Genomic DNA, 55857 nt, shown 5'->3' with positions numbered 1-55857 from the left:
ATCCCACGCCAGCACATCCCGGTGCTGCCGCTGGCCGCGCGCCTTCCGTCAGGGGACCCGACAGAGAACTTTGCCACCCAGGTTGAGCTCGGCTACGGCGCGCAGCAGGCAGTCGCCGAGAGCACCCGTTGCCTCATGTGCAACTACAACATCTGGTTCGACCCGATGCGCTGCGTCCTCTGCGGCGCCTGCGCCGACGTATGCCCCGAGGGGGTCATCCACATGGTCGACATCAACCAGCTCAAGTCGGAGGGCGCCCTTCCCGAACTCTCCGAGGCGTACGGCTGGGAGAACGGTGCGGCAATGCTCCTAGACGAGGAGCGCTGCATCCGCTGCGCCCTCTGCGTAAAGCGCTGTCCCTTCGACGCGATTACGATGGAGAGGTTCGAACTACAAGAGATCAGCTCGGACGGACGCCTCTACAAGGAGTCCTACCGGGATGGTCAGTTGGCCGGAGTCGCTGGCGTAGCGGGAGGGGCACAGTGAGCCTACTGGCGAGGGTCGATCAGGCGGTTCGCAGGTCTGCAGCCTGGCGCTCCGTCTTCCGCAACGCCTACCCCAACGACGAGCGAAGTCGCGCCTATGCGGTGATGAACAACGTCTTCCTGCACCTCCATCCGGTGCGCGTGCGCCAGCATGCGGTGAAGTTCGCCTACACCTTCTGCCTCGGCGGCTTGAGCTTCTTCCTCTTCCTGGTCCTTACCGTGACGGGCGTCTACCTGATGTTCTTCTACGCGCCGTCGGCGACGCAGGCCTACTCTGACATTCTCAAGATTCAAACGCTGATTCCATTCGGACAGATCACGCGCAACATCCACCGCTGGGGCGCGCACCTCATGGTCTTCTTCGTCTTCCTGCACATGATGCGCGTCTTCTATCACGGCGCTTACAAGCCACCACGCGAATTCAACTGGGTCGTTGGCGTGATCCTGCTCTTCCTTACCCTGATGCTCAGCTTCACCGGCTACCTGCTGCCGTGGGACCAGATCGCCTACTGGGCGATCACGATCGGCTCGAACATGGCCGGCTACGCGCCGCTCCTCAACACCCCATCGAAGCTGCTCCTGCTGGGCGGCCTCGAGGTAGGGCAGAACACGCTGCTTCGCTTCTATGTGCTGCACGTGATGGTCTTCCCACTCTTGGCGGCAGTCTTTCTCGCGGTCCACTTCTGGCGGATCCGCAAGGACGGCGGCATCAGCGGACCGCTGTGATCTATGAGTGACGAGCAGCGCCCAGCGAGCTCCCTGCCGGTAGATCCGTCGCGCCAGACGGAGATCGACAAGCAGCGCGTGCCGATGGCGGCACGACCGTACCGACTCCTCGCACTCGTGAAGCAAGACGCCGTCGTTCGTGTGCAGAAGGAGCCAGATGACACGGTCCTGACCTGGCCACACCTTCTGACGATCGAGTTCTTGTCGGCGGTGGCGATGAGCATCTTCCTGCTACTGCTTGGCCTCTTCATCAATGCTCCGCTCGAAGAGCTCGCCAACCCGAACGTCACGCCCGCCGTAGCGAAGGCGCCGTGGTACTTCTTGGGCCTGCAGGAGCTGCTCGCCTATTTCCACCCAACCGTTGCTGGTGCGCTGACGCCAGCTGCTGTGCTGGTTGGCTCGGCGCTCATTCCGTATCTTGATCGCCGCAACATCCACAGTACGAAGCCATCGGAGCGCAAGCTCGAGGTGACGCTCTTCTCCGTGCTCTGGGCTGTTGGCCTTGCGGTGACCTTCATCGGTATCTTCTTCCGCGGCCCTGGCTACGCCTTCATCCTGCCGTGGTCGACCGGCTTCTTCTTCAGCTTGTGATCGGAGGAGTGCGGTGAGCCATTACAGCGTTGAGCCGAGCGACACGCCGAAGGCCCTCACCGCGCAGACCATCAAGGCGCTGCGCCACGAGGAGGTCAAGGGGATCTCACGACGACGACTGCTACGAACCTCGATCGGCGCAGGCTTCGGGCTCTGGCTGGTCCAGGTGACCGCCGGAACCCTCGGCTTCCTCTGGCCAAACCTTGAAGGAGGGTTCGGCGGCAAGATTCGCGTCGGCACACTCAAGTCACTGATCGACGCCAACGCGGGACTCCCCATTGCCGAGGGCTACCCCGCCTATGTGCAAGATGCGCGCGCCTTCATCATGTTGGTTGATCCGAACCGCCAAGAGTTCGTGGCCGGCGAAGATGCAACCGGCGATGGTGCCGCACTGAATGTTCGCGCCCTCTACCAGCGCTGCCCACACCTTGGCTGCAAGCCGAACCCCTGCATCAAGACCTATTGGCTCGAGTGCGCCTGTCACGGCAGCCGCTACGACCGACTCGGCACCAAGGCGGAGGGGCTCGGCCCTGCCGCACGCGGCATGGACCGCTTCGCTGCGGTGGTCGACAACGACGGCGTTCTGACCCTCGACACCGGCAAGATCAGCCTCGGCACGGTACCGCTCGCGATCGGCGCACCAGGGATTGAGGCGCCACGCGCCGCCACAGGTTGCATCTAGATGAGCGACGAGAAGCAGCTCCCAGTGCCGAGCGAGAAGGTGAGCACGCCGGTGCCGCGCCTCTCGAGCCCGAGCCAGATCCAAACGCGCGGCCTCACTGCAGACCGCGCCGCAAAGATCGTCAACCAGAGCGGCTCATCGCGATTGGCGGCACTTCTCGGCATCGCCATCGTCACCCTCTTCATCATCGTCTACGCCTTCTACGACCAGGGTCTCCCGGGCGTGACCGGCTCGTCGCGCCTCGACGCAGCAAAGCGCGAGCAGTACCTGGAGACGGTGAAGCGCGGCTACAACCTCTTTGAGGCGAACTGCGCCCGCTGCCACGGCGCACAGGGCCAGGGCGGCATCGGGCCAGTGCTCAACGACCAGGGGAAGTTGCTCGCCCACCTCACGCCGCAGTACCTGCTGAATGTGCTCACCGTTGGCGGGCGCTACATCTGCGGAGATGCAAATTCACTGATGGGCGTGTGGTCCGACACCAATGGTGGTCCGATGAACTACCGCGAGATTGAAGAGCTGATCGCCTGGGTGCGTGCAACCAATACGGACACCGTTGAGGTGAGGGATCCCGCAACGGGCGAAATGGTGGAGGTCACCGGCTGGCGCGACGTCGCGTACGCGCCTGCTGCAGACGCGACTCCGGTCCCTGCCTGCTGGAAAGATGCCTTCGCCGTATCCCCGACGCCAACGGGAAGCGCCACTCCGATGCCATCTGGCGGAACGGGGGAGACCTACCAGATTAGCGCCGTGAATCCGATTGCCTTCGAGCAGAGTGCCTTTGAGGTGGCGGCTGGTGCTCTGTTCACCATCGTCTTTAGCAACAACAATGTTGGAGTCCCACACAACGTCGCGATCCACGTTGGTACTGCAACAGGAGCCGAAGTCTTCAAGGGTGAGATCTTCGCGGGCATTGGCACGCGCACCTATAACGTTCCAGCCCTCACGGCCGGCACCTATGCGTTTATCTGCACCGTGCACCCAAACATGGTCGGCAAGCTGACGGTGAAGTGATGAGCGGCAGCGGCGATCCACGCGCGATTGGCCCAGGAGCCGTCGCGCCGCGCCGCGTGCTCTTCGGCCTCCTCGACGCTGATGGCTGGGGCTGGGCTGGTGTCCGTTCAGTGCTCTGGACCCTCGTCATCATCTTGATGCTCGGCTACATCCCAGACCGCGCCTACTACCTGACCGTCTCGCCAACCGTTGAGCTTGGGCTCAACCTCGCCTCCCTCGTGAACATCTGCCCTGCGGAGAATGAGGGACTCCCATGCCCAGCACCCGCTGGCGCACTGATCCCCTGGAAGAGCGCGACCGAGGGAGACCTGCCAGGTGATGGCGTTGATGGCTCCCTACTGCAGGCTGGCTCACATCTCTACTACGTCGGCGGCACGAGCGGCGCGGCAACACGCCTCGCCACGACGAACGTCTCCGTTGCAACCATTGATGCCGCGGGGCTGAGCGCTTGGGCTGCTGGCACGCCGCTCCCTGAGGCGCGCGCCCATGCGGGCGTGGCCTTCTTCGCCGGCAAGGCATACATCATCGGTGGCGCATCTGACACCGCACCTGCAACCGCATCGGTCTACGTAGGAACACCTGACGCAACCAGTGGTTTGATCACTGCATGGGAGCGACTCGACGCACTTGAGTTGCCGGCCGCACGATCTGGCGCGTCGGTCACCGTCGTCTCTGACGGAATCGTGGTGCTCGGCGGCGAGGGGACTGACCGTTCACCAACCACCACCGTATGGAAGGCGAAGCTCGGCGCCAGCGGCGAACTCGAGCCGTGGGCAACCTTCATGGAGCTTCCGGAACCGCGAAGCTTCGCCGCCGCGGCGGTTGTTGGCGATTCAATCTACGTCTGGGGCGGTGATGACGCGAGCGGACCGGCCGCCGCAGCGCTTCGCGGCGACATCGCCGTTGCCCCTGCAGTTGGTGAGGCACACAGCGCCCCAGTGGTGAATCCCGACGCTGAGGCGCAGGGTGATGCCGAGATCGGCACGATCTTCCGCTGGGAGGAGGGGGCATTAGAGAGCAACCTGCCAACCCCACGCGACGGTGCTGCGATGTGGAGTGCCAACGGCACCCTCTATGTCGCAGGTGGCACGATTGGTGGAGCGGCAACAACAAGCGTGCTTTGGGCGGCGCCAGCCGCCGCAACAGGTATCACCACCTGGACGGCTGTTGAGTTGAGCAACCTCCCAGCCGACGGCGCGCGAGTCGGCGCGAGCGGCGTTGTGATCGGTGCACATGTGCTCCTTCTCGGCGGTGCGGATGCCTCTGGCGCATATAGCGCGGGGGCACTCTCTGCCGGCACATCGCCAAAGGCGCCCGTCTTCCGCGTCGGCCTCTTCGGCCTCACCGTTCCTGGCTTGGCCCTCCAGGGTGAGGTTGGTCAGCAGATCGGCTTCCTCTCTGCAGCGGGCGCATGGACACTCAACTTCGTGATCATGCTCGGTGCCGCAGTCGCCTACGGTCAGCGTGAGCGCTTCCGTGCGTGGGTCGGGGCCAAGCTCGGCCGCAAGGGCGCATCCGCCCGCTAGTTCGACTCGCTACCGCCGTATACTTCCGCGAAACACCTGCCCGGGTGTGAAGTGGGAGGAAACATGAACACAGCAACCGCCAAGCGCCTCTACGGCATCAATGCGTTCATCGCGTGGCTCGGCTACGGCATGGTGCAGGTAGTGAACATTTTCGGCCTAGTGCCGCGGAGCACCCCATACGACCCAGGCAGCAACTTGTTTGGCGGCCACGCAGAAGGACTCGCTGGAGCTATCGGTCGCGTGTATGACTCCCACGGATACTTCACCACCTGGTCCAACATTGTGGTGGCAATCACCCTGACCGCGCTCTACCTCAACCCGGAACGCACGGGTCGGATCTTCAACCGCCTTCGGAACACTGGACTACTGATGATCACGATGACGATAGTCCTCTACCACCTGCTCCTCGCAGGCTCAGCAAACCCGCAGAGTTGGTACGCGGTGACCAATCTGTTGCAGCACTACATCACCCCCGTGCTGACGATCCTCGTCTGGGCCATTGCAGGACCGCGCGGCCGATTCCCGCTCGGCGATACGTTCGCCGTCTTCATCATCCCAATCGCGTATCTGGCCTATACGCTGCTGCACGGCGCGATTGCCTCGGTCTATCCGTATGGGTTCTTCAACGTCATCAAGTATGGATACGCATCGGTCCTGATGTTGATGGGCGGCGTCATCATTGGCGGGTACGTCGTGGCGCTCCTCTATCTGGGCGCCGAGCGCCTGCTTCGGCGACGGGGGAACGCATAGGAGTTGGTGAGCCGAGCGGGGTTCGAACCCGCGACCAAGGGTTTAAAAGACCCCTGCTCTACCGCTGAGCTACCGGCCCGCGCAGATTCTCCCACGGCGGGCCGCATTATGAGCCCTGGGCGTGGGAGAATAGGGGCATGAGGCGCTCATGGACCATTGATGCGGCGACGAAGGAGCTGGCCGGGCTGCGCCCGATCATCAACCTCCTCCGTGACCAGCGCATCGAACTCGAGCGCATGAAGGATGACCTGTTGCGCCTCCGCCGCCTCGAGCGCATGGGCGCCCTGCCAGGTGGCGCCGACCAGAATCAGTTGCAGCCGGCTGACCTCGACCCTGCCCTTCGCGACAAACTAGCCAGTAGCTCGGTGGTTGAGATGCGCATTCGGGCCGCGGTAGATCAGATGCAGGCGAGCGTCGATCGGGTCACCGGCCGGGGCGTTGAGCTGCGCGATATTGATCGCGGCCTCGTCGACTTTCCAGCGATCGCCTTCGGCCACCAGTTCCTGCTCTGCTGGGAGGAGGGGGATGGTGACGAGGTGCTCTTCGCGCACAACATGGGCGACGGATACGGCTCGCGCCTGCCGGTCGCGGAGTTCCTGCGCCGCCTCGCCGCATCCGCCGAATCCGAGCGCTAGTGAGCGGTCTCCCGCTGACACTCGCCCCCGCAGAGGCGGCGGCGCTCCTCGAAGGACCCGATGCCCCGTTGATGATCGATGTTCGTGAAGAGTCGGAGTGGAACGAGGTGCGCATCCCTGGTGCACTGCTGATTCCGCTCTCGCAGTTTGTGGCACGCCAAGACGAGATCCCCGCAGGTCGGGCGCTGATCATGCAATGCCGCTCGGGTGGTCGTTCAGGTCAGGCGGCGCTGGCACTGCGCACCGCTGGCCGCACGAACGTTGCGAACCTCGCGGGCGGCATTTCCGACTGGGAGGCCGCAGGGCTCCCCGTTACGTACGGGGAATAAGCTGCGCATTTGACGGTTTGCCCCGCGCTGCCGATACTTCGCGAGCGGGGTGGAGCAGTGGCAGCTCGTCGGGCTCATAACCCGAAGGTCGGTGGTTCGAATCCATCCCCCGCAACCAAGAGGACTTCAACCCCGTATCGGGGCACGCCCGCCTATGGGCCGTCGGCGAATTCGGCGATCTCTGCAACGCTGGTGAACGGACCGACGCGGTAGTCGAGCACCACGCCGCTTGCGTCAAGGAGCAGGGTCAGCGGCGCGGCATTTACCGGCACCTGCGCAGCGATAGCGCCGTCGGCATCGATCAGCGTCACCCAGGTTGCGCCGAGCTCCGCCGCGGTGGCTGCTGCCGGACCAATCGAATCTCTATAGAGAACGCCGAGCACTGTGGCGCCAGGGGCGAAGCTGGCGGAGTAGTCGAAGAGGAGCGGAATCTCATCGCGGCAGGGGATGCACCAGCTCGCCCAGAAGTTCAACAGGATGCGCTGGTTGCCACCCGCAACCTCTGGCCACGAGGTGAACGTAGCGGTCGGGTCAGTGAGGGGGTGCGCCTCGCCGATCCGCATCGTTCGGCCCAGAAGGTCGTCGCTGCTGGCGGTGGGGCCGCCGCAGGCGGCGATCAGGCTAGCGGCGAGGAGTGCGACTGCGACGCGACGGATGCGCGCCAGGCTGGTCACTGCAGGACGATCGCCCCAAGCATGTTCGGGTGGACGGTGCAGATGTAGACATAAGTCTTCCCGGCGGTGAGGGCGGGCACGTCGTAGGTGCGCTCATCGGCACCGTTGAAGATCTCGCCGAGGTAGATCTCTGGGCCGGTGCCCGTATCCTCGTGGATCGCGACATTGTGCGGGATTCCTGCGTCGTAGTTTACGAAGCGGATGGTAAATGGCGCACTAGCCGGCACCGTGATTGATTCGCTATTAAAGGCTATGAGCTCAGCGCACATCGTGACGGTCGCGGTGCCACTCTCGGCGCAGGCAACGGGTTCGCCGCTCGGTGACGGGCTTGCGCCGCTCCCGCCGATCACGCCAGCCTGCGAGCCGGCGAAGAAGAGGAAGAGCATGCTGAAGAGTGCGATGGCCACCGTTGGCATTTTGCGTGGCGTCGGATTGACCAGGTGGCCAGTTGTATCGGCCTCGGCGGTGGCGCGATATTCGCGCCCTGCATCAAGGAGCCAGCCAATCAGCGCGAGCGCCGTCATGAGCGTGCCAAGAAGTGCGAACTCGAGACCAACCGCAACGCCGAAGAGCATCACGGCAGCGCCGGCGCTCACGAGGAGTGGCAGGAGCGATGGCGGCGGCAGATGAACACCCTCTGGTGGGCCGTTCGGCGCTGTTGTTGCTGCGGCATCGTCAGCGCGCAGCGCCATCGCTGAGCCTGCGCCGAGTGCGTCGTACTCGCGGACCGCTTCGCGGCCCCAGGCAACGAGCGCCAAGACGAAGAGGAGTCCCGCGACGGCGAGTGCTGGGCCGCCGAGTGCCACGGAGAAGAAGAGTGCGGCCGATGCTGCCGAGATCAGGAAGGGTGCGAGGCTTGGCCCAGGCAGGTGAACGCCTGATGGCACCTGTGGCTTGCGGATCGGCATGCCGATGCGACGAGGCCCGGCGCGGCGGAAGCGCCAGAAGACCCAGCCGTAGAAGGCAACGACCAAAAGAAGGACGCCGAGTGGGATGAGCTTGATGAGTGCGCCCCAGTCGGGGGAGACGAATGGCCCAAGGAGTGAGATCACCCACTCAAGAAGGGAGCGGAGAAACTCCATGTCGGTGTGGCTCCGTTAGCTGTCGGTGTTCATCGCGTGGATCAGGATCAGCGTCATCGTCGCCATGGCAATCCCCAAGGCGAAGAGGAGCGTGGCGCCCTGCAGGTCGTTCGAGACGAAGAGATAGACGGCGCTGAGGACCACGAAGAGGAGGCCAAATGCGTAGGCGTACTTGTTCATGGCTGCTCCCACCTTTCAGTTGAGGGGCTGGTCGATTCTGCCTCGGTGATTGTAGCGCCGCCCAAAAAATCACGAACTGGACGAAGATGCGGGTATGACGCATCTGCTGCTGGTCCCGACCCATGGGCCGATCCCGCCGGAGCTCTCCCCTGAGTCGCTCCTCTACTGGGCCTGGCCACCCGTTGTCACAGTTGCGGTTGTGCTCGTTGGCCTGCTCTGGGCCCGTGCGATCCGCCAGGTGGCACGCGAACATCCGGGGAACCCGTATCCACGTCGCCGCACGGTCAGCTTCGCTGCCGCGCTTGCCTTCGTTCTCCTAGCGCTGCAGTCAGGTATCGAGCGCTACGACACCACCCTCTTCTCGATGCACATGATTCAGCACCTCATCCTGCTCTTCCCCGTGCCGATCCTGCTGCTGCAGGCGGGGCCGGTCACCCTGCTCCTGCGCGTCGCCTCGCCACGTTGGCGCGCGCGGATCCTCGCCATTTTGCAGAGCCGCGCCGTTGGGGTGATCAGCCACCCGCTCGTCGGATGGACACTCCTCATCGCGGTGATGTGGGGGACACACCTGTCGACCCTGTTCGAGGCGGCACTTGAGGATCCCTTCATCCACAACATGGAGCATTCGCTCTATCTGGGCACCGCCCTCCTCTTCTGGGCGCCGATCTTCTCTGTTGATCCGATCAGGCACCGCCTTCGCGGCGGGAGTGCGCTGGCCTACCTCATTACCCAGATGCCACAGAACAGCTTCCTCGGTGTGGCGATCATGTGGTCAACGACCCCGCTCTACCCCCACTACCTGACGCTGCAGCGCACCTGGGGGCCGTCGCCCCTCGAGGATCAGCAGCTCGCCGGCGCGATCATGTGGCTCGTTGGCGACGCGCTCTTCCTGGCCGCGATCTTCGTGGTCTTGGCCGCGCTGGCAAAGTCTGAGGATCGCCCCGAATCGCGATACGATGAGGCGCAGACGGCGGCCGCAATCGCGGAGATCCGTCGACGAGAGGTGCTCCTCGCGGAGCGGAAGAGGAGTGAAGAGTGAGCGTGGCAATCGATCCGGTCTGCGGCATGGAGGTGACGATCGCCCCTGACGCCCTCACCGCCTCTATTGAAGTCGCAGGGCTCGCCGTTGCCGGCCAGGCCGACCGCCATCGTGGAGCACTCGACGTGAGCGCCCCTGGGCAGGAGCGCTTCTACTTCTGCGGGCGTGGCTGCCTCCTCGACTTCCAGGACGACCCCGCTCGGTTCCTTGACGCGGGGTATCAGCCCTCGGGGATGTAGGGCAAGTCGGGCGGGAAGTGGTACCTTCTCGCGCACAGGTCTCCAGCAGGGGATAAGAGAGAGAGGAGCTCGCGACCATGACCTACGTTATTGCAGAACCGTGCATTGATGTACTTGACCAGTCGTGCGTCGCCGTCTGCCCCGTGGACTGCATCCACTTCGAAGAGGGGAACGATCGCAAGCTCTTCATCGACCCAGATGAGTGCATCGACTGCGGCGCCTGCGAGCCAGAGTGCCCAGTGAACTCAATCTTCCCGGCCGAGTCGGTACCGGCGCAGTGGTCTGGCTACATTCAGATCGACGCCGATTGGTACAAGGACAAGGCTGGCGCGCGCAGCGCCGTCGACACCGCCAAGCCGCGCTGAGGCGGGCGCCTTGAGCGCCGTCGCACCATTCTCCTGCTCTTGGTGCGGTCTCCCCGTATCTGCAACAACGCTTGAGGACCTCTCGGCATGGACCCTTCTCTGTGCCGCCTGTCTTGAGCGAGCACCCGGCCAGCCATATTTAAAAGCAAAGCTGAAGGAGGGCTTGCGCCGACGTGCCGAAGGTGCGCAACCACCCGTCGGCATTCCACTCGCATCGACACCAACACCAATAGCGCCTGCAGTTAGCGGCGCACCCGATGCTGGTGAGAGTGGCGTTCCAGCGCGACTTGGCCTCTTGCCACCACCACAGCATCCTGACGAACTTGAGGCGTGGTACTTGAATCGTGCCCCATACGATCGCGGACCACTCGGTGGTGCAACCTGGCAGGGCGAACTCGACCGCGCCGTGCTCTGGCTTGATTCACTCCCGTATGAGGGTCGTATCGTGGAGCTCGGTGCAGGGATCGGGTTCTGGACGGTGCTGCTCGCGTCGCGCGGCGAGACGAGCGCCTACGACGCGCGCGAAGATCGCCTGGAGCGCGCCCGTCGCAGGTTGATCGCCCACGGTCTCACCGCACATCTGCATCCGCGCGCAATTGATGAGGGGCCAGAGGGGGCGCCCGCCGGCCTCGTCGTCGTGCCATTCGTGTTGAGTCAGCTCGCCGCGGAGCCGCGCACCCGCATGATCGATGTGGCTCACGCATGGCTCGCGCCAGGTGGGCGCATTGCGGTGATCGATCTCGCCCCGCCGAACTTTGACCCGGCGACGTTGGAGCAGGCGGCGGGGGAGATGCTCGGCTCACGTTTTGCGGATCGACGCGCCGAAGTGCTGGGGCGGCACCTGGTGCTGATCGAGGCAACCGCGCGCTAGCAGCCCTTACGGATTCAGGGTGTGCGAATCGAGGAGCCGATTCAATAGTTCAGGAAGGGAATCCTTCGTAAGCCCCGCTGGTCGAATCGGTGCGCCGGCGCCAATCGTGACCCCAATGATCGGGTCGTCGCTGCTGGCGCCCGCAGGAATCTCGAGAGCGGCCGCTGCGGCAAGTGTGGCCATCTGATCGGCTGGCAGGGTAACTCTTTCGGAGTGCTGTTCGTGGGTCATGACGGTCCGGCCATCGGCATAGACGACCGCCTGCTCCTCCATGCCGTTCGACCAGCTGCGGGTGACCGTGTACGCCGGGGTGCCAGTAGGCCCGATGGCGGTGCCGCAGGCCGCGAGGCTCGTGGCGGCAACGAGGGTCAGGAGCAGCACGGTCAATCGCTTCATCATGCGAATATACCCGCAAGCAATTAGTTAAGGAGGAGACGATGGTGGCACGACGTGGGGGAGCAGAAGAGCTCCGCATCCTTGAGGCGCAGCTCGACCGCATGCGCGGCATGCTCGGCGCGTATTCGGAACTCTTCTTTCGACAGATCACCATCTGGGGTGTCGTGAGCCTGGTACTCCTTGCGCTCTCTGGCCTCAGCGTTGACGCGCCCGTTGCCGTCACTCTCCTCTTTGTGGTTCCGTTCGCTTTTCTCGAGGCGGGCTACACCTTCTACTACACGGTGTTTGCGCGACGACATGCAGAATTTTTGGAGCGCACTATCAACGCGCGACTCGGTCGTGACGTGCTGGCAGTCCATCGGCTGGAGGCATCCTACTTCTATGAACCCGACGCACCGAAGCTCTCGTTCCTCTCGTTTGGTCGGCTGAGCGGCTACGGCAGCGTCATGACGATCGGCTACTCCATTGCCGCGGCGCTCCTCTGGGGGGCGGGACTCAACGAGAGCCTCGCCCAGGTGGGGGCCGGGGGGATGCACGCGGGCGTGCTTGTCGCTGGGGTGCTCTGGACCATCGGCGTCACCCTCTATCTGCTCTGGCACTTCCTCTCCCGCCGTGACGAGGAGCGCCTCCTGGCCGCCCTACGGGTCGCCTACCCAGATGCGGTAGTCTCGCGTGGACGCGCCCGGTCTGGGCGCTAATCGACCCACGGGCAGAGGAGTACGAGCGACGTGACCACCCCCGATTCGGGAGCGCAGCACGGCACGGTAACCGAGCTTGACCGCGTCACGATTCGCTTCGCCGGCGACTCGGGCGACGGGATGCAGCTGACCGGCTCGCAGTTCACCGCCACGACCGCACTCTTCGGCAACGACGTCTCGACCTTGCCCGACTACCCGGCCGAGATTCGCGCACCAGCCGGCTCGCTCCCTGGCGTTTCGGGATTCCAGATCAGTTTCTCGAGCGGCGACATTCACACGCCGGGCGACCGCCCCGACGTGCTCGTCGCCATGAACCCAGCGGCGCTCAAGGTGAACCTTGGCGACCTGGTTCCAGGTGGCGCGATCATCGTGAACACCGACGCCTTCAACGAGATCAACCTGCGCAAGGCGGGCTTCGCCGAAGATCCGCTGAAGAACCAGAGCCTGCAAGGGTTCAACCTCTACGAGATTCCAATGTCAACGATGGTCGCTGGTGTCTGCGAGGGCCTCGGCCTCAGCAGCAAGCAGGTCGAGCTCTCCAAAAACTTCTTCGCCCTTGGCGTGATGTTCTGGCTCTACGAGCGCTCAATGGCTGGCACCGAGAAGTGGATCGCCGAGAAGTTCGCCGGCAAGGATGCGATCGCCGAGGCGAACCGTCGTGCACTGCACGCTGGCTACGCCTTCGGTGAGACGACCGAGATCTTCCACACGCACTACCGCGTCGCCGCAGCGCACCTACCACCCGGCACGTATCGCAACATCACCGGCAACGAGGCGACCGCCCTCGGCTTCGTGATGGCGTCAAAGCTCGCCGAGCGCGACCTCTTCTTGGCTAGCTATCCGATCACGCCAGCCTCCGACATCCTGCATCAGCTCTCGTCGTACAAGCACCTCGGCATTAAGACGGTGCAGTCCGAAGATGAGATCGCGGCGATCGGCGCCGCGGTTGGTGCCGCATACGGCGGTGCCATGGGCATGACCACCACCTCTGGCCCTGGCATGGCGTTAAAGGCTGAGATGCTCGGTCTCGCCGTCATGGTTGAGCTGCCACTCGTGGTTGTTGATGTGCAGCGCGCCGGTCCGTCGACCGGTATGCCAACGAAGACCGAGCAGGGCGACCTGCTGATGAGCATGTTCGGCCGCAACTCCGATTCACCGATTCCCGTGATTGCACCAGCAACGCCCGCCGAGTGCTTCACGATGGCGATCGAGGCGTGGCGCATCGCGCTGCACCACATGACGCCGGTTGTCTTCTTGAGCGACGCCTTCTTGGCGACAGGTGCCGAGCCGTGGAGCATTCCGAACGTTGCTGACCTGCCATCGATCAAGGTCGAGAATGCACCCGCCTCAGACAAGCCAGGCTTCCGACCGTATCAGCGCGACCCCGAGACGCTGGCACGCCCGTGGGCGGTGCCTGGAACGCCAGGGCTTGAGCACCGCATCGGCGGCCTCGAGAAGCTCGACGAGTTGGGGACGGTCAGCTACGACCCCGATAACCACCACCGCATGAACCTGTTGCGCGCCGAGAAGGTGGCGCGCGTCGCCCGCGACATTCCACCGACCGAAATCTATGGTGAGACCACTGGCGACCTGCTCATCTTGGGCTGGGGCTCAACCTATGGGGCGATTCGTTCGGCGGTCGAGCGCCTGCAGTCGCGCGGCAAGCGCGTCAGCCACGCCCACCTGCGCTACCTGAACCCACTCCCGAACGATCTCGGTGCGATGCTGAAGAACTTCAAGCACGTGCTGATGCCCGAGCTCAATGCCGGCCAGCTGCGCATGCTGATTCGCGCCAAGTATCTGGTCGATGCGGTGGGCTTCAATCTGGTGCGCGGCAAGCCGTTCCAGATCGGTGAGATTGAGGCGAAGGCCGAGTCAATCCTCGGCGAGAGTGTGGAGGCCGCAAAGTGACCCAGTCTGAGCTCCCTGTGCTGACGAAGAAGGATTTCGAGTCCGACCAGGATGTGCGCTGGTGCCCAGGGTGCGGTGACTATGCGATCCTGGCGCAGACTCAGAAGGCCATGCCTACCTTCGGCGTCGCCAAGGAGAAGATCGTTTTCATCTCTGGTATCGGCTGCTCGGGTCGCCTCCCGTACTACATGAACACCTACGGCTTCCATACGATCCACGGCCGTGCGGCAACCATTGCAACTGGCCTCAAGGCGGCGCGTCCTGACCTGATGGTCTGGGTGATCACCGGTGATGGTGACGCCCTCTCCATCGGCGGCAACCACCTGATCCACGCGATGCGCCGCAACGTCGACATGAAAATGATCATGTTCAACAACCGCATCTACGGTCTCACCAAGGGTCAGGCATCGCCAACCTCGCCGATGGGGAAGAAGACGAAGTCGACGCCGCTCGGCACCATCGAAACGCCGATCATTCCGCTCAACCTCGTTGCCGCCGCCGAGGCGAGCTTCATCGCTCGATCAGTTGATACGCACTCCGAGCACCTGCAAGAGATGATGCATCGTGCCGGCGAGCACTCGGGTGCCGCCTTCCTCGAGGTGCTGCAGAACTGCAACATCTTCAACGACGGCGCCTGGCGCGACTTCACCGATAAGTCGGTGAAAGAGGATCGCATGCTGGTGCTGAAGCACGGCGAGCCGATGATCTTCGGCGCCGAGAAGAACAAGGGGATTCGCCTCAACGGTCTACGACCAGAGGTCGTGACCATTGGCGAGAACGGCGTGAGCGTTGCCGACCTCTGGGTGCACGACGAGACCGACCCTGATGCCACGCGCACGCAGATCTTGAGCCGCATGTGGTGGCCCGACTTCCCAGTGCCAGTTGGCGTCTTCCGTCGCGTGCCACGCCCAACACACGACCAGCTCCTGGTGGAGCAGATCGATGGAGCGAAGGCGGCGCGCGCCGCGAAGGGCCCCGTCGACCTACAGAAGCTCCTCGCCTCAGGGGAGACCTGGACGGTCGAGTGACCGCGCCGCGCCTTCTGGTGCTGGCCGACGATCTTATCTGGGCCACCCGACTCGAAGGACAGGGGCGCACCCTTGGCGCTGATGTCCAGCGATTCACCACGCCAGCGCCCCTCCTTGCGCTCCTCGCCGCTCAGCCTGCCACCCCCACCGACCTGGTGGCCATCGATGCCACCGCCCGCGCCTACGACGCCGAGGGGGCGGTTCGGGCCGTGGCGGCGACCGGGGCACGGGTCCTCGCCCTGGTCCAGCACGACGATCCAGAGGGGCGGGCGAGCCTGATCGCCGCAGGGGCGGTGCGCGCCATGCCGTACCGCGCCCTCTTTGAGCGCGGGCATGCGATCCTCGCAGGGCTACTCGATCTGCCGGTGCCACCGGCAACGAGTCCAGCGAGAGCAACTGAGGAGGGTGCATGAGCAACCGAAGCGCCGAGATTGACGCCGCCTACGCCGCTGCCACCCCAGGGCTTGGCGCCGGACACGCCCTCGAGGCGAAGCTCATCGGCCCCGCCGCCTACGCTGCGCGACTCTCCGCCGCGCGTGACGCGGTGAACGACGCCGGCCTTGACGCCGTGTTGCTCGGCTTCGGCGCCGACATGCGCTACCTCACCGGTTACGCCGCACCAGCACTGGAGCGACTCACCATGCTGGTGATTCCAGCGAACGGTGCACCAACACTCATCGTGCCGCGACTCGAAACAGGCATGGCTGGTGACGCCCCCGCAATGCGCGGTGGTCACGTGGCCCGCGTCCCCTTTGGCGAAACCGACGATCCGTTCGCCCTTGTCGCAACAGCAGTGAAGGCTGGCGGCCGACCTGGCTCTGCTGCGCGCGGCGTGGCTGTCTCTGACCGACTCTGGTCAACCTTCTTGATCCGCATTGAGGCGGCGCTGCGTACCCACGGCGCCATTACCCAGACACAGCTGGCGTCGCATGTGATTGGCAAGCTGCGCATGGTGAAGTCAGCTGAAGAGGCGTCTCTGCTCCGCGGCGCGGGTCGCGCTGTGGACACCGTCGTGATGGCGATCACGAGCGGCAAGCTGCTTGGTCGCACCGAGAACGATGTGGCGCGCGAAGTGCGCGAGCGACTTACCGGTGCTGGGCATGAGGTCTCATCGTTTGCCATCGTTGGCTCCGGCCCGAACTCGGCCTCACCACATCACGAGGCCTCATCGCGCGTGATCAACGCTGGTGACGCGATCGTGCTCGACATTGGTGGCGTCTTCGGCGGCTACGGCTCCGACACCACGCGCACCATCTGGGTGACCGGCCCGAACGGGGCGGTGCCACCAAGCGACGACTACCTGCGCCGCTACGAGATCTTGAAGCGCTCCCACCAGGCGGCGATGGATCATGTTCGCCCAGGGGTGAGCTGCGAATCGGTCGACGCCGCCGCCCGCGCCGTGATCGACGCGGCAGGGGAGGGGGCCCGCTTCTTCCACCGCACCGGGCACGGAATCGGCCTCGAGGAGCACGAGGATCCGTATATCGTCGCGGGGAACACCACGAAACTCGTCCCGGGTCACGCCTTCTCGATCGAGCCAGGCATCTACGTCGAGGGTGTCAACGGTGCCCGCATCGAAGACATCGTCCTTTGTGGCGACAGCGCAGTGGATGCGCTGAATCACACCAAGCGTGACCTCTATGTGGTAGCCGGATGACCGACGGTCCAGTCGCAAGCGCACAGCAGCAGGTTCGTCAGGCGACACCGGCGCAGGTGCGTCGTATCGCCAAGGCGCGACCGTATGTGCCGCTGCATGACTTGCGACGAACCTATGGGCTACCTGGTGATGAAGAGATCACCACGCGCATCGAGACACCCGAAGGCCTAGCGTGGATCGGCCTTCCGGAGCGCGAGGCGCGCATCATTGAGAGCCTCGTACGCGAAGGTGAGATTGCGCTGATCTTTGCCGACTCACCGCGAGCGCGTGTGGTGCTCGGCTTCCACAGCCTGACGCTGCACGCCTAAGCGTCGACCCCTTCGCCGCGCAGCAGTGCGCGCTTGAAGGCAATTGGATCCGTTGCCCCAGGACGCCAGCTGCTCCCTGCGCCACCACCGAATCCACCGATGCCGTTTGACGCCAACACGCGGTGGCAGGGGATCAGCACGGGCACGCGGTTCTTGCCGAGCGCACCGCCCACGGCACGCGCGGCACGTGGCGACCCACTCGCCGCTGCAAGTTCGCCATACGTGACCGTGGCACCAAAGCGCACGCCAGCTAACGCACGGAACACGCGCTGCTCAAACTCGGTCGCCCAAGTTAGGTCGACGGCCGCGAGTCGCTCTCGCGCACTGAGCTGCCCACGTAGCGCGGCGTTCAGGATGCGGTTCACCTCACGTGCACTGGTGATCGGCCCTGGAGATCGGCGGCCAACCGCCGTCGTGGCAGCAGGCGCAAACGGCGCACCTGGATCGAGGGCGATGGCACAGATGCGGCCGTTCTCCACCGCAACGGGCAGCACTCCCCACGGGCTCGTCCACGAATAGATCTTCATGCGCGCAGCCTAGCCCGAGGCACTTATCGGCCAGATGAGGCGTATACTCCCCCTGAGTATGTTGACTGAGCCTGTTCCTGCGGCGCCAACCACCCCCGTGGCGGAGATTGCCCTCCCCGTCACTGGGATGACCTGCGCCTCGTGCGTGAACCGCGTGGAGCGATTCCTGAAGAAGGCCGACGGCGTGAGCGGGGCGAGCGTGAACCTTGCGACCTCGATGGCCACCATTCAGTACGCGCCAGAGGCAACGGGCGTTGCCGATCTCGCTGCGGTGATCAGCGCAGCTGGATACGAGGTTCCCGCCGCCGCACTCGTCCTCGCCGGACGTGAAGGGGACGCCGATGCACAGGACGCGCGCGCCGCACTCGATGCCGAGCTCGTCGCCGCGCGCACCAAAGAGACGCGCGGACTTCTCCGTGACGGAATCATCGCCACGATCTTCGGCTTCGGCGCGATGGTACTGATGTTGCAGCCGTGGCTCTTTATTAGCATGGAGCGTGTCAACTGGATCCTGATCGTGCCCTCCACCATCATTCAGTTCGCCGTTGGCTGGCGCTTCCACTCGCGCGCACTGCGCGCACTTCGTCACGGTTCACTCACCATGGAGACGCTCGTCAGTCTCGGCACCACGGCGGCATGGAGCTGGTCGGTGGCGATTACCCTCTTCCATTCGCAGCTGATGCGCGTTGGCATTCCGGCGCACGCAACGTGGGACGCCGCGGCACTCATTCTCGGTTTTGTCGCACTCGGTCGCTGGATGGAGGCGCGCGCCAAGGAGCAGACAACCAGCGCGGTGCGCGGGATCCTGGCGCTTCAACCGCGCGAGGCAGAGCTGCTTGCAACCGCCGACGCCCCAACCGCAACCACCATCGCCGTGAACAAGATCATCGCTGGTGACCTGCTGCGCATTCGTCCTGGTGGGCGCATCCCTGTAGACGGCATCATCGTGAGTGGACGCGCCGCCGTTGATGAGTCGGCGATCACCGGTGAGTCGCTCCCAGTAGAGCGCGGTCCAGGGAGCAGACTCGCCGCAGGCACGCTGCTTACCGACGCCGCAATTGTGATGCGCGCCACACAGGTTGGCGCGAACACCACGCTGGCCCGCATCGTCGCCATGGTCGAGCGCGCGCAGGGATCGAAGCCTGCGATCGCCCGCCTCGCCGACCGCATCTCAGAGGTATTCGTGCCGGCCATCCTGCTGATCGCCGTGGCGACCTTCGTTGGCTGGTACCTGCTCGGGGCGGAGCCGCGCCTGGTGCGCGCCGTGGCCACCGCCATCGCCGTGCTCGTGGTTGCCTGCCCCTGCGCAATGGGCCTCGCCACCCCCACCGCCGTGATCGCCGGCACCGGCCGCGGCGCCGAGGCGGGAATCCTCGTGCGCGACGCCGCCATCCTCGAGGCGGCAGGGAAGCTGCGCGCCGTGGTCTGGGATAAGACCGGCACCCTCACCCTCGGCCAGCACGCCCTCGTCGGCCGTATCGCCCTCGCCGACGGCCCGCTCGCCGGCAACACCGATCGACTCCTACAGATCGCCGCCGCGGTCGAGAACCCATCGGAACATCCACTCGCCCGCGCGATCGTGCGTGCCGCAGGCGCTGTCACGGCAAGCGCCACCGACTTCGCCATGCACGCCGGGCATGGCGTAAGCGCAACCGTCGATGGTGCAGCGGTGCGCATCGGCACCGAGGCCTTCACCGCCACGATCAACCCCGAGCTCACCAGGTGGGCATCAGGAGAGGCGGCTGCGGGACGCACGCCGCTCTTTATCTCAATCAACGGCGAATCTGCCGGCGCGCTCAGCCTTGCCGATACGGTTCGCCCAGAGAGCGCCGCCGCGATCCGTGCACTGAGCGCACGCGGCATTGAGTCGTGGATCATCAGCGGCGATCGCCAAGAGGTGGTGAACGCCATCGCCCACGACCTCAGCATTCCATCAGAGCGCGCCCGCGGCGGCATTCTTCCTGGCGGTAAGGGCGAGGCGATCGCCGAGATTCGACGCAGCAGCAGTGGGCCCGTAGCGATGGTGGGAGATGGCGTGAACGACGCGCCAGCACTCGCCGCTGCTGACGTAGGTATCTCCATGGGTGGCGGAACCGAGATCGCGATCGATGCATCGGCTGCAACCTTGAGCGGCGCAGACCCGCGCGGTGTGCCACTCCTCGTCGATCTTGCGCGCGCCACCACGCGCATCATCAAGCAGAACCTTGGTTGGGCCTTTGGTTACAACATCATCCTGGTGCCACTCGCCGCCGGCCTCTTGCTCCCAACTTTCGGCATCGGACTTGACCCAGCACTCGCCGCCGCCGCCATGGGTGGATCGAGCGTGACGGTGGTGCTGAATGCTCTGAGGCTGCGAAGGCTGCCGTTAGAACGCAACAACCTGAATCCTGTTAGGAATCCGCGTTAAAACCTGCTACCTTCTCCGCATCTGAACCAGATTCTGAGTAAGGGGAGGTAAGAAAATGCGTCGCAACAAGTACTTGGGGCTAATCTCGGGTGGGGTCGCCAGCCTAGCTCTAGCGTCGGCCGCCATTGCTAGTTCGATCGGCCCAAACACGCTTACCAGTCAGGGTCCAGGCTGGAATTCAATTACATACCAAGCGACTAATACTACGTTCAGTATTCGAAATTGCTCAGCATCAGCTTCAACTTTGACGTTCGAGGTCATGAGGCACTGGCTGTTTTCCCCTAGTACTGGCACTGGTAAGAAAACCTACACGTGCAGTTCATCGTCAACGTATGTCTCAAAAACTTGGAGCAACACCGTGGGTGACTATAGCGTCGAATACAGCCCTTGGATCAATAGCGCGACGGTAAGCCTGACCTATTTCATCTCGTATTAATGCGCGGGCTCCTGTTTCGAGAGATTAGTTTTGGCTATAAACGGAAGAATCAAGGAGAGCTAGCCGTCCTACAACGCTTAACTTGGCACGTGCCTACAGGCGTTACCGCCCTGCTTGGCATCAATGGTGCAGGCAAGAGCACGCTCTTGTCCCTTGGCGCGACGGCGTTGATGCCGAGGAGTGGCAAGGTGTCACTCAACGAGCTGGATTCCCGCGATCAGCGAACCCAGTTTCGAGCGCGCGTGGCATGGATGCCGCAGCAATATCGAGCAGTACCGGGGCTCACAGTTCGAGAACAGGTGGCGTATTCCGGTTGGCTGAAGGGTATGAGTCGTGACGATGCATGGCGCGGGGCCTCCGAAGCGTTGGCACGCGTGGCGCTGCAGGATCTAGCTGACCAGCCTGCAAGTGAACTTTCAGGAGGCCAGCAACGGCGCGTTGGCCTTGCCAGTGCCCTGGTCCACGACGCAGAAGTGTTGCTGCTCGATGAGCCCACCTCTGGGCTCGATCCAGAGCAGCGAGCCCTGTTCCGTGAACTACTGGTAAACATTGGCGCCGACCGAACGGTTGTGGTTTCAACACACGACACAGGTGAAATCACGACGGCCTATGAGCATGTCGCGGTACTTCACGCAGGAAACATCGCCTTTGACGGCGCCTTGCAGGCCTTCTCGGCGCGTGCCCCAGCGGGGAGTGAGCGCCCGATTGAATCCGCATTTCTGGCTCTGATCGCTGGCGGTAAGTAGGTGCGTCTTCGCACAATGCTCAGAATTTCGCCCGCAGTTTGGCTGACAATACCTACGCTGATTCTGTCCATTCTCTATGTGACCAAGGCGATCTACCCGAACAACTACGGTGTCGCAGCGACGGCGGGTGCAACCTCGTCCATGGCGTTCTTGGTTGGATTTGTTGCGATGACTGCGGCATGGGAGGCTGCACGGCTTCGTCGCGGCGGCATTTGGGATGCGCCGCATACACGTTCTAGGTTCGACATCACCATCATTGCGGTAACCCCCTCAATTCTATTGGGAGCCGTATTCCTACTCGGGACTGTCGTTGCTGCCTCTGTCTACGGTCAGGCCGGGCTGCCTGAGATTCGCATGGTTGTCGTTGGATTCGTTGCAATCTGTGCGTGGAGCCTGGTGGGCTTCCTTGCAGGACTACGACTCCCCATGTCGGTGTCGCTACCGGGCATGCTTTTGGCGCCATTCCTCTGGTTCGCCTTTGTGCCAGCACTCCCTGTGGAATGCTTGCGTCATCTCAGCGGCATGTACCGAGATTGCTGCCGGATCGGTGCCGATATTGCCCCGGCGGCGCTGCTCGCAGGCCTGATCATGAATGTGACAATCATCGTCATAGCGCTCTATGCGATCGGCGCTCTCGGTATGCGATGGTCACGCATCGTCGCAACCGCAATGCTCGTTACAGGGGTGATGGTCAGTAGCGCGTTCGCCTGGAATGTTGGTCCGATCCCAGAGGTTGCGCGCGATCAGTCCGCCTTAAAGTGCAGCACAGTGAGCGCAGCAGAGTTGTGCCTGTGGCCCGAGCACGACAGCCCCACACAACTGTTTCGGCCGACGCTGACTGCAGTGATAGTGGAACTGGCTCGTCAGGAATTGCCGATCCCAGGCCGCTGGAGTGAAGAGCTCGCGAGCGCCACATCAGTGGATACGTTGACGCTCGACTTGTGGAAGTCAGATCCAGATTCAATTCGCTGGTCAATCGCACAGGGACTGGCGCCCTGGCCAGCGTGTTCGGAGGCTTCAGACTCAGGGTTTAGCGGTTCCTCAATTGATGTGTTGCGGGGCTGGTGGTTCACTGCGATGGGTGGGTCCGAAGCGATGCTGCAAGAGAATCTCGGCTGGTTGATCGCAGATCCGTCAGCATCTGGCGGCATTCCAATCAAGGACCTATACAGCGCCGTTGGCTCCGCTCCAGTCACATCGCGCGTTGCTTGGTTGGAGCGGCTTACATCCTTGGTTGCTGAATGCCAGTCGCCCGATGACTACAGCGTTCAATAGCGTGTCCCTGTATCGAAAAATTCGTCGAGTTAATCTGATCACTCTTTCGGTCGTCGGATCGGCACTTCTTTTGCAAGTCCCGGCCAGCGCAATCTCTATTCGGGTGAGTCCTATTGGCGCACCGCTGATGATCGCCCTCTTCATCGCTTTGGGGTTGCCAAGCGCCTTAGGATTTGGGCTGTCTAGCGGACTTCCCGCGCAAGAGTCCGTAGCAGCGCGCCGTATACGTCGCTATGACGCTGTACTCGTGGCCTCAAGCGTTTGTGCATTCTTGGCTCTTGGAGCCATCGGTGCACAGGTGTCTGCGGGAATCAATGTTTCAGGTGTAGGCGATACGTATCTAATTGCCACACGAGCGCTTATGACCTACCTAGGCTGGCTACTCGTCGCCCGGTTTTTTGTTGGATGGCGCACCGCTTCAATTGCGCCGGCGCTCTACCTCCTGGCGGTTGGAGTCTTTGGTTTCGCTGACGAATCCGCTGCGGCTGAATGGGCTTGGATCGGTCTCCCGGCGAATGACGGTTGGGCCTGGGCGTGTACGTGGATATTGCTTGGGTTGGGTACAGCGCTCTGGGCTTTTCGCCCTAACTGGGCAATCGAGGTGCGTGCGGCCTAGTTCTCCCAGCCTTTAGGATCGGCCTCGATCCAGCACTCGCCGCAGCCGCCATGGGCGGATCGAGCGTGACGGTGGTGCTGAATGCCCTGAGGCTGCGAAGGCTGCCACTAGAGCGAGATCGGTTGAACTAGCACCCCCTGCTAGGATTTCTCGGGCTACTGATTGGCGCAAGTTTGGTCGGCAAACTGTCATCCCAGCCGCAGTTGCATGAGAGCAGCTGAGTCAAGGCAAGGAGGTTTTCCAAAAGTGGGATACACCCTCATCACCGGAGGATCTCGAGGTCTTGGTTTCGAGTGCGCCAAGGCGCTGCGGGCGAGCGGCCAAACGGTGCTGCTGATCGCAAAGGATGAACCGCGCTTGGCCGCAGCTGCCCAAAGCCTGGGCTGTGAGTACCAGAGTGTGGACCTTGCGGATCTTGAGGCGACCGAGAAGGCGTTCACTGCGATCCTCGCCACGCGTGGTGCCCCTGATGCGCTGATCCTTGCGCACGGGGTGATGAGTGAAAAGTCTTCCAAAACCTTCGCTACGAATATCGACGAGTGGCGCCGGGTGATGTCGATCAATTTGGATTCTGTCTTTTGTGCACTCAATATTCTTGCGAAGCCAATGGCTGAGGCGCGCCAGGGGCGAGTGGTTGTCTTCTCGGCGTGTCTTGGTCGCATGTCAGGACCAGGCAATGCAGGGGGATTGGTGCCGTACCGTGTGAGCAAGGCGGGGGTCAATGCACTCGTGCGCAACCTTGCGCATGAAACGCTCCATGGCAAGCGCGGCTTCCTGATCGACGCTGTCTGCCCGAATCACTCCCGGACCGATATGGGCGGGCCAGGCGCACCACTCTCTGCCAAAGAGGGCGCCGATACGGCGATCTGGTTGGCAACCCGACCGTTCAACGTCGAGGGCGCTTCCGATCAAGAGAAGCTGACTGGAGTGCTGTGGGAGGAGCGAAACGTAATCCCATGGTGACCCCCCTCGGCCTAAAGAAGATCGATGCAACCGAGGACCCCCTCAAACTACTGGCCGAACACTTCGAGGGCCTCTATTCAGGGACGCTTGGCCTGAGCTCAATCAGCGGCGGGCAACAGGCAGCCGACAGGGCGCTTCAGCAGCTCGATATCAGGGGGTATGCCGACCGCCGCTCGCAAGTGCTTCCGCGGGCGAATCGAGGCGCGAGCGTGCTCTCTCCGTACATTCGTCACAACATGATCACGCTGCGCCAGGTGTATGACGCCGTTCAGGGTGCACCAGCCAAAGATCGTGAGAAATTCCGCGACGAGCTCTGGTGGCAGGAATACGCGCGTCACCTCTACGCCCGCATTGGTGTGCGCCTATTCGAAAACCTGCGCTTTGCAGCGAACTGGCGCGGCGAGGGGAACGGCTGGAATCGGGAGATGCTCTGCATCGACGAAGTTGTCTCTGAGCTCGAGGGGGATGGCTGGCTCGTCAATCAGACTCGCATGTGGCTGGCATCCCACTGGACCGTTCGAAATGGCGTTGGCTGGATCTCGGGCCAGGAGCGCATGCACCAAGAGCTCATCGATGGCTCCAGGGCCGCCAACCTGCTTGGATGGCAGTGGACGGTCGGTGCGGGCACCGGCAAGCCCTACGGTTTTGCGAAGTGGCAGGTGGACAAGCGAGCGCCAGGCATCTGTTCACGATGTCCCCTCAAGGCCAACTGCCCGATCGAGGAGTTCCCGCGCGAGGTACACCTAGAGCAGCTTGAGCGAGATCCGCTTCTGGACAACGATCCCAACGTGCAGCGCACCACTGGGCCGATCACGCCCAGAATCAAACGCCCTGCGACGCATGTGCTGCTGACGATCGACTCACTCGGAATGCACGATCCGGCGCTTCGGGCCAATCCGACCTTGCCCGCGATCTTTGTCTTCAATGAGGGTGCGCTGAGGAAACTACAGCTGAGCGCGCGGCGAATTGGGTTCTATCTGCAGACGCTTGGCGAGCTCAGTGCTCAGCGAGGTGTGGAGGTGTATATCGGTGATCCCTACCAGTTTGCACAAGAGCATCCGGTAGCCGTGACCTATGCGCCCGTTCCATCATTTCGAAAATTCACATCGGTTGCTGAGCTGCATCCATATCCGTGGCTGAAACTGCCGTCTGCAGGATCAGTTCGCAGCTTCTCCTCGTGGCGATAACAACAGTCCGTGTAGGGCGCCGCTGAGCTAGCGAAGCTTTCCGAAGAGCGCCGAGGCGTTCTGGCCACCGAAGCCGAAGCCATTGATCAGCACGCGGTCGACTGACTGGTTGGTGCGCGCGGTGTGCGGCACGTAGTCGAGGTCGCACTCAGGGTCTGGCGTGTCGAGGTTGATCGTGGGTGGCACGGTGCCCGTCTCGATCGCCTTGATGGCGGCGAGTCCGGCAACGGCGCCAGCGCCACCCAAGAGGTGGCCGACCATGCTTTTTGGGGAGCTGATCGGAATCTTGTAGGCATGATCACCAAGGGCGCGCTTAATCGCCTTCGTCTCGGTGAGGTCGTTGAGTGGGGTGCTCGTGCCGTGCGCCACGATGTAGCTGATGTCTTCGATGACGGCGCCGCCATCGAGGATCGCCTTGGTCATGGAGCCTGCAGCGCCGCGGCCGGTTGGCTCAGGGGCGCTGATGTGGAAGGCGTCGGCGGTTGCACCGGCACCGAGCAGCTCGGCGCGAATCGTGGCCCCGCGCGCCTTCGCGTGGGCGAGCGACTCGACCACGAAGACGGCACCGCCTTCGCCGAAGACGAAGCCGTCGCGGTTCTTGTCAAACGGTCGGCTGGCGTGCGTTGGGTCGTCGTTGCGCTTGCTGAGGGCGCCCATGTTGCTGAGGGCGGCGAAGGCCATCGGCAGGAGTGGTGCCTCGACGCCACCGGCGACGACCACGTCGGCCTCGCCGCTGCGGATCAGGCGGAGTGCATCTTGAAAGGCGAGCACGCCCGTGGCGCAGGCGGCGGCCTGGGTGATCGCGGCGCCGGTGAGGCCGTACTTCATGCTGACCATGCAGGCGCCCATGCTCGGGCTAAGGGCAGGAATGGCGAAGGCGCTCACGAAGCGGCCGCCCTTTTCGCGATAGGCGTCGCTCCCGATGGTGACCTGCTCGATGCCACCACCGCCGGTGTTGATCACCGTGGCAACGCGGTCGCGGCGCTCTGGCTCCCAGCTGGCAATGTCGGCGAGGCCGGCATGTTCGATGGCTTCGGTGGCGGCGGCGATCGCGAACTGCACGAAGCGGCTCATGCGACGCGCCATCTTCATATCCATGGTGAGGAGCGGATCGAAGCCCTTCACCTCGGCGGCGATGCGCACGTCGTTTGGTGAGGCGTCGAAGTGGGTGATGAGGCCCGCACCTGAGCGTCCTGCGATCAGGCTCTCCCAGTATTCGCCAGCGCTATTGCCGATCGGCGTAATCGCGCCGTAGCCGGTGATGACCGCGCGCTGCGTGTCGGTTCGTACGGGGGTGGTGCTCATGGCTCCTCCTACTTTCCGGTCCAGCGCCGCAACACGATGGCGCCATTATGGCCACCGAGCCCAACGTTGTTGCTCACCGCGGCACGAATCTCGGCCGGGCGTGTTTCACAGTTGACGTTCAGGTTGCAGGCGGGGTCGACGTTCTTCGTATGCAGAGTTCCTGGAATCACCTGGTGGTGCAGCGAGAGGGTCGTGAAGACTGCCTCCACGGCGCCCGCGGCACCCATCAGGTGTCCCGTCAGTGACTTCGTTGCTGAGATGGGAATCTCTGCGGCACGTGGCCCGAAGGAGGCGTGGAAGGCGAGCGCCTCACGCTCATCGCCCACCGGCGTGCTGGTGCCGTGCGGATTGATCAGGTCAATCTCGGTCGGGTCGATCTTGCCGCGCTGCAGCGCCCACCTGATGGAGCGCGCTGAGCCGGCGCCACCCTCGATCGGCTGGATCATGTCGTGCGCATCGGCGGAGCTGCCGTAGCCGACCACCTCGGCGTAGATCGTGGCGCCGCGCGCCGTAGCCGAGGCGAGATCCTCAACGATGAAGGCGCCCGCCCCTTCGCCGAGAACGAAGCCGGCGCGATCCACGTCGTACGGTCGGCAGGCCGATGCTGGCCCTTCGCCGTCGCGGGGGCCGGCGAGGCCACGCATGTTCATGAAGCCGATGTGCGCCACCTCAATGAGGGGGTTCTCGGTGGAGCCGGCGATGACGGCGGTCACGTCGCCGCGCTTGATCGCCTCAGCCGCCTCGCCCAGGGCGTGCGTGCCGGTGGCGCAGGCGGAGACGACCGCCAGGTTGTGCCCCACGGCACCGGACTCAATAGCGATCATCCCCGAGGTGCTGTCGACCAGACCGTGGGCGATGAAGGTTGGCGCAACAGCGCGCGGCCCCTTCTCCTTCCAGCTCATCTGGTTCTCAATGAAGAGCCCCTGCCCACCAGCGCCTGAACCGAAGACCACGCCGACCTCTTCGCGGTTCGCGTCGGTGATCTCGAGCCCCGAGTCGAGCAGCGCGGCCTTCGCCGCGGCAACGCCCCAATGGATCTCAGGGCCGGTGCGTCGAATCTGCTTTGCGTCGAGGAACTGGGTGACGTCAAAGTTCTTCACCTCGCCCGCGACCACGTATGGTGCGTAGGGGGTTGGATCCCAGTGGGTGATCTGCGCGATGCCGCTACGACCTTCGGTGAGTGACGTCCACACGTCGCCAACGGTGTTGCCGATCGGCGAGACGATGCCGAGTCCGGTGATAACGACGCGTCGGGTGTGATCTGGCTCGCGCATGCTGCTACTCCTTCCCTCTTAGGCTGCTGGGGTTAATTCTTCAATGGAGAGGATCTCGGCGCCATCGGCCGACGGGATTCGCTTCACAAGTCCGGCGAGCACGCGACCCGAGCCGACCTCGATGTAGCGCTTCGTACCGGCGGCCGCCATGGTGTTCACCGCGGCGATCCAGTCGACACCACCGGTGAGGTGATTCGAGAGTTCGTCGCGCAGCTGTGCGGCGGTGGTGATGCGTGCTGCACTAGCGTTGGCGAGCATCGGTGTCTTTGGATCAGCAATGGTTACGGCGGCGAGCGCCTCGCGCATGCCGGCGGCGGCCTCCTCCATCAGTGGTGAGTGGCTGGCGATACTGACCTGCAGTCGCACGGCGCGCTTTGCGCCGGCGGCGCTTGCTGCGGCAACGGCGGCCTCAATGGCGGCGACCTCGCCCGAGAGCACGATCTGCCCCGGCGAGTTGCGATTGGCGAAGACCAAGATGCCGAGCTTTGCGCCAGCGGTGATCACGTCGGCCTCGGCGCTCTCAGGGAGACCGAGGATGGCGGCCATAGCACCAGGTCGTCCGCCCCCTGATGCCTGCATCAGCTCGCCACGTCGGCGGGCGAGTCGAACGCCATCGGCAACGGAGAGTGCGCCTGCGGCGACCGCGGCGGCATACTGGCCGGCCGAGTGTCCGGCGATCAGGATCGGTTCGTCGAGTGGGGTGCCTGCGGATGCGGCGCGTTCGCGCGCGGCGGCAAGGAGGGCGATCGAGATCGTGAGGATGGCGGGCTGCGCCACCTCGGTGCGCTCAAGCGCCTCGATCGGACCGGTCGCCATCAGCTGGCCGAGCGGCTGGCTCAGGGCGGTTTCAGCCTCTGCCAGCACGGCGCGTGCGGCGGGGGAGGCGGCGAGGGCGGCGGCACCCATACCGACGCTCTGCGAGCCCTGCCCAGGGAAGATCCACGAGGTATTCGGTGACATGCGGGGAATCGTAGCCGCCCGACTGGGCTCACCGCGCTAATGTATGCGCATATGCATACACCTCGCCGGAACCGAATTGCTGAGATTGCCAAGGCCGCCGAGGGGCTGCGCAGCCGCCTCCCCGCCGCAGTCCGCGTTGCCCGCGGTGAGATGGGTGAGAGCCCGCTCGACGAGGTGTCGCGACGCCGGCAGAGTCTCGGTGAGATCGGCGGTCGCATCGTCTCCATCCGTCGCCTCTGGCGTGAGCTCGTGCTTTCAACGGCGCAGCAGTTGGCACCGAGCGAACTCTCGCTCGCGCAGGTCGCCGCCCTCTATCTACTCGCTGACGGGAGGCCGCGATCGGTAGGGGAGATCGCTCGAGACCTCGGCCGCTCGCATTCGGCGACCAGTCGCCTGGTCAGCTTCTTGCATGGGCGTCGCTATCTGCGCGCCGCGCCAACGAGTGATGCCCGCGTGCGTCGATCGCAGCTTGCTCCAAGTGGAGAAGCGCTACTCACTTCGATTGATCGCGGTCGCGCGGAACAGTTTGTGGATCTGGTGCGACGACTACCGAAGGCGGAGCGTGGCCTTGTTGCTGCTGCTGTTGCCGCGCTGGCAACGCGCGCGCCGGTTACTCCCCCGCGTACCCCATAGCCACGTCGTACAGCACCTCAACGCCCCAGGCGAGGGCCTCTTGTGAGACGCGCTCGTCGATGCCGTGGAATCGCTCCATGAAGCGCTCCTTCGGATCTAGCAGATACGGTGAGAATCCGTAGGTTGGAATCCCAGCTGGCACGGTGATCTTCGCGTCGGTCGCATACGGCGCGACGGCGGGCATCATGATCGCCTCACTGTCGCGTGTGCGAATCGCGGCGCTCGCAATGCCAAGGATCTCGTGATCCATCGGGTTGCTTACCGCGCCACCATATTCGATGAGGTCAAGCTTCACGAACGGTGCAAGGTCAGCACCGATGCGGTCGAGCATGTTGCGCTCTGCAGCTTCGCGCGTTGTCCCTGGCAGGATGCGGCTGTCAACGGTGAGGGTTGCCGATCCTGGCAACACGTTGGAGCGAATGCCTGAGGCAAGGATCGTTGGCGCGAACGTGTCGCGCAGCACGGCGCGCAGCGCGCGCAGGAGCTCAGGGGCGCAGCCCGCGGCCGACGCTTCGGCATTGAGCTCCTTGGCGTCGTCAAAGGTCTTCTCGCTGAGGAGGCGCTCGAGGCGACCCATCGCCCCAGCCGGGAGGGCGGCTCGAAGTGCAGCAAGAAGGGCCTCGTTCTCGGGCACGATTTGGACCGGGCCAGGCACTGAGACGCGCTCCACCACCTGGGCGGCGCGCAGGAGGGCGTTGTCGCTGTCGGGCATCGAGGCGTGACCCCAGCGGCCGCTGACGGTGATGGTGAAGCGGGCGAAGCCCTTCTCGGCAACCTGCAGTGGGTAGATGCGACGACCAGCGGCGGTGATCGTCATGCCGCCCGCCTCGGTGAGTCCGACCGCGGCGTCGAGCCAGTGCTTGCGGTCTTGGAGGACGAGGGCGATCCCCTCTAGGCCGCCCGTCTCTTCGTCAGCGGTGGCGGTGAGGATGATGTCGCGTCGTAGGCCAGGGATCACATCCTTCGCTGGATTCAGACCGGCTGCGCGGGCGCGCGCGCAGAGGAGTCGAATCACGCCGACCTGCACCGCTAGGGCGCCCTTCATGTCGACAGCACCACGACCCCAGATGTAGCCCTCTTTGACGACGCCTTCAAACGGATCAACCGTCCAGCCGTCTTGATTGGCAGGCACCACGTCGAGGTGGGCGAAGAGGAGGAGTGCGCCATCTTTTGGATCGCGTGGGTCAAGCTTCGGATTTGCAGCGGAGGCGCTGCCGCGCAGTCGCACGCTGACGTTGCCGCGGTCGGGGATCGGCTCGAAGAACTCAGGCTCCAGGCCCTCACGGCGGAGCAGCTCAATCAGCACCTTGGCGGCGCGCGTCTCGTTCCCTGGTGGGTTCACGCTCTCGGCGCGAATCAGCTGCCCCAGATCGTCGCCCGCCTCGGCGCCGATGCGCTTCATCAGCGCGGCATCTACTGATTCAGATGGGAGACCCTTCGGAAAGTGATCCGCAGCCGTTGCGTTGAAGCGCGATGCGCCGCTCACTTGCCAACTCCAGCGATGGTGAGGATCAGCTGCACGATCAGTGCGCCGATGGTGAGGCCAACGAGTCCGCCCACGATGACCTTCACGCCGCGCACACCGCTGCGCTCATCGGCATCGGCCTTCGCCTGCTGCGCTTTGGTGAGCTGGTCACCACCTGGAACCAGTGGAGCGTCGAGGCCGCGCAGGCCACCACGTGGATCTTTTGGGTCGATCGCCTTCGCTGCGCTCATCGGTCGGTTGATCCTTTCAGCGCCTTGGCGAGGCGCACCCCAGTGGTGATGGCGCCATCTGACGCGCTGCTAACCAGGGCAGCGTACTTCGCCCAGACGCCGCCGGCGTAGCGTGGTGCGGGGGCGCGCCAGGCGGCGCGACGGGAGGCGAGCTCGCTCTCGGCGACCTCAATGCGCAGCTCATGCGAGTCAACATCGATGGTGATGGTGTCGCCCTCATGTACGAGCGCGATCGGCCCGCCGAGCGCCGCCTCAGGAGCGATGTGCGCCACCATGAAGCCGTGGGTCGCGCCAGAGAAGCGGCCATCCGTAATGAGTGCGACCTCGTCGCCGAGCCCCTGGCCCACGAGTGCAGCGGTAACGGCAAGCATCTCGCGCATCCCTGGCCCGCCGACTGGCCCCTCATAGCGAATGACGACGACGTCGCCGGCAACGATGGCGTTGGCGCGGATCGCAGCGAAGGCCGCCTCCTCGGAATCGAAGATGCGCGCCGGTCCGCTGTGATGTCGGCGCTCGTGGCCGGCAAGCTTCACGATCGCACCCTCGGGCGCGAGGCTGCCACGCAGCACGGTGAGGCCGCCCGTCTTCTTGATTGGGTTGTTGATCGGACGAATCACATCCTGCCCGGCGCGCTCGTTCGCCTGCGATGCGATCTCGCCCATCGTTCGTCCGTCGACGCCCTGCTCGTTGAGGTGCAGAAGGCCGCCAGCGGCCAGTTCGCGCAGCACAAGGGCGATGCCGCCCGCCTTGTAGAGGTCGAGTGCGGCGTACGAGCCGCCAGGGATCAGGTTGCCGATCACTGGCGTCGATTCACCGAGACGCTCAAAGGCTTCGATCTCGAGGGGAAGGTCAAACTCGCGGGCGATGGCGAGCAGGTGGAGCACCGCATTCGTTGAGCCGGCGGTCGCACCCACCGCGCGAATCGCGTTCTCGAGGGCCTTGCCGGTGACGATGTCGCGCGGCTTCAGGTTCTTGCGCACCAGCTCCACGGCGATTTCGCCCGAGCGCTCGGCGGCGGCGATCTTGTCGGGGTCGGTGGCGGGGATGCCGTTGAGGCCGGCGGGGGAGAGGCCGATCACCTCGAGCGCCATGCTCATCGTGTTCGCGGTGAACTGGCCACCGCAGGCGCCCGCCCCTGGGCAGGCGGCATTCTCAAGGTCCCAGAGCTCCTCGGCGGTGATCTTTCCTGCGTTGTACGAGCCGACCGCCTCGAAGACGCTCTGCACCGTCACATCCTTCCCCTTATAGGTCCCGGGGAGGATCGTGCCGTTATAGAGGACGAGCCCAGGAATATTCAGGCGGCCGAGCGCCATCGCGGCGCCGGGGCTGGTCTTGTCGCAGCCAGTGAGGCAGACGATGCCGTCGAAGCTGTGCCCTGCGGAGACGAGTTCAATGGAGTCGGCGATGATCTCGCGCGAGATGAGCGAGGCCTTCATCCCTTCGGTGCCCATCGCCACGCCGTCGGAGACGGAGATGGTGCCGAACTCCATCGGCGTGCCACCCGCGCGCCGAATGCCGCGCTTCACCGCTTCGGCCAGCTCGCGCTGATTCAAGTTGCACGGCATCGTCTCGATCCAGGTGGTGGCAACGCCGATGATCGGCTTGGCGAGATCCTCATCGGTGAAGCCGACCGCCTTCAACATCGCGCGCGCCGGTGCGCGGTCTGGTCCGTCGGTCATTGCGGCGGAGTGCCGCTTCGCTGGGTCGCTCGCGCGGTCGTACGGGTTCTTGCTCATCGCGGTGCGTTTGGCTGCAGTGTGTTGATGGTTCCTGGGTGCGATGTCTCGTGCGCCAGAATCTTTTCGCCCTGCGTGCGGATGTAGTCCAGCTCATCAAGTCCATCGAGCAGCATCTTCTGGCTGAAGGCGTCGATCGGGAACTGATGTGCAGTGCCATCAGGGGCCCTCAACGTCGCGGCTGCAAGTTCGATGGTCACCGTTGCGGCGAGGTCGTCCTTGGCAATCTGCATCAGCGTGCTGTGCAGCTCGGCGGGCAAGATGATCGGCAGGATTCCATTCTTCAGTGCATTCGACTTAAAGATGTCGGCGAAGCTTGTTGCGAGGATTGCCTTGATGCCGAAGGCGCCAAGGGCCCACGGCGCATGCTCACGGCTGGAGCCGCCGCCGAAGTTGTCGCCCGCAACCAGGATGCCGTGGCCGGCGTAGCGCGGCTCATCAATCACGAACGGTGGGTTCTTCTTGCTACCGTCGGCCTCAAAGCGCCAGTCGTGGAAGAGGGCATCGGCGAGGCCCGCCTTGTCGATGACCTTCAGGTAGCGGGCGGGGACGATCTGGTCGGTGTCGACGTTCTCGGCGGGGAGTGGCACGAGCCCGGTGGTGAAGGTGCCGACCTTTGGGGCGGCCATCAGCGGATCATCCCTGGAAGCGTGCGTGGATCGGCGATGACGCCGGTGAGCGCGGTGGCGGCGGCGGTGAGCGGCGAGGCCAAGAAGGTGCGACCCCCCTTCCCCTGGCGCCCCTCAAAGTTGCGGTTTGAGGTGCTGATCGCGTATTCGCCGGGGGCGAGCTGGTCGCCATTCATGGCGATGCACATCGAGCAGCCCGCCTCGCGCCAATCGGCACCCGCGTCGCGGAAGATCTTGTCGAGCCCTTCGCGCTCCGCTTGACGCTTCACGTCGGCGGATCCAGGAACCACCATCACGCGCACCCCCTTCGCAATGGTGTGACCTTTCAGCACATTCGCGGCGAGGCGCAGGTCGCTGATGCGACCGTTGGTACAGCTGCCAATAAAGACGGTGTTCACCGGTCGTCCGATGATGCTGTCGCCCGCGCGCAGATCCATGTATTCGAGTGCGCGGGTCAGTGCGCGCGCCGCGGCCGGGTCGGACTCGTCTGCTGGATTCGGAATCGTGCCGCTGATCGGCAGGCCCATCCCTGGGTTCGTGCCGTAGGTCACCATCGGCTCAAGGGTGTCAGCGTTGATGACGATCTCCTTGTCGTACGTTGCGCCATCGTCGCTTGCGAGTGTGCGCCAGCGTGCGACGGCGGCATCCCAATCGGCACCCTGCGGCGCATGTGGTCGACCCTTCAAGTAGGCGAAGGTCGTCTCGTCGGGGGCAACGAGGCCGGCGCGCGCGCCACCCTCGATGCTCATGTTGCAGATCGTCATGCGCTCTTCCATGGAGAGGTCGAGAATCGCAGAGCCTGCATATTCAAAGACGTGACCGGTGCCACCGCCGACACCGATGCGCGCGATCAGCGCCAAGATGATGTCCTTTGCGGAGACGCCTGGCCGCAGTGTTCCGTCAACGCGCACGAGATAGGTCTTCGGCTTGCGCTGCAAGAGGCACTGGGTGGCGAGGACCATCTCCACTTCGCTGGTGCCGATGCCGAACGCCAGTGCGCCGAAGGCACCGTGGGTTGCCGTGTGTGAGTCGCCACAGACGATGGTTGCGCCAGGCTGCGTCAGACCGAGCTCTGGCCCAATGACGTGCACGATCCCCTGGTTCGGCGACTCCCAGCCGTGGAGTGGAACGCCGAACTCGGCGCAGTTCGCCTCGAGCTGCTTCACCTGGGCGGCGGCCATCTCGTCGGCGATCGGGAGGTTGCGTGGCGTGGTCGGAATGGAGTGGTCGGCGGTGGCTACCGTGCGGTCGGGTCGGCGAACCTTCAGCCCGCGGGCGCGAAGGCCGGTAAAGGCCTGGGGGCTGGTGACCTCGTGTACGAGGTGCAGGTCGATTGCGAGGATGGCGGGCGCCCCCTCCTGCTGATCGACAACGTGCTCGTTCCAGATCTTCTCAATGATGGTCTTCGGCATAGAGCGAGCCTACCAGAGGGCGAAACTCACCCTAGCCCCGCGAGCCACCACTGAAGGCGAGGGTGAATGCGTGCCGACCAGGCGCGGGCAGCGTGGGATACTGCCGCCATGGAAGCGAAGGTATTTGGCCCACTCTTCTCGCGCGTTGGAATCCTTCCGGCGGTCGCCGCACAGGATGCCGCGGTCTTGTCGGCATGGGCTGACGCTGCGCTCGATGCCGGTGTGCCAGCGCTCGAACTCTTCTTGCGCGGCGAGGGGGCCGAGGCTGCGGTGACCGCCGCGATCGCCTCCCTACGCTCCAGTCACCCAACCCTCGCAGTTGGCGCGGGTAGCGTGTACGACGCCGCGACGGCGCAGCGCATGATCGATGCCGGCGCACGATTCCTCGTCTCGCCAATCACCGACCCCGCAACGGGCGCCGCTGCCTCCGCCGCCGGGGTCGATTGGCTCCCCGGTGCCTTCACGCCAACGGAGATCAGCCTCGCCGAACGATCTGGCGCAACCTACGTGAAGCTCTTCCCCGCGGCGGCGATCAACGCTCCAGCATTTATTCGTGCAGCGTTGGCACCGAGCCCAACCAGCAAGATCGTGCCAACGAACGTAGGGCTCGACGAGATTGCCGCACTGGTGGCCGCTGGTGCCGCTGGGTTTGGCGTTGGGCCGCGACTCCTTGACGGCGCAGACCCGTGGAGCGCAGCGGCGATTGCCGCTCAGCTGCGGGCCGCTCGCGCGGCCGCCGGGCACCCCGCGTGACCGTCGACAACAGCGCCCTCCCAATCTACGACCGTAACGACGGAGAGCTTCCCGCAAGTGTCGACCTCGTCGTTATTGGCGCAGGCGTTGCGGGTGCCGCGACCGCGTACTTTGCCGCACGCGCCGGACTCAAGGTGTTGGTGATTGAGCGTCGCAGCAGCATCGCATCGCTCACGACCGCCGCATCAACGGGTGCGTTTCGCTTGCAGCACGACAACGCCGATGAGCTTGCACTCGTACAAGAGGGCTTGGCTCTCTATCTGAACTTTGCCGAAGAGTCGGGGCTCACGGGATGGAACCTCGACATTCGTCAGCAGGGGTATCTCTTCTGCAGCCGCACCGAGGCAAGTGCTGCGAAGGGGCGAGAACTCGTTGCTCTGCAACGAACGTTCGGGCTCACCGATGTGGAGCTGTTGAGCGGTGACGAGGCGCGTGCTCGCTGGTCGTACCTCTCTCCAAAGATTCGACAGGTGCGCTTCCGCGCCGGCGACGGCTTCATTGATCAGGTGGCACTCACCCACGGATATGCGGCCGCGTCGTCACACGCGGCGCACATCAGTGGCGCCAGTGGTTCTGGCCATGCCACCTATGCACTGGAGACAACCGTCACCGGATTCGTGCGGGATGCGAGCGGCGTCGTTACGGGGGTAACAACAAATCGTGGTGTGGTGCATGCGCCGCAAACGGTGATCGCCGCCGGCCCGTGGAGTGGCGTCGTCGCCAAGCTCGCCGCTCTCGATCTGCCGATCGCGCCAACGATTCGCCAGAAGCTGGTCATGCCAAACCTGCCGGTGATCGATCAGTCGGGGCCGATGACGATCGATGATGAGACGGGATCACACTGGCGACCGGCCCTCGCGGGGGCATTCGCGTTGCGCACCGACCCGACAACGCCCGTCGGTGAGCCGCTCCTCGAGGTGCCAACCGACGAGGCGATGGCTCACGCACTTCTCGATCCAGCATCACCAACATCGCTCGCCCTGCTGGCGCCCTTCTGGCGCGATGTCTGGCGCGACGGTCCGCCGGCGTGGCGCCTTCAGGCGGGACAATATGAATACACCCCAGATCATCGACCCTTCCTTGGGCCAACCGATCAGGCGGGGCTCTTCGTGAACACGGGCTACTCGGGTCACGGGGTCATGTGTAGCGCTGGCGGGGCCCGCCGCACTGTTGACCTGCTGCTAGGGCGCGCCGCAGCAGCCGAAGAGCCGCTCCGTGTGGGCCGACCGATGGCCTCGCGATCACGCGACGTTCTTTGATCGCCTACACAGGCTCTGGTAGGCTGCACCCATGACAAATAGCGCACTGCTCTTGACTCCAGTCTTCGGTGCTCTCTTTGTGCTCTTTGGGGCCCTTATTGGGGGCATTAGCAACCTACTCGGGCTGCTTATTCAGCCCCGGCAGGGCTGAGGAGACCAGAGGCGCGGAGATACCGCCCGAAGGAAACTTCAGAGCCCCGCCAAAGAGGCGGGGTTTTTTATTAACGAAGTGAAGGGGGATCGATGACACAGGCAGGTCACGTACCAGGCGCAGGAACTCCGGCCGCGAGTGCTGCAGAGCGCGCGCGACGTGACATGTTGCGCGATGCCCGCATCACCGCTCGCGACGGCGTACGCCCACGCATCGGCGCCGACGCACTCTGCGAGGCGATCCTGCTGCAGGGGAGCGACACCATCTGGGGCTATCCCGGTGGCGTGATCCTGCCGCTCTATGACGTGCTCGTTGACCACCCCGAGCTGCGCCACATCTTGGTCCGTCACGAGCAGGCGGCCTCGCACGCTGCTGATGGCTACGCACGCGCCTCTGGCAACGTTGGAGTTTGCCTGGGCACCTCCGGCCCTGGTGCCACCAACCTCGTCACCGGCATCGGCACCGCAATGCTCGACTCCGTGCCCCTTGTGGTGATCACGGGGAACGTTCCGAACGCCCTCATCGGCAAGGACGCCTTCCAAGAGATTGACATCACCGGCATCACGCTGCCAATGACGAAGCACAACTATCTGGTGCGCAGCGCCGATGAGATTCCGCACGTGATTGCTGAGGCATTCCACCTTGCGCGCAGCGGGCGACCTGGGCCGGTGCACGTTGACATCACCAAAGATGCGCTGATGGGCCAGACCACAGCGATGCATCCTTCGGCCGCAGAGGTTGAGGCGGGGCTCCCTGGCTATAAGCCGAAGCTCGATGGCCATCCACGTCAGATCAAGCTGCTCGCCGAGGCGATCGCTGGTGCAAAGCGTCCGGTCATCCTTGCAGGGCACGGTGTGCTGATCGCTCGTGCAGAGCGCGAGCTGCTCGAGTTGGCGCGCGCGGCGCAGATTCCAATCACCTGGACACTGCTCGGCATCGGCGTCATTGATGAAACCGACCCGCTCGCTTACGGCTACATGGGGATGCACGGCTGGAAGCATGTGAACCGTGCGATCCAGTCGGCTGATCTTCTGATCGGCATCGGCATGCGCTTCGATGACCGCGTGACGGGGAACGTGCGCACCTATGCGCCGAAGGCGAAGATCGTGCACATCGATATTGATCCGGCGGAGATCGGCAAGAACGTCGTCGCCGATCTGCCAATCGTGGGCGATGCCAAGCACGTGCTCGACGCGCTCCTTCCACTCATCACCAAGGTGGATCCAACCACTCGAGTCGACTACTTTGCCGAACTTGCAACGTGGCGCACCGAGAGCGAAGCCTCTTCGTGGCACGGCTCCGGCGGCTTCCGTGACGGGGTGCTCTCAGCCGACTTCGTTGTTGAGCGCGTTGCAGCAGGCTCAAACTTCGATGCCAACCTCACCGCCGACGTGGGCCAGAACCAGATGTGGGTCGCTCGCTACGGCGGGTTCCGCCGTGCCAACTCGCACCTCTCGTCGGGCGGACTCGGCACCATGGGCTTCGCCCTCCCCGCGGCAATGGGTGCGGCCGTTGCGGTACCAGGCAAGGTCTCGTGGGCAATCGCTGGCGATGGCGGGTTCCAGATGACCCTGCAGGAGTTGGCAACCATCGTGCAAGAGCGCATCCCCGTAAAGATCGCGCTGATGGACAACAAGAAGCTCGGCATGATTCGCCAGTGGCAAGAGATCGTGTATGGCGGGAACTACCACTCAGAGGAGTTAGCGGGACCGGATTATCTGAAGCTCTGTGAGGCGTACGGCCTCCCTGCGTGGAAGGTCGCTAAGCCCGAAGAGGTTGATGCTGCGGTTACCGCAGCGCTTGCCGCTGATGGCCCAGCGCTGATCTGGTTTGAGATTGCAGAGCGACAGAACGTCTACCCGATGATGCCGGCCGGTAAGGGGCTCTCCGACCTGATCGATAAGTGGGGCGATGACGGCGAAGACGCGACGGACGGGGCCAGCGACCCGCGTGTGGACCCCACAGATCCGCAGAGCAGAGGCGCGAGGTGAGCGCTGGCTCAACGGCGCGGTCTCTTCCAGGCTCAGGTGAGGAGCGTCGCCACCTGATCGTGGCGATCGTCAACAACAAGCCGGGTGTGCTGAATCGCGTGGCGAGCCTGATGCGCGCGCGTAACTTCAACATTGAGTCGCTCGCCGTCTCGGTGACGGAGCGCAGCGACACGTCGCGCATGACCCTCACGATCGTCGGCGATGAGGTGCACGTGGAGCAGGCGGCGAAGCAGCTCTACAAGCTAATCGATGTGCTGAAGGTGCAAGATGTGACCGACGAGTCGATCGTTGAGCACGAATTCGCCCTGATCAAGGTGCGCGCAACCAAGCGAACGCGCCCCGAGATCGTGAGCGTGGCGGAGATGCATCGCTCCAAGGTGGTCGACCTTGGTGATGAGGCGGTGATCGTCGAGGCGGTTGGGGAGCCAACCGAGATCGACACGTTGGTCGAGCTCCTTCGGGAGTTCGGAATCAAGGAGCTGGTGCGAACCGGCTCAGTAGTGATGTCCCGCGGCAGCGGGTCAATTGAGGAGCAGGTGAAGCGATGAGCGTAAAGATGTACTACAGCGCCGAGGCGCCAATCGAGGCCCTGAAGGGCCAGATCATCGCCGTGATCGGGTACGGCAGCCAGGGGCACGCCCACGCTCGCAACCTGAAGGAGTCGGGGCTCACCGTGATCATCGGTCTCAAGGAAGGCTCGAAGAGCCGCGCCGTTGCCGCCGCTGACGACTTTGAGGTCTTCACCGCCGCCGAGGCGACAAAGCGCGCCGACGTGGTGATGATCGCCGCGCCAGACACGGCGCAGAAGGCGCTCTACGACACCGAAATCGCAGGCAATCTGAAGAAGGGTGCGCTCCTCCTCTTCGCACACGGCTTCAACATTCATTTCGGTCGCATTAAGCCAGCCGAAGGAACTGACGTTGGCATGATCGCGCCGAAGGGGCCAGGCCACCTCGTGCGCTCCGTCTACGTCTCCGGCGGCGGTGTGCCCGCGCTCTTCGCCGTTGGGCAAGAGGCGAGCGGCACCGCACGTGCCCGTGTCATGGCGTACGCCAACGGACTCGGCTGCACGCGCGCAGGAATCATGGAGACGACCTTCAAGGATGAGACCGAGAGCGATCTCTTCGGCGAACAGGCGGTGCTCTGCGGCGGTACCGCGCAGCTCGTGAAGAGTGCGTGGGAGACGCTGGTCGAGGCTGGCTACGATCCAGAGCTCGCCTACTTCGAGACGATGCATGAGTTGAAGCTCATCGTTGACCTGATGTATCGCGGCGGACTCGACTTCATGCGCTTCTCCGTCTCTGACACCGCCGAGTGGGGTGACTACACGTCGGGCCCACGCATCATTGATGCGTCGGTGAAGGCGCGCATGAAGGAGGTGCTCACCGAGATTCAGGACGGCACCTTTGCGAAGAAGTGGATCGCAGAAGATGAGGCGGGTCGCCCAGAGTACAAGCGCCTGCGCGCTGCGAACTCGGGCCACCCAATTGAGAAGGTCGGCAAGGCGCTACGCCATCAGATGACCTTCTTGAATCCGGTCGAGGTCGACATGGATGGCGCCCAGGGCGCCGCGGAGAAGGGCGCTGGCAAGTGAACGGGGCGCCGGGCCCTGGCGTCGCCGCTGGCGCCGTTCGCATCTTTGACACGACCCTGCGCGATGGGGAGCAGGCGCCAGGCGCCGGCCTCACCGTTGCCGAGAAGCTCGAGGTTGCTCGGCAACTCGCCAAGCTGAAGGTTGACGTTATTGAGGCGGGCTTCCCCGCAGCCTCTGAGGGCGACTTTGAGGCGGTACGACAGATCGCCCTCACCACGAAGGGGATCGGCATTGCGGCGCTCGCGCGCTGCAAAGATGGCGATCCACAGCGTGCCATCGACGCGATCAAGGTCTCGGATCGACCGCACCTGCATCTCTTTATCGCCACCTCCGACATTCACCTCACCCACAAGCTGCGCACCACGCGCGAGGCGGCACTAGCCGAGGCGGTGAAGTGGGTGAAGTACGCACGCGAGAAGCTCGGTCGCGATGCTGAGGTGGAGTTCTCCGCCGAAGATGCGAGCCGCACCGATCACGACTACCTGTTGCAGGTGTACGAGGCCGTGGTCGAGGCGGGCGCCTCAACGGTCAACATCCCCGACACCGTTGGCTATGCCATTCCGTCGGAGTACGCCGCGCTCACGAAGTTGGTGGTGGATCGCGTTGGACGCGACGCCACGATCAGCGTCCACTGCCATAACGACCTCGGCCTTGCGACCGCCAATACCTTGGCGGCGGTGCAGGCTGGTGCTCGTCAGGTAGAGGTAACGATCAACGGACTCGGCGAGCGCGCCGGCAACGCCTCACTCGAAGAGGTCGTAATGGCGCTGCGCACCCGACCAGGGCAGTTCGAGTCACACGACATTCAGGTGCAGACAGAGCAGTTGACGTCGGCGAGCCGACTCGTCTCGTATCTGACCGGATTCGCCGTGCAGCCGAACAAGGCGATCGTCGGTGCGAATGCCTTCGCCCACGAGTCGGGGATTCATCAGGACGGTGTGCTGAAGAATCCGTTGACCTACGAGATCATGACGCCGCAGTCGGTTGGTCTGCTCGGTTCAAGCCTCACCATCGGCAAGCTTTCGGGTCGCCGTGGCCTGCAGGCAAAGTTTGCCGAGCTCGGTCACGACCTCAGCGGAGAGGCGCTCGATGCCCTCTACCGCGAGGCGATCGCCCTCGCCGATGTGAAGAAGGAGCTGACCGACGCCGACCTCCTCGCGCTCGTCGACAAGCGTGCCGCCACCGGTAGCGCCGCAACGATTGAGCTCTTGGACTGGAGCGTTGCCAGCTCACGCGGCGGCGGCTCATCGGGTCGCGTCGAGATTCGCGTGAACGGGGTCGAGGCCTCGGCCGAGTCCACCGGCAACGGCCCGGTCGATGCGCTCTACGAGGCGCTTGATAAGGCGGTGGAGCCAACGCTCGGCTGGCATCCGATCCTCGCCGAGTACGAGATTCGCGCGGTCAGCGAGGGGGAGGATGCCCAGGGTCAGGTGACGGCGAAGTGTCGCCGCTCCACCGATCTTGACGCAGAGGGGAAGCCACTTCCGAACGTGCCGATCGTCACGGGGCAGGGCCTCTCCACGAACATCATCGATGCGTCACTCGTCGCCTACGTCTCTGCAGCGAACAAGCTCGCTGCGCTTGAGTCCGGGTCGGCAAGCGCGCCAACGAAGGGATCGCGCGAGGCGATGCAGTGAGCGAGACTCTAACGGCACCACTCTTCTCGGCGCTGCGCGACGGTGCGGCCGATCACCTGATCGTCACCATTCCAGGGGATGGAGTTGGCCCTGATGTGGTCGCAGCGACGCGGCGCGTGCTCGATGCGGCGGGATCGAAGTTTGGCTTCAAGCTCGCCTGGCGCGAGATCTTGGCCGGTGGCTGCGCCATCGACGCGTACGGCGTTGCCGTTCGCGAAGAGGATCTGCTGGTTGCCGATACAGCCGACGCGCTGCTGCTTGGCGCCGTTGGTGGTCCGAAGTGGGATAACCCGAACGGCACCGTTCGACCAGAGCAGGCACTCTTCGCCTTTCGCACCCGCTACGAACTCTTCGCCAACCTTCGCCCCGTCACGATCTACCCAGAGCTCGCCGACGCCTCGCCACTGAAGCCTGAGCGCCTAAAGGGCGTCGACATGTTGATGGTGCGCGAGCTCACCGGCGGTCTCTACTTCGGCAAGCCGTCGGGTGAAGAGGTGACGCCAACAGGTCGCCGCGCCGTCGACACGCTGCCGTATCACGAAGATGAGATTCACCGTGTCGCCGTGATCGCGTTTGAGTTGGCGCGCACGCGACGAAAGTCCGTTACGTCAGTCGACAAGGCGAACGTCCTCTCCACCAGCCGACTCTGGCGCAAGGTCGTTACCGAGGTTGGCGCCGACTACCCCGACGTGAAGTTAGAGCATCGCCTCGTCGACTCCACCGCGATGCTGCTCGCGACCTGGCCAGCCACCTTCGATGTGGTCGTCACCGAGAATCTCTTCGGCGACATCCTCTCTGATGAGGCCGCCGTGCTGGCCGGTTCACTCGGCATGCTCCCCTCCGCCTCACTCGGTGCGCGTCGCACGGCGCACGGCACCTTCGGCCTCTACGAGCCGATCCACGGCTCCGCCCCCGACATTGCAGGAAAGAACCTGGCGAACCCGATCGGCACGATCCTCTCGGGGGCGATGATGCTCCGCGAGTCGCTCGGTCGCGCCGATGCCGCCGCCGCCGTTGAGCAGGCGGTGGCCAACACGATTCGTGCGGGGGTGCGCACCGCCGACCTTGCCCCAGGGCTTGATGCCGCTGGTGCCCGCGCCGCTGGCTTCACCCTTGCAGGCACCCGCGAGGCGACCGACGCCATCGTTGAGCAGCTGCTGAGCCTTAAGTGACCACCAGCGCCAGCGCCGCCGATCGGGAGCCGGTCCTCCTCTACGACACGACCCTTCGCGACGGGGCACAGCGCGAGGGGCTAATCCTTTCGCTGCAAGACAAGCTGCGCATCGCACGTGCGCTCGATGAGTTCGGCATGCTGGCGATCGAAGGCGGATGGCCAGGCTCCAATCCGAAGGACATTGAGTTCTTCGCCGCAGCGAAGAAGATTCGCTGGGAGCGCGCAAGGCTCGCCGCCTTCGGCAGCACACGTCATAAGTCGAATAAGCCTGGTGATGACGTCAACCTGAATGCACTCCTTGATGCCGAGACGCCGATCGTCACGATCTTCGGCAAGAGTTGGACCCTGCACGTTGAGGCGGTCCTTGAGGCGTCGCGCGCCGAGAACCTTGCGATGATCTCGGAGAGCGTCGCCTACATCGCCGAACGCGGACGCGAGATGGTCTACGACGCCGAGCACTTCTTCGACGGCTTTGAGGCGGATCGTGACTACGCGCTCGATACGCTGCGCGCCGCACGTGACGCTGGGGCATCGACCCTCGTTCTCTGCGATACCAATGGCGGCACCCTCACCGGTCGGATGTCTGAGATCGTGAAGGATGCGCGCGCGACCCTCGCCGCCGACGCGGCGGCGAAAGAGATCGTTTGGGGGATCCACACACATAACGATGCCGAGCTCGCAGTGGCGAATGCGCTTGCGGCGGTTGATGCTGGCGTACGTCACGTGCAGGCGACGATCAATGGTTACGGCGAGCGAGCCGGCAATGCGAACATGGTGTCGCTGCTCGCCAACCTTGCCCTAAAGACGCAGCACACCGTTGCCGGTGCCGATCGCCTCGCCGACCTCTCGCACCTCTCGCATGAGGTGGCGGAGATTGCCAACCTCGCCCCCGACGATCACCAGCCGTACGTTGGCCGCTCGGCCTTTGCTCACAAGGGTGGCGTGCACGGCGCGGCGCAGGTGAAGACGCCGCGGGCCTATCAACACATTGATCCAGCCCTGGTCGGCAACCGCGGGCGCCTCGTCGTCTCGGAGCTAGGCGGCAAGGCGAACACAGGGAGCCGCGCCGCTGAACTTGGCGTTGAGCTCGCAAATTCCGGCCTCGACTCGAAGACCCTCTCGACCCTCGTCAAGGAGATGGAGGCAGCCGGCGCAAGCTACGAGGGCGCCGAGGCTTCGTTCCAACTGCTCGTAGAGCGCCATCGACCAACGTACGTCGCCCCATTCACCATCGTAGATTTCACCGTGATCGTGGAGCAGCGTGAAGGTGCTCCAGGTCGTGCCGAGGCCACCGTGCGCGTCGAGGTTGCTGGGGAGCGCCTCCACACCGCCGCCGACGGCAACGGCCCAGTGAACGCCCTTGACCGTGCGCTGCGCAAGGCGCTCGGTGCGTTCTATCCGCAGCTCGACGCGGTACACCTCGTTGACTACAAGGTGCGCATCCTCGACGGCTCATCGGCGACTGGGGCGAAGACGCGCGTCGTCATTGACTCTGTCGCTGATGGGGAGACCTGGTCGACGATGGGCGTCGGCGAGAACATCATCTCGGCATCGGCGGCGGCTCTTGCCGACTCTCTCGAGTACGCGCTGCGCCTCCAGGGCGGTGAGATTACTCGCCGCACCGAGCGAGACGCCACCAACGGTCGTTCGGCATGAGCGAGGCGATCGCCTACGCCGGAGAGCCTGGCGCCTTCGCCGAGGATGCACTCCTCTCCTATTTCGGTGCTGCGGCCGCATCGCTGAGCGTCACCTCATTTGGTGACGTACGCGCAGCCGTCCTTGATGGGCGCGCGATCTACGGCGTTCTGCCGATTGAGAATCTGATCAACGGCACCGTGCGCGAGACGCTCGATCTCCTTCGCGACGGCGCACTCGAGATCGTTGGCGAAGTGGTGGTGCCCGTCTCGCTCGTACTCGCCGCCCTTCCTGGCGTGACGCTCGAGCAGGTGGAGCGCGTCTACAGTCACGCGCAGGCGCTCGCGCAGGCGGAGGAGTATCTCCGCAGTCGACCCTGGGCACTCCTCACCACCTACAACACGGCAGGGGCCGGAGCGATGATTCGCGAGCGCGGTGAGCGCGATGCCGCCGCCGTCCTCTCGTCACGCGCCGCAGTGATCCACGGCCTCAACCCACTCACCGGCCCAATCGAAGGGGTGCAGGGGAATCGCACGCGCTTCTGGATCGTGCAGCGCGCGGGTGGACCTGCACGGCACGCCGAGGCTGGCCCAGCACGCACCACCCTCCTGGTCGGCCTGCGCAACGAGCCGGGCACCCTGCTCGCCGCACTAGCGGTGATTGCGAAGGCGGGCGTCAACATCAGCAAGTTGGAGTCACGCCCAAATCGGGTCGGGGAGTGGGAGTACATCTTCTGGTTCGACCTCGACGGCGCAGCCGGCTCTCCCGAGATTCTCGGCGTGATGCAGGGGCTCGCCGACGTGACGTTGGAGCGGCGCATCCTCGGCAGCTACCCACGAGGCGAGGCGCTTTAATCACGCCGCCGCGCGCGCCGCTAGACTCGCCCCATATGGAGCCACAGAAGATCCTCGTCGCAGGCGCATGGGAGAGCTCGCCGAACCTTGTCGAGATTCGGTCGCCCTTCGACGGCCATCTGGTCGGCACGACCTACCTCGCCACACCGGAGCAGGTCGAGCGCGCCGCTGCGGGGAGCGTCACCGGCTTTGCCGCCATGCGCAAGCTCGGCGCATGGGAGCGTGGCGCGATCTTGCGCACCACCGCAGCAAAGATCACCGAGCGTCGCGAAGAGCTGGCAGCACTCCTCTCCGCCGAGGCGGGGAAGCCGATCCGCGATGCACGTGCAGAGATCGATCGTGGCGCGCTGACCTTTAGGCTCGCCGCTGAAGAGGCGGAGCGGATGATCGGCGAGACGATCCCGCTTGACCTAGCACCTGCGAGCAAGGGTCGCCTCGGCATCACGCAGCGGTTCCCTGTTGGCCCAGTGCTCGGGATCAGCCCATTCAACTTCCCACTGAACCTCGCCGCCCATAAGGTTGCACCCGCCATCGCGGTTGGCTGCAGCATGGTGCTGAAGCCGCCGAGCGCAGACCCGCTGATCATGCTGAAGGTCGCGGAGATCCTCGTCGACGCTGGCCTCCCAGCTGGCGGGCTCAGCGTGATCCCAACCTCGCGCCCCGATGCGGATCGCTTGATTGAAGACGAGCGCTTCAAGGTGCTCTCGTTCACTGGATCACCGACTGTTGGTTGGTCGCTGAAGGGGCGTGTCGGCAAGAAGCGCGTCATCCTCGAGCTCGGTGGCAATGCCGCCTGCATCGTTGACGCCACCGCAGATCTCTCGTGGGCGGTGAAGCGATCGCTCGTCGGCTCGTTCGCCTACGCCGGCCAGGTGTGCATCAGCGTGCAGCGCATCTTTGTGCACGAGTTTGTGGCTGACGCCTTTGAGGAGCAGTTCGCCGCCGGTGCTGCGAAGCTCGTGCTCGGTGACCCGGCGAGCGAGAGGACCGACCTCGGACCGCTCATTGATGATGGTGCCGCGGCGCGCACCGCAGAGTGGGTGAACGAGGCGATCGCCGCTGGCGCGACGCTGATTGCAGGTGGCGCAGCGGTGAACGCGGCAAGCCCGCGACTCTTCGCCCCAACGATCTTGAGGAACGTGCCGCGCGACGCGCGCATCTGCAGCGAAGAGGCCTTTGCCCCCGTGGTGATCATCGAACGCTTCAGCGACTTCTCAGCGGCCATTGCCGCGGTGAACGAGAGCCGCTTCGGACTGCAGTGCGGACTCTTCTCAAATGACCTGGCGCATGTACGCGCCGCATTCGACCATCTGGAGGTTGGCGGTGTCATCGTGAATGATGTGCCGACCTATCGCATTGACAACATGCCGTACGGCGGCGTGAAGGATTCCGGTCTTGGTCGAGAGGGTGTGCGCTGGTCGATGGATGAGATGACCGAGATCAAGCTGCTCGTTCTCGCCGACCCGCAGTAGCGGGGCTACCCGCCGAGTTCGTCGCCCCCTGGCGTTGAGATGCGGGCGAGTGCCTCACGTACCGCTCGTCGAGCGCGCTTGGCGCGCCGCTTCACCTGATCAATCTCATGTGCGGCGAGCCGAATCAGGTCGCTATGTTCGCCCTCCACAAGAATCTCGTGGTCGCGCAGGCCCTCGATGGGCGCCTGAACCTCGGGCTCTGACTTCGGCGCCGGGGGTGGAGTTGCGGCGCGGCGCTCCGAGCGGAGTGGGGCAGCGGCTCGGCCGAGGAGTGCGGCAATCGCTCGCACCGCCTCTGGCGGCGCAGGCGTCTCCGTCGTCAAGAGTCGCGGGTCGGCGGTCGACTCCCCAGATGTGGGCTTGCGTTCGGTCACGCGCTTCCTCCCCGTCGCACTTGTGCCAGTTGGCCGCTCTATTCTCGCCGAAAGCGCATCGGCGGGGGTGCCGCCGCTCGTGAGCACAGCTAGCGCGGCGACTGGATCGTGCAGCAACTCGCCCTTCGCCAGCGTGGCAAGATCGCCCCACGGCTCGCTCGGCGTTGAGTGATGCTGCGCAATCCCCCAGAAGACGACGCGACCGAACGCAGGGAGCCGCACCGTAAGTCCGCTGCGCGCCAGTGAGGCGGTGCTGACCAGGAGACTACGGTTGGTGATCGCATCGCGCAGCTCGACCACATCACCAGCGCTCGCCGAAACACCGAGTCGATCGGCAATCGCGCTGGCCGGGAGCGGGCTCGCAGCTGCCCCGCCAAGTGAGCTCGACGGGGAGACCGCCGGTGCGGCGTGCTGGATGGTGAGCTCTGCCCCCGTATCGCTGTTGAGGGCGATCACCAGCGTGCGAGCACTCCCGGCCGCGTTGCTAAAGGCGTACGCACTTTCACGCACCGCCTTGCTGTCGCTCTTCGCATTGAACCAGCGGAAGTCCGCGACGCCGGCGAAGAGGTGCCGTGCCCGAAGGAGTGGGGCGATCTCGCGGTCATAGCGTTCAACGTGGTCGGTGCTGATCGGGTCGCTGGTGCGTGGCGCACGGTACTCCATGCCGTAACGCTCACGCTGCCCCTCCCACTGCCCGTGACCGAGCATCGGCACGCCGGGGAGCGTCGCCGACAGCGTTGCTGCCAAGAGAGCGCGGTCGCCAATCCCGAACCCCACAGCGGCCGGCTCTTCGTCGGGGGTGGTGAGGAAGTTGACGTAGCGGCGCAGCAGCTCAGGGTCGTACGCGGTGGTGTCACGCAGGATCGTGCGGTACTCGCTGTTCTTGCCGTCGCGCAGCATCGCCATAAAGGCGGAGTTGTAGACGCGGTGCATGCCGAGCCCACGCACGAAGTAGCCCTCGAGGAGCCAGAAGGCCTCGGCGAGGAGCATCGTGCCGGGTAGCTCGCGTTCGACGCGCTCCACCACCTCGCGCCAGAACTCTCGTGGGAGTCGTTTGGCGAACTCCCGGTCGGTCATCGCAAACTCGCTGCGCGATGGGATCGCCGCAGCCGTGCCGCGCGCCGGATACCAGAGACGCCGGATATGTTGCGCGGCAAGGGTCATCGCCGCATCGAAGCGAATGATGTCGGAGCGCCGAGCAACGGAGAGGATCTCTTGGATCACCGCCTCACGCGCCTCCGGATTGAGGTAGTCGATTTGGGCGGTGTCCTTCCACGGCATGTTCGTGCCGTCATTACCGTGATAGATGTACTGCAACGAATCTGTAGCGCGGCGCTCGAAGGTGACGGCGGCATCATCACCGCGCTCGTATCCGTCTTCAATACGGATGGCGCTGCCTGGCTCGCCTGAGAGATTCTCGCCGCTGTAGCGATATTTTGGGAAGGGCGGATGTGCGGAGGAGAGGAGCAGCTCAGAGCGCTCGTTGACCCAGCGGCCGTCGATGGCGACATGGTTCGGCACCATGTCGCTCACGATGCGAATGCCAACGGCGCCGGCCCTGGTGCGCAGCGTCGCGAGTGCTGCATCGCCGCCCAACCCCTCATCAACGACGTATTCGGCAACGGCGTAGGCGGAGCCCTCAGCATCAAGATCTCCAGCGCCGACCTTCATCGCACGGGAGGCGGCACTGCGACGCCAGATGCCGATCGGCCAGAGTGCGCTCACGCCGCGCTGCGCTAGAAGTTGCAACTCTTTGTCAGGGATCTCGTCGAGGCGACGGATCGGCGCGCCGTAGCGCTGGGAGAGTTGCGCGAGCCAGACGAGGAGGTGTTTCGCCTGAATGACCACCTCGCCCATCCAGGGGGCATCGCTCCCGTAGCGTGGCGGCTCAGGGGTGCCGAGGGCCGGCTCCTCCCCGCGAATCATCGCAATGCCTCAGGTTTGTGACCGCTCATCCGTGGAGGATAGGGGTGCGGGGTGGGTGATAGGCTGCAACGATGCCTGTTGAGACCGTTGCACGCTCCCTCTCGTTCATCAACTGGGTGGTGGTGAGCGGCCTTGCGGTCGGCAGCTTGGCCGCCATTCTCCTGCTGACCCACCGCTCGGAGTCAACGCGGGGCTACCGCGGGTTTACCGTCTTCGCCGCTGGTGGCTGGGCCTACCTCGCCTGGCTGGCCGACGGAGCGCTTCCGGTCCCCTCTGCCGATGCGCCCATCCAGGCCGCCACCCCCGAGATCGATGCGCTGCGCCGACTCCTACTGGTGGCGGTTGCGTCGCTCTCCACGCTCTGGACGCTGCGCATCGCGCGTGGCAGCGACGGACGGCACGTCGGTTTAGTCACCGTCCTCACTGCGGTTGCCGCACTGCTTGTTGCTGCAGTTGGCTGGGCTCCGACACCACTCGTTGCGGTGGCGCTCGCCCTGCAGCTCTTGATCCTCGCGGCTGTTACCGGCGGCTCATTTGCGGCGATGATCCTTGCTCACTGGTATCTCGTCACACCGAAACTTCCGGAAGCGCCGCTCTTGCTGCTGAGCCGCACGCTCGGCATCGGCATTGGCGTGCAGCTTGCCCTCTTTCTCATCTGGCAACTCTTCGGCCTCGGTGGCCTCGGCGCCGGGTGGGACTTCTTCGCCATCTTGCGACTCGTGATCGGCCTGGTGTTTCCGGCACTACTCACCTACGCCGGATGGCGCACCGCAAAGGCTCGCTCCATGGAATCGGCAACCGGGCTGCTCTACATCGGTCTCGGCGCCGTCACCACGGGAACGATCCTTGCCGCAGGCCTCTTCTTCGGCGCGGGGATCCTCGTCTAGCGCTTCGACTCCGGCGAGTTGGCGCGGAGCGCGGCGACACAACGCTCAATGCGCAGCAGCTCGCTGACGCTCCATGCCTGCGCAAAACAGGCGACGGGGGTGAATGGTGCATCACCCGTTGCGTTCTCTGAGATCGTGCCAAGCCCCGCCTCACGCAGATGTGTGCGATACGGCGTCAGCGCCTCAGTCACGAGCGCCAGTGCAGCTGCGCGACTCGACGAATTCGTGAGGTCGTGCACGGCGAAGGCGCTGTCGGCCCACGGCCCAATCAGCCAGAGCCAGCCGAGCCCTTGGTGATAGGCACCATCGCGCGACTTCCGATCGCCGTCGTAGTCGCCGCGATAGGCGGAATCACTCGGCGCCAGCGAGCGAATGCAAATCGGAGCGCGCAGTTCGGCATCGGCTGCGGCGAAGGCGCGCTGCGCCTCGGCGGCCGGGATGAGATCCCCACCAAGACCGAGGGCGATAAACTGATTCGGTCGCAGTGCAAGGTCATCACCCTCAGGTCCGTCGACCACATCGGCAAGCCACGGCACCTCGGTGCGAATAAACCGTGCACGGAAGCTCGTACGTACGCGATCGCCGAACTGATCCAGATCGGCAGCAATTCGGGCAGCATCCGGAATTCCGTCACTGATCGCTGTATCTCGGAGCCAGGCGCTGACGCTTCGGAGCGCGCGGTACCAGAGCGCCGAGATCTCGATCGGCTTGCCGCGTCGCGGGGTCACCACCCAATCGTCGAGCTTTGCATCCATCCAGGTGAGCTGGCGCCCCTCTGCCGATCCGACGATGAGTCCGTCGCTATCGGCGCCGATCCCAAAGTCGGTGCCGTCGCGGTAGGCGGCGATGATGCTCAGCAGTGCTGGCAGTAGTTCCGCACCAAGCGCGTGATCGCCCGTCGCCGCTACGTGTGCACGTGCCGCCTCGATGTACCAGAGCGGTGCATCAATGGTGTGGTACTCGGGCATCTCATTGACGCGATCGGGGAAGTTGTTCGGCAGCAGCCCCCGGCGCACCCACGGGGCAAAGGAGCGCAGCACCGTGGCACCAATCTCTGGTCGGCCCGTTGCCAAGGTCAAACCGCGCAGGGCGATCGCCGTGTCGCGCCCCCAGTCGTTGAACCAGGGGTAGCCGGCGATCACCGACCAGCCGAGTGGCGCCGCAGGATCCGCTGGTCCGGGCGTGGCGGGAATGCGTCGACGCACGAGAAAGTCATCTGCGGCGAGGACCAGCGCCTGCAGCTCGCCGCTCGCAGCGATCGCGGCATCGGCGCCATCGCCTACTGACTGCGCCCGTGCGAGTAGGTCGCGATCGCGCGCCTCGCACTCCGCAAGCAGCGACGCGCCACCACCGCTCACCATTGCGGCGAGGAGCTCGGCTGGCGGCCGACCGACCCCACCACCCTCGGTAGCAACCAGCAGATGTGCAGTGTTGCCGGGCTCAAGGCGCACGTTCCAGCGCAGCGGAATGGCGTAGTCCGATCGATCGGCCTCGACTCGTGCCGCGTCGTGCCGATGGAAGAGCCCACGAATCACCCCAGCGTCGGGGGAGAGTGTGCCGCCGTCACAGCGGACCTGCACCTCGGGCCACGCGGAGCCCATTCGCCACGAACCCTGCTGCGCACTCTCTCCTACGTTGGATTCCGCGCACATTAGGTCGCCAATGAGGGCGTCATGGTGATCGTGTGCCGTGGCGGTCAGGCGCACCAGTAGATTGACGCCCGCCGTTGCCGCAGCATCGAGACTCAGGGTCAGCAATACGGCATTCGCGCCGTGGATTGCCGACTGTCGCTCAATGAGTTGCCCAACTGGCAGCCCCCAAGCTTTGGTGACACCGCCAACGCCAACCGAAACCTGGTGCAGTGGTGCGCCGAGCTGTGGCGAGAAGCGACCCGGATCCATCTCAAAGCTAAAGAGTGGCAACCAGTCGCCATCGGCGCGCACCCAGAGCATTGGAGGGCCGGCAAGCACGGTGCGAGCGACGGGCGGCTGCAGCGCCGCAACGAGGAGACCGTGATAGCGGCGCCCCGGTGCACCGAGGGGGGAGAGAGCGGTATAGCCGCCGAGCCCGTTGCCAATCAGCAGCTCGCGATCCTGGGCGCGATCAAGATCGGCGAGATCTGTTGCGGAGAGGGTGGTGCTCATCGCGCTCGCGCGCTCCGGGGGTTAGGAGATCTTCTTGATGGTGTAGTTGATCTCGTTGCCGTTCGGCAGGGTGACAACGACCTTGTCGTTGACCTTGCGTCCGATCAGCGCCTTGCCGAGTGGGCTCTCGTTGGAGATCTTCGGCGGATCGCCGCTTGGGTCTGCCTCGGTGGATCCAACGATCAGGTAGTCGTGGCTCTTGCGCTCCGCGGTCACGGTGACGGTGGAGCCGAGGGCAACCTCGTCGGTGCTGGCATGCTCATCAATGATCTCAGCGTTGCGCAGCTTCTCTTCGATCTCCAAGACCTTCCCTTCGATGAACGACTGCTCATTCCGGGCGATCTCGTAGTCGGCGTTTTCGCGCAGGTCGCCCAACTCTTTCGCCGCCTTGATGCGCGCGATCACCGCTGGGCGCTGCGAATGGATCAGGTCATGCAGCTCGGCCTCGAGCACAGCCTTCCCTGATTCCGTGAGGTAGACGGGTCCAACCATGCGGGGGAGTCTAGCCGTTCGCCGCCTGCGTGGCACCCTCGAGGCGCAGTGCGAGGGCCAGGAGCGTCGCGAGCACGAGCATGGCCACCTGCGGGGCCAAAGACCCCCCAGCCAAGATCAGAATCACGGAGAGCCCCAGGCTCACGAGGATCTGGGCACGTGGGGTCCGACCCCCACCGACGGCTCGCACCACGATCGCTCCGATGAGGAGGAGGTCGAGCGCTCCGAGGGCGATGGTCGCAAACGCGGCATAGGCCACGATCCGGTCGTAGCCCCCCTCGGCTGGGAGCGCACCGCCCAGGAGGCCATAGGTCAGCGCCCCAGAGGCGATGAGGCCAACACCGCGAACGAACTCAGCGGTCGCCAAGGCGGCGTAGGTCACCAGTACCGATCCTCTCAACATGAAACGGAGGGTAGCGTGAACGCGACAGAGGCGACGCCGAGGGCGCATACTAAGCCCATGAGCACATCAACACAACGAAAAGCAACCGGCTCGCCACTAAAGCTTGATGTTGTTATCGCCTCGCTCCTTCTGAACGGTGGCATCCTCCTTGCCCTGGTGACCTGGACCACGGCTAATCGGCCAGATTTTTTCTCCGGGATCAGTAATGAGCAGCTGCGCGCCGCCTTATCAATACTGGCTGTAGGTGCCCCAGTCGCGATTGCCGCCGCCGCTGCTGGCCGGCTGAGCGCGCGTCTCCCCGTAGACCTTGGTACTGGAACAATCCTCGCGCTGATCGCGGCGCTCAGCACGGTGTTCACTGCAGCGGCAGTGCTGCACTCAGTGCTGCCGTGGGACTTAAGCCTCCCTGGGCGCCTGCTCCATACGCTGATTAACGGCGTCACTATATTCCTGATGGCGCGTATCCTCGCTCGTCGCGCGCGACGGCTCCCTGACTGGATCAGCATTACGGGAGCGATCTTTGCTGTTGGGCTACTCCCTCTCGGTGTGCTCTCTCTCATCCTTGAACCGTTTGCGGTGTGGGCTATTCCCCAAGGCGCACCTGTGCCCCAAGGCGTACAAGGCGTAAGTCCTCTAACTGTCGTGATTGCAGCACTCTACCTAGCAGCGCTTCTACCGGCGCTCTTCTTTGGGCGATCCCTTCTGCAAGCTGAATCGGCGCAATATCGCCCCGTCGAGCGCCGCTTTGTTGAGGTCTTCGCAGCCTTCGGTGTTGGTTCGCTCGCCGCCGTATTCGTGCCGATCGCAACGACTCGCCTCTACGACACGCTGCAGGTCTGCACACCGGATTATGCCTGCGCTCGGCCGCCAGCAGAGTGGATCATTGTTGGCCTCCTCGCTGGCGCTACCGCCTGGCGGCTTATTCGCGGAGCCCAACGTGCCAAGCAGCCGCTCCTTTGGATCGGTGCGCTCCCCCCCGTGGTTACGACCGCAATTGCGATCAACTGGTATCTCCCCGCAGAACTCGGTGGACTCCCGCTCGCGGGAGCGCTGATCTCGATCGGCGGGCTGCTCCTCTTGCGACGCGCTACGATGGCAACAGCGCCGCGCCCGCGGCGAGCATCGAGAGGGAGGTAGTACCCATGAGCGACGCCAAGAAGATCACCCTGTACGGCGCGGCCTGGTGCAGCGACTGCACGCGTTCCAAGGGCTACCTCGACGCACACCAGGTTCCCTATACCTACGTTGATGTGGATGCCGATGCGGCCGCCAAGGAGATGATCGAGACGCTGACCGGCGCGAAGTCGATCCCCGTGATCATCTTTGAGGATGGCTCGTACCTGATTGAGCCCTCCAATGCGGAGCTCGGCGCTAAGGCGGGAGTCCCGCAGAGCTAGCGCGCGGCGAGCGGTAGCTCGTCGAGGCTCGCCAACACTACGTCGGCAATTTCTGCAGCGCCTGTTGATGACGGTGCGCCAGGGAGCGGCACGACGGCGACACTCATCCCCGCCGCCTTACCGGCGCGCGCGCCAGCCAGCGAATCTTCAATGGCGAGTGAGCGCTCCGGCGCAATGTTGATGCGACGACACGCCTCGAGGTAGACGTCGGGGAGTGGCTTGCCGCCGGCGACTTCGTCACAGCTCACGTAGGTGTGCACGACGTCGGCGAGGCCGAGGAGTTCGATCAGCGTGGCGATGATGCTGCGCGGGCTCCCCGACGCAATGGCAACGGGGCCACGCGCTGCGGCGCGGCGAACGGCGGCAACACCGGCGGGAATCACCTGCACACGCCCAGAGCGATAAAGCCCCTCGAGGTGGTTGATCGTGCGCGTTGCAACCTCGTTGGCATCTGGGTGGCCAAGGATCTCGGCCATGGCGCTACCCCACTGTTGGGTGTTCGCTCCGTAGAAGCGGTGGAAGTCCTCTTCGACCAGGCGACCGCCAACTTCGGCGGCAATGGCGAAGCGTGCCTCGGCCCAGAGCGGCTCGGTATCGCAGAGCACGCCATCCAAATCGAAGACGACCCCATCGGGGTTCAACACGTACGGCGGAAGGGTCTGATCTGCAGGCATAGGCGCAAGGGTAGCGGGGCGCGTACCCTACGCGC

At 64.4% G+C, this 55857-nt stretch carries 57 protein-coding genes and 2 tRNA genes (1 of these 59 cut by a window edge); 40 read left to right on the top strand and 19 right to left on the bottom strand.

Annotated elements, in window-relative coordinates:
- The 7 genes from AC3LB0_RS05690 to AC3LB0_RS05660 all read left to right on the top strand — a co-directional run.
- Nucleotides 1–486, top strand: the 3' end of a protein-coding gene (locus AC3LB0_RS05690; RefSeq protein ID WP_488650194.1) for an FAD-dependent oxidoreductase. It extends 1377 nt beyond the left edge of the window; only the last 486 of its 1863 coding nucleotides appear in the window; its start codon lies beyond the left edge, outside the window; the stop codon is at nt 484–486.
- Entirely contained in the window at nt 483–1211 is a 729-nt protein-coding gene (gene extP, locus AC3LB0_RS05685; protein ID WP_488650193.1) for a selenite/tellurite reduction operon b-type cytochrome ExtP, read from the top strand. The genes AC3LB0_RS05690 and extP overlap by 4 nt, the downstream gene beginning before the upstream one ends.
- A gap of 3 nt (nt 1212–1214) precedes the next feature.
- A complete protein-coding gene (locus AC3LB0_RS05680; protein ID WP_488650192.1) occupies nt 1215–1802 on the top strand; it encodes a cytochrome b family protein in 588 nt (195 codons plus the stop codon).
- A 13-nt stretch (nt 1803–1815) separates the two neighbouring features.
- On the top strand, nt 1816–2484 hold the full coding sequence (locus tag AC3LB0_RS05675) for a QcrA and Rieske domain-containing protein (RefSeq protein ID WP_488650191.1): 669 nt from the start codon (nt 1816–1818) through the stop codon (nt 2482–2484).
- Nucleotides 2485–3495 carry a plastocyanin/azurin family copper-binding protein gene (locus AC3LB0_RS05670; RefSeq protein ID WP_488650190.1) on the top strand — a complete coding sequence of 337 codons (1011 nt, stop codon included), beginning with the start codon at nt 2485–2487 and terminating at the stop codon, nt 3493–3495.
- On the top strand, nt 3495–5021 hold the full coding sequence (locus AC3LB0_RS05665; RefSeq protein WP_488650189.1) for a Kelch repeat-containing protein: 1527 nt from the start codon (nt 3495–3497) through the stop codon (nt 5019–5021). The genes AC3LB0_RS05670 and AC3LB0_RS05665 overlap by 1 nt, the downstream gene beginning before the upstream one ends.
- A 63-nt stretch (nt 5022–5084) precedes the next feature.
- Nucleotides 5085–5771: a Pr6Pr family membrane protein gene (locus AC3LB0_RS05660; protein WP_488650188.1), complete on the top strand. Its 687-nt coding sequence runs from the start codon at nt 5085–5087 to the stop codon at nt 5769–5771.
- Nucleotides 5772–5775: 4 nt separating this feature from the next.
- Here the strand turns inward: AC3LB0_RS05660 and AC3LB0_RS05655 are convergent.
- Nucleotides 5776–5850 (bottom strand) — tRNA-Lys (locus AC3LB0_RS05655).
- Nucleotides 5851–5908: 58 nt separating this feature from the next.
- On the opposite strand from AC3LB0_RS05655, the gene AC3LB0_RS05650 reads away from it, so the two are divergent.
- The 3 genes from AC3LB0_RS05650 to AC3LB0_RS05640 all read left to right on the top strand — a co-directional run bounded on the left by AC3LB0_RS05650 (nt 5909) and on the right by AC3LB0_RS05640 (nt 6853).
- Nucleotides 5909–6406, top strand: a complete 498-nt coding sequence (locus tag AC3LB0_RS05650; protein WP_488650187.1) for a DUF2203 family protein — start codon at nt 5909–5911, stop codon at nt 6404–6406.
- Nucleotides 6406–6735, top strand: a complete 330-nt coding sequence (locus AC3LB0_RS05645; protein WP_488650186.1) for a rhodanese-like domain-containing protein — start codon at nt 6406–6408, stop codon at nt 6733–6735. Before AC3LB0_RS05650 ends, AC3LB0_RS05645 begins: the two co-directional genes overlap by 1 nt.
- Nucleotides 6736–6778: 43 nt before the next feature.
- Nucleotides 6779–6853: transfer RNA gene (locus AC3LB0_RS05640), tRNA-Met, on the top strand.
- Nucleotides 6854–6887: 34 nt separating this feature from the next.
- On the opposite strand, the gene AC3LB0_RS05635 is transcribed toward AC3LB0_RS05640, so the two are convergent.
- Genes AC3LB0_RS05635 through AC3LB0_RS05625 form a run of 3 tightly spaced genes read right to left on the bottom strand, consistent with a single transcriptional unit; the run spans nt 6888 to nt 8671 of the window.
- Nucleotides 6888–7409 carry a TlpA family protein disulfide reductase gene (locus AC3LB0_RS05635; protein ID WP_488650185.1) on the bottom strand — a complete coding sequence of 174 codons (522 nt, stop codon included), beginning with the start codon at nt 7407–7409 and terminating at the stop codon, nt 6888–6890.
- Nucleotides 7406–8491 carry a plastocyanin/azurin family copper-binding protein gene (locus AC3LB0_RS05630; protein WP_488650184.1) on the bottom strand — a complete coding sequence of 362 codons (1086 nt, stop codon included), beginning with the start codon at nt 8489–8491 and terminating at the stop codon, nt 7406–7408. The genes AC3LB0_RS05635 and AC3LB0_RS05630 overlap by 4 nt, the downstream gene beginning before the upstream one ends.
- A 15-nt stretch (nt 8492–8506) precedes the next feature.
- Complete coding sequence (locus AC3LB0_RS05625) at nt 8507–8671, bottom strand: hypothetical protein (protein WP_488650183.1); 165 nt, start codon at nt 8669–8671, stop codon at nt 8507–8509.
- A gap of 94 nt (nt 8672–8765) precedes the next feature.
- Here AC3LB0_RS05625 and AC3LB0_RS05620 point away from each other — a divergent pair, with 94 nt between their 5' ends.
- The 4 genes from AC3LB0_RS05620 (at nt 8766) to AC3LB0_RS05605 (ending at nt 11185) form a co-directional block, all read left to right on the top strand.
- Nucleotides 8766–9710: a cytochrome c oxidase assembly protein gene (locus AC3LB0_RS05620; protein WP_488650182.1), complete on the top strand. Its 945-nt coding sequence runs from the start codon at nt 8766–8768 to the stop codon at nt 9708–9710.
- Nucleotides 9707–9949, top strand: coding sequence for a hypothetical protein (locus AC3LB0_RS05615; RefSeq protein WP_488650181.1), 243 nt, complete (start codon nt 9707–9709; stop codon nt 9947–9949). Before AC3LB0_RS05620 ends, AC3LB0_RS05615 begins: the two co-directional genes overlap by 4 nt.
- 77 nt (nt 9950–10026) lie before the next feature.
- A complete protein-coding gene (locus AC3LB0_RS05610; RefSeq protein WP_488648498.1) occupies nt 10027–10314 on the top strand; it encodes a 4Fe-4S dicluster domain-containing protein in 288 nt (95 codons plus the stop codon).
- Between the two features lie 10 nt (nt 10315–10324).
- The gene (locus AC3LB0_RS05605) at nt 10325–11185 is read left to right on the top strand and encodes a class I SAM-dependent methyltransferase (RefSeq protein ID WP_488650180.1); all 861 of its coding nucleotides are present in this window, start codon (nt 10325–10327) and stop codon (nt 11183–11185) included.
- Between the two features lie 6 nt (nt 11186–11191).
- On the opposite strand, the gene AC3LB0_RS05600 is transcribed toward AC3LB0_RS05605, so the two are convergent.
- A complete protein-coding gene (locus tag AC3LB0_RS05600; protein ID WP_488650179.1) occupies nt 11192–11581 on the bottom strand; it encodes a hypothetical protein in 390 nt (129 codons plus the stop codon).
- Nucleotides 11582–11622: 41 nt separating this feature from the next.
- Here AC3LB0_RS05600 and AC3LB0_RS05595 point away from each other — a divergent pair, with 41 nt between their 5' ends.
- From AC3LB0_RS05595 to AC3LB0_RS05570, 6 genes are read left to right on the top strand one after another with little or no spacing between them, the layout of a single operon-like run.
- The gene (locus tag AC3LB0_RS05595) at nt 11623–12279 is read left to right on the top strand and encodes a hypothetical protein (RefSeq protein ID WP_488650178.1); all 657 of its coding nucleotides are present in this window, start codon (nt 11623–11625) and stop codon (nt 12277–12279) included.
- Nucleotides 12280–12309: 30 nt separating this feature from the next.
- Nucleotides 12310–14190 (top strand): 2-oxoacid:acceptor oxidoreductase subunit alpha, encoded by a 1881-nt coding sequence (locus AC3LB0_RS05590; protein ID WP_488650177.1) that lies wholly within the window; start codon nt 12310–12312, stop codon nt 14188–14190.
- Nucleotides 14187–15218, top strand: coding sequence for a 2-oxoacid:ferredoxin oxidoreductase subunit beta (locus AC3LB0_RS05585; RefSeq protein WP_488650176.1), 1032 nt, complete (start codon nt 14187–14189; stop codon nt 15216–15218). Before AC3LB0_RS05590 ends, AC3LB0_RS05585 begins: the two co-directional genes overlap by 4 nt.
- A complete protein-coding gene (locus tag AC3LB0_RS05580; protein WP_488650175.1) occupies nt 15215–15631 on the top strand; it encodes a hypothetical protein in 417 nt (138 codons plus the stop codon). Before AC3LB0_RS05585 ends, AC3LB0_RS05580 begins: the two co-directional genes overlap by 4 nt.
- Nucleotides 15628–16875 (top strand): M24 family metallopeptidase, encoded by a 1248-nt coding sequence (locus tag AC3LB0_RS05575; protein WP_488650174.1) that lies wholly within the window; start codon nt 15628–15630, stop codon nt 16873–16875. Before AC3LB0_RS05580 ends, AC3LB0_RS05575 begins: the two co-directional genes overlap by 4 nt.
- Nucleotides 16872–17183 carry a hypothetical protein gene (locus AC3LB0_RS05570; protein WP_488650173.1) on the top strand — a complete coding sequence of 104 codons (312 nt, stop codon included), beginning with the start codon at nt 16872–16874 and terminating at the stop codon, nt 17181–17183. The genes AC3LB0_RS05575 and AC3LB0_RS05570 overlap by 4 nt, the downstream gene beginning before the upstream one ends.
- Here AC3LB0_RS05570 and AC3LB0_RS05565 read toward each other — a convergent pair.
- The gene (locus tag AC3LB0_RS05565) at nt 17180–17710 is read right to left on the bottom strand and encodes a methylated-DNA--[protein]-cysteine S-methyltransferase (RefSeq protein WP_488650172.1); all 531 of its coding nucleotides are present in this window, start codon (nt 17708–17710) and stop codon (nt 17180–17182) included. The genes AC3LB0_RS05570 and AC3LB0_RS05565 overlap by 4 nt on opposite strands.
- Nucleotides 17711–17768: 58 nt before the next feature.
- Here AC3LB0_RS05565 and AC3LB0_RS05560 point away from each other — a divergent pair, with 58 nt between their 5' ends.
- The 6 genes from AC3LB0_RS05560 (at nt 17769) to AC3LB0_RS05535 (ending at nt 25340) form a co-directional block, all read left to right on the top strand.
- Nucleotides 17769–20117: a heavy metal translocating P-type ATPase gene (locus tag AC3LB0_RS05560; RefSeq protein ID WP_488650171.1), complete on the top strand. Its 2349-nt coding sequence runs from the start codon at nt 17769–17771 to the stop codon at nt 20115–20117.
- A gap of 435 nt (nt 20118–20552) precedes the next feature.
- Nucleotides 20553–21299 carry an ATP-binding cassette domain-containing protein gene (locus tag AC3LB0_RS05555; protein WP_488650170.1) on the top strand — a complete coding sequence of 249 codons (747 nt, stop codon included), beginning with the start codon at nt 20553–20555 and terminating at the stop codon, nt 21297–21299.
- Nucleotides 21300–21314: 15 nt separating this feature from the next.
- Nucleotides 21315–22574, top strand: coding sequence for a hypothetical protein (locus AC3LB0_RS05550; protein WP_488650169.1), 1260 nt, complete (start codon nt 21315–21317; stop codon nt 22572–22574).
- A complete protein-coding gene (locus AC3LB0_RS05545; protein WP_488650168.1) occupies nt 22555–23190 on the top strand; it encodes a hypothetical protein in 636 nt (211 codons plus the stop codon). The genes AC3LB0_RS05550 and AC3LB0_RS05545 overlap by 20 nt, the downstream gene beginning before the upstream one ends.
- A 207-nt stretch (nt 23191–23397) precedes the next feature.
- A complete protein-coding gene (locus AC3LB0_RS05540; protein ID WP_488650210.1) occupies nt 23398–24153 on the top strand; it encodes an SDR family NAD(P)-dependent oxidoreductase in 756 nt (251 codons plus the stop codon).
- Complete coding sequence (locus tag AC3LB0_RS05535) at nt 24147–25340, top strand: FAD-binding domain-containing protein (protein ID WP_488650167.1); 1194 nt, start codon at nt 24147–24149, stop codon at nt 25338–25340. The genes AC3LB0_RS05540 and AC3LB0_RS05535 overlap by 7 nt, the downstream gene beginning before the upstream one ends.
- A 27-nt stretch (nt 25341–25367) precedes the next feature.
- Here AC3LB0_RS05535 and fabF read toward each other — a convergent pair whose 3' ends face one another.
- From fabF to fabD, 3 genes are read right to left on the bottom strand one after another with little or no spacing between them, the layout of a single operon-like run.
- Nucleotides 25368–26645 (bottom strand): beta-ketoacyl-ACP synthase II, encoded by a 1278-nt coding sequence (gene fabF / locus AC3LB0_RS05530; RefSeq protein WP_488650166.1) that lies wholly within the window; start codon nt 26643–26645, stop codon nt 25368–25370.
- Between the two features lie 8 nt (nt 26646–26653).
- The gene (locus AC3LB0_RS05525; protein WP_488650165.1) at nt 26654–27919 is read right to left on the bottom strand and encodes a beta-ketoacyl-[acyl-carrier-protein] synthase family protein; all 1266 of its coding nucleotides are present in this window, start codon (nt 27917–27919) and stop codon (nt 26654–26656) included.
- A gap of 18 nt (nt 27920–27937) precedes the next feature.
- Nucleotides 27938–28879 (bottom strand): ACP S-malonyltransferase, encoded by a 942-nt coding sequence (gene fabD, locus AC3LB0_RS05520; protein WP_488650164.1) that lies wholly within the window; start codon nt 28877–28879, stop codon nt 27938–27940.
- 51 nt (nt 28880–28930) lie between these two features.
- On the opposite strand from fabD, the gene AC3LB0_RS05515 reads away from it, so the two are divergent.
- Nucleotides 28931–29512 carry a MarR family winged helix-turn-helix transcriptional regulator gene (locus tag AC3LB0_RS05515; protein ID WP_488650163.1) on the top strand — a complete coding sequence of 194 codons (582 nt, stop codon included), beginning with the start codon at nt 28931–28933 and terminating at the stop codon, nt 29510–29512.
- Here AC3LB0_RS05515 and AC3LB0_RS05510 read toward each other — a convergent pair.
- Genes AC3LB0_RS05510 through leuC form a run of 5 tightly spaced genes read right to left on the bottom strand, consistent with a single transcriptional unit; the run spans nt 29490 to nt 35005 of the window.
- The gene (locus AC3LB0_RS05510) at nt 29490–30998 is read right to left on the bottom strand and encodes a M20/M25/M40 family metallo-hydrolase (RefSeq protein WP_488650162.1); all 1509 of its coding nucleotides are present in this window, start codon (nt 30996–30998) and stop codon (nt 29490–29492) included. The two genes, AC3LB0_RS05515 and AC3LB0_RS05510, sit on opposite strands and share 23 nt — an antisense overlap.
- Entirely contained in the window at nt 30995–31228 is a 234-nt protein-coding gene (locus AC3LB0_RS05505) for a hypothetical protein (protein WP_488650161.1), read from the bottom strand. Before AC3LB0_RS05505 ends, AC3LB0_RS05510 begins: the two co-directional genes overlap by 4 nt.
- Nucleotides 31225–32964, bottom strand: a complete 1740-nt coding sequence (gene ilvD, locus AC3LB0_RS05500) for a dihydroxy-acid dehydratase (protein WP_488650160.1) — start codon at nt 32962–32964, stop codon at nt 31225–31227. The genes AC3LB0_RS05505 and ilvD overlap by 4 nt, the downstream gene beginning before the upstream one ends.
- Nucleotides 32961–33593 (bottom strand): 3-isopropylmalate dehydratase small subunit, encoded by a 633-nt coding sequence (gene leuD / locus AC3LB0_RS05495; RefSeq protein ID WP_488650159.1) that lies wholly within the window; start codon nt 33591–33593, stop codon nt 32961–32963. Before leuD ends, ilvD begins: the two co-directional genes overlap by 4 nt.
- On the bottom strand, nt 33593–35005 hold the full coding sequence (leuC, locus tag AC3LB0_RS05490; protein ID WP_488650158.1) for a 3-isopropylmalate dehydratase large subunit: 1413 nt from the start codon (nt 35003–35005) through the stop codon (nt 33593–33595). Before leuC ends, leuD begins: the two co-directional genes overlap by 1 nt.
- 108 nt (nt 35006–35113) lie before the next feature.
- Between leuC and AC3LB0_RS05485 the strand changes: the two genes are divergently transcribed.
- From AC3LB0_RS05485 to AC3LB0_RS05440, 10 genes are all read left to right on the top strand, one after another.
- Entirely contained in the window at nt 35114–35758 is a 645-nt protein-coding gene (locus AC3LB0_RS05485; protein WP_488650157.1) for a bifunctional 4-hydroxy-2-oxoglutarate aldolase/2-dehydro-3-deoxy-phosphogluconate aldolase, read from the top strand.
- Nucleotides 35755–37017: an NAD(P)/FAD-dependent oxidoreductase gene (locus AC3LB0_RS05480; RefSeq protein ID WP_488650156.1), complete on the top strand. Its 1263-nt coding sequence runs from the start codon at nt 35755–35757 to the stop codon at nt 37015–37017. Before AC3LB0_RS05485 ends, AC3LB0_RS05480 begins: the two co-directional genes overlap by 4 nt.
- 315 nt (nt 37018–37332) lie before the next feature.
- Nucleotides 37333–39159, top strand: a complete 1827-nt coding sequence (gene ilvB / locus AC3LB0_RS05475; protein WP_488650209.1) for a biosynthetic-type acetolactate synthase large subunit — start codon at nt 37333–37335, stop codon at nt 39157–39159.
- Nucleotides 39156–39707 (top strand): acetolactate synthase small subunit, encoded by a 552-nt coding sequence (gene ilvN / locus AC3LB0_RS05470; RefSeq protein ID WP_488650155.1) that lies wholly within the window; start codon nt 39156–39158, stop codon nt 39705–39707. Before ilvB ends, ilvN begins: the two co-directional genes overlap by 4 nt.
- On the top strand, nt 39704–40753 hold the full coding sequence (gene ilvC / locus AC3LB0_RS05465) for a ketol-acid reductoisomerase (protein ID WP_488650154.1): 1050 nt from the start codon (nt 39704–39706) through the stop codon (nt 40751–40753). Before ilvN ends, ilvC begins: the two co-directional genes overlap by 4 nt.
- Nucleotides 40750–42390, top strand: a complete 1641-nt coding sequence (locus AC3LB0_RS05460) for a 2-isopropylmalate synthase (protein WP_488650153.1) — start codon at nt 40750–40752, stop codon at nt 42388–42390. The genes ilvC and AC3LB0_RS05460 overlap by 4 nt, the downstream gene beginning before the upstream one ends.
- Before the next feature lie 32 nt (nt 42391–42422).
- Nucleotides 42423–43562 carry a 3-isopropylmalate dehydrogenase gene (gene leuB, locus AC3LB0_RS05455; protein WP_488650208.1) on the top strand — a complete coding sequence of 380 codons (1140 nt, stop codon included), beginning with the start codon at nt 42423–42425 and terminating at the stop codon, nt 43560–43562.
- A complete protein-coding gene (cimA, locus tag AC3LB0_RS05450; RefSeq protein WP_488650152.1) occupies nt 43559–45220 on the top strand; it encodes a citramalate synthase in 1662 nt (553 codons plus the stop codon). Before leuB ends, cimA begins: the two co-directional genes overlap by 4 nt.
- A complete protein-coding gene (locus tag AC3LB0_RS05445) occupies nt 45217–46053 on the top strand; it encodes a prephenate dehydratase (protein WP_488650151.1) in 837 nt (278 codons plus the stop codon). The genes cimA and AC3LB0_RS05445 overlap by 4 nt, the downstream gene beginning before the upstream one ends.
- A 35-nt stretch (nt 46054–46088) precedes the next feature.
- Nucleotides 46089–47525 carry an aldehyde dehydrogenase family protein gene (locus tag AC3LB0_RS05440; RefSeq protein ID WP_488650150.1) on the top strand — a complete coding sequence of 479 codons (1437 nt, stop codon included), beginning with the start codon at nt 46089–46091 and terminating at the stop codon, nt 47523–47525.
- 5 nt (nt 47526–47530) lie between these two features.
- Here AC3LB0_RS05440 and AC3LB0_RS05435 read toward each other — a convergent pair whose 3' ends face one another.
- Nucleotides 47531–49825, bottom strand: a complete 2295-nt coding sequence (locus tag AC3LB0_RS05435) for an alpha-amylase family protein (protein ID WP_488650149.1) — start codon at nt 49823–49825, stop codon at nt 47531–47533.
- A 71-nt stretch (nt 49826–49896) separates the two neighbouring features.
- On the opposite strand from AC3LB0_RS05435, the gene AC3LB0_RS05430 reads away from it, so the two are divergent.
- The gene (locus AC3LB0_RS05430; protein ID WP_488650148.1) at nt 49897–50712 is read left to right on the top strand and encodes a hypothetical protein; all 816 of its coding nucleotides are present in this window, start codon (nt 49897–49899) and stop codon (nt 50710–50712) included.
- Here AC3LB0_RS05430 and AC3LB0_RS05425 read toward each other — a convergent pair.
- From AC3LB0_RS05425 to AC3LB0_RS05415, 3 genes are read right to left on the bottom strand one after another with little or no spacing between them, the layout of a single operon-like run.
- Complete coding sequence (locus AC3LB0_RS05425; RefSeq protein ID WP_488650147.1) at nt 50709–52856, bottom strand: amylo-alpha-1,6-glucosidase; 2148 nt, start codon at nt 52854–52856, stop codon at nt 50709–50711. The genes AC3LB0_RS05430 and AC3LB0_RS05425 overlap by 4 nt on opposite strands.
- A 21-nt stretch (nt 52857–52877) precedes the next feature.
- Nucleotides 52878–53348, bottom strand: a complete 471-nt coding sequence (gene greA, locus AC3LB0_RS05420) for a transcription elongation factor GreA (RefSeq protein WP_488650146.1) — start codon at nt 53346–53348, stop codon at nt 52878–52880.
- 10 nt (nt 53349–53358) lie between these two features.
- Nucleotides 53359–53751, bottom strand: coding sequence for a hypothetical protein (locus tag AC3LB0_RS05415; protein WP_488650145.1), 393 nt, complete (start codon nt 53749–53751; stop codon nt 53359–53361).
- Nucleotides 53752–53808: 57 nt separating this feature from the next.
- Here AC3LB0_RS05415 and AC3LB0_RS05410 point away from each other — a divergent pair, with 57 nt between their 5' ends.
- Together AC3LB0_RS05410 and AC3LB0_RS05405 are read left to right on the top strand one after the other, a co-directional pair.
- The gene (locus tag AC3LB0_RS05410; protein ID WP_488650144.1) at nt 53809–54888 is read left to right on the top strand and encodes a hypothetical protein; all 1080 of its coding nucleotides are present in this window, start codon (nt 53809–53811) and stop codon (nt 54886–54888) included.
- A gap of 5 nt (nt 54889–54893) precedes the next feature.
- A complete protein-coding gene (locus AC3LB0_RS05405) occupies nt 54894–55148 on the top strand; it encodes a glutaredoxin family protein (RefSeq protein ID WP_488648460.1) in 255 nt (84 codons plus the stop codon).
- Here AC3LB0_RS05405 and AC3LB0_RS05400 read toward each other — a convergent pair.
- Nucleotides 55145–55822 (bottom strand): HAD family hydrolase, encoded by a 678-nt coding sequence (locus tag AC3LB0_RS05400; protein WP_488650143.1) that lies wholly within the window; start codon nt 55820–55822, stop codon nt 55145–55147. The genes AC3LB0_RS05405 and AC3LB0_RS05400 overlap by 4 nt on opposite strands.
- Nucleotides 55823–55857: the final 35 nt, after the last annotated feature.

It is taken from the genome of Candidatus Limnocylindrus sp. (assembly GCF_040397235.1).
Lineage (GTDB): Bacteria > Chloroflexota > Limnocylindria > Limnocylindrales > Limnocylindraceae > Limnocylindrus.
Note: the sequence above shows the minus strand (reverse complement) of the source record. Positions and strands in the feature narration are given on the sequence as shown.

Bases quoted from the DNA above. Each gene is read 5' to 3' on its own strand.
- AC3LB0_RS05680 (WP_488650192.1), top strand. From the start codon at position 1,215: ATGAGTGACGAGCAGCGCCCAGCGAGCTCCCTGCCGGTAGATCCGTCG.
- AC3LB0_RS05670 (WP_488650190.1), top strand. From the start codon at position 2,485: ATGAGCGACGAGAAGCAGCTCCCAGTGCCGAGCGAGAAGGTGAGCACG.
- AC3LB0_RS05665 (WP_488650189.1), top strand. From the start codon at position 3,495: ATGAGCGGCAGCGGCGATCCACGCGCGATTGGCCCAGGAGCCGTCGCG.
- AC3LB0_RS05660 (WP_488650188.1), top strand. From the start codon at position 5,085: ATGAACACAGCAACCGCCAAGCGCCTCTACGGCATCAATGCGTTCATC.
- AC3LB0_RS05650 (WP_488650187.1), top strand. From the start codon at position 5,909: ATGAGGCGCTCATGGACCATTGATGCGGCGACGAAGGAGCTGGCCGGG.
- AC3LB0_RS05630 (WP_488650184.1), bottom strand. From the start codon at position 8,491: ATGGAGTTTCTCCGCTCCCTTCTTGAGTGGGTGATCTCACTCCTTGGG.
- AC3LB0_RS05625 (WP_488650183.1), bottom strand. From the start codon at position 8,671: ATGAACAAGTACGCCTACGCATTTGGCCTCCTCTTCGTGGTCCTCAGC.
- AC3LB0_RS05620 (WP_488650182.1), top strand. From the start codon at position 8,766: ATGACGCATCTGCTGCTGGTCCCGACCCATGGGCCGATCCCGCCGGAG.
- AC3LB0_RS05610 (WP_488648498.1), top strand. From the start codon at position 10,027: ATGACCTACGTTATTGCAGAACCGTGCATTGATGTACTTGACCAGTCG.
- AC3LB0_RS05600 (WP_488650179.1), bottom strand. From the start codon at position 11,581: ATGAAGCGATTGACCGTGCTGCTCCTGACCCTCGTTGCCGCCACGAGC.
- AC3LB0_RS05595 (WP_488650178.1), top strand. From the start codon at position 11,623: ATGGTGGCACGACGTGGGGGAGCAGAAGAGCTCCGCATCCTTGAGGCG.
- AC3LB0_RS05575 (WP_488650174.1), top strand. From the start codon at position 15,628: ATGAGCAACCGAAGCGCCGAGATTGACGCCGCCTACGCCGCTGCCACC.
- AC3LB0_RS05570 (WP_488650173.1), top strand. From the start codon at position 16,872: ATGACCGACGGTCCAGTCGCAAGCGCACAGCAGCAGGTTCGTCAGGCG.
- AC3LB0_RS05565 (WP_488650172.1), bottom strand. From the start codon at position 17,710: ATGAAGATCTATTCGTGGACGAGCCCGTGGGGAGTGCTGCCCGTTGCG.
- AC3LB0_RS05560 (WP_488650171.1), top strand. From the start codon at position 17,769: ATGTTGACTGAGCCTGTTCCTGCGGCGCCAACCACCCCCGTGGCGGAG.
- AC3LB0_RS05555 (WP_488650170.1), top strand. From the start codon at position 20,553: ATGCGCGGGCTCCTGTTTCGAGAGATTAGTTTTGGCTATAAACGGAAG.
- AC3LB0_RS05550 (WP_488650169.1), top strand. From the start codon at position 21,315: ATGCTCAGAATTTCGCCCGCAGTTTGGCTGACAATACCTACGCTGATT.
- AC3LB0_RS05545 (WP_488650168.1), top strand. From the start codon at position 22,555: ATGACTACAGCGTTCAATAGCGTGTCCCTGTATCGAAAAATTCGTCGA.
- AC3LB0_RS05540 (WP_488650210.1), top strand. From the start codon at position 23,398: ATGAGAGCAGCTGAGTCAAGGCAAGGAGGTTTTCCAAAAGTGGGATAC.
- AC3LB0_RS05535 (WP_488650167.1), top strand. From the start codon at position 24,147: ATGGTGACCCCCCTCGGCCTAAAGAAGATCGATGCAACCGAGGACCCC.
- fabF (WP_488650166.1), bottom strand. From the start codon at position 26,645: ATGAGCACCACCCCCGTACGAACCGACACGCAGCGCGCGGTCATCACC.
- AC3LB0_RS05525 (WP_488650165.1), bottom strand. From the start codon at position 27,919: ATGCGCGAGCCAGATCACACCCGACGCGTCGTTATCACCGGACTCGGC.
- fabD (WP_488650164.1), bottom strand. From the start codon at position 28,879: ATGTCACCGAATACCTCGTGGATCTTCCCTGGGCAGGGCTCGCAGAGC.
- AC3LB0_RS05515 (WP_488650163.1), top strand. From the start codon at position 28,931: ATGCATACACCTCGCCGGAACCGAATTGCTGAGATTGCCAAGGCCGCC.
- AC3LB0_RS05505 (WP_488650161.1), bottom strand. From the start codon at position 31,228: ATGAGCGCAGCGAAGGCGATCGACCCAAAAGATCCACGTGGTGGCCTG.
- ilvD (WP_488650160.1), bottom strand. From the start codon at position 32,964: ATGAGCAAGAACCCGTACGACCGCGCGAGCGACCCAGCGAAGCGGCAC.
- leuD (WP_488650159.1), bottom strand. From the start codon at position 33,593: ATGGCCGCCCCAAAGGTCGGCACCTTCACCACCGGGCTCGTGCCACTC.
- leuC (WP_488650158.1), bottom strand. From the start codon at position 35,005: ATGCCGAAGACCATCATTGAGAAGATCTGGAACGAGCACGTTGTCGAT.
- AC3LB0_RS05485 (WP_488650157.1), top strand. From the start codon at position 35,114: ATGGAAGCGAAGGTATTTGGCCCACTCTTCTCGCGCGTTGGAATCCTT.
- ilvB (WP_488650209.1), top strand. From the start codon at position 37,333: ATGTTGCGCGATGCCCGCATCACCGCTCGCGACGGCGTACGCCCACGC.
- ilvC (WP_488650154.1), top strand. From the start codon at position 39,704: ATGAGCGTAAAGATGTACTACAGCGCCGAGGCGCCAATCGAGGCCCTG.
- AC3LB0_RS05445 (WP_488650151.1), top strand. From the start codon at position 45,217: ATGAGCGAGGCGATCGCCTACGCCGGAGAGCCTGGCGCCTTCGCCGAG.
- AC3LB0_RS05440 (WP_488650150.1), top strand. From the start codon at position 46,089: ATGGAGCCACAGAAGATCCTCGTCGCAGGCGCATGGGAGAGCTCGCCG.
- AC3LB0_RS05435 (WP_488650149.1), bottom strand. From the start codon at position 49,825: ATGATTCGCGGGGAGGAGCCGGCCCTCGGCACCCCTGAGCCGCCACGC.
- AC3LB0_RS05430 (WP_488650148.1), top strand. From the start codon at position 49,897: ATGCCTGTTGAGACCGTTGCACGCTCCCTCTCGTTCATCAACTGGGTG.
- AC3LB0_RS05425 (WP_488650147.1), bottom strand. From the start codon at position 52,856: ATGAGCACCACCCTCTCCGCAACAGATCTCGCCGATCTTGATCGCGCC.
- greA (WP_488650146.1), bottom strand. From the start codon at position 53,348: ATGGTTGGACCCGTCTACCTCACGGAATCAGGGAAGGCTGTGCTCGAG.
- AC3LB0_RS05415 (WP_488650145.1), bottom strand. From the start codon at position 53,751: ATGTTGAGAGGATCGGTACTGGTGACCTACGCCGCCTTGGCGACCGCT.
- AC3LB0_RS05410 (WP_488650144.1), top strand. From the start codon at position 53,809: ATGAGCACATCAACACAACGAAAAGCAACCGGCTCGCCACTAAAGCTT.
- AC3LB0_RS05405 (WP_488648460.1), top strand. From the start codon at position 54,894: ATGAGCGACGCCAAGAAGATCACCCTGTACGGCGCGGCCTGGTGCAGC.
- AC3LB0_RS05400 (WP_488650143.1), bottom strand. From the start codon at position 55,822: ATGCCTGCAGATCAGACCCTTCCGCCGTACGTGTTGAACCCCGATGGG.